Genomic DNA, 56,702 nt, shown 5'->3' with positions numbered 1-56,702 from the left:
GTGGGTTCCGTCGACCACATCCTCGGCCAATTCCGTTGCGGCTCCGCACTTCCGCTCCACCACGCGGGCGATGCGCAGGGCCCCGGTCAGCCGGTCGCCCGCCGCCCGCGCCTCGGGGCTACCGGCGACGAAACGCGCGAGCCGCGTCGACCGGCTCGGCGCCCGCCGCAGCAGCAGGGCGATGTCCTCGGTGTAGGAGCGCGGCAGCAGCGACAGCAGGCGGCTCGCCGCGCCCGCGTCGGCCAGGTCGGCCGCACCGGCCAGGGCCTCCAGCAGACGGGCCTGTGCGGCAACGGTTTCGGCGAGCCGCGCCTCCGGCAGGCCGGTGACGAAGGCCGCGAGGATCTCGAGCACCGCCACCAGCCGCAGGCGGTTCACGAGTTCGCCCGCGACCGATCCGGCGGCCATGCCGGGGAGCCCTTCCAGATGCCGCAGCCCGAGCAGGGCCGTGCGCCCGGCACTGCTCGCGGCCGACAGCAGCGCGTGCACCTGTGCCTGCGCTTCGGGGTCGGGGTCGATCGCAATGGGCGGCAGCCCGGGAATCGGCAGCGGCGCGACGCCGGTGGCGCGGGCCAGCAGCCGGTACAGATCCACGAGTTTCGTGACACCCGAACCGAGTTCGAAGGGCAGCAGCGGCAGGTCGCCCAGGCCGCTGACGGTGCCGCGCAGCCAGTCGTAGACGGTGCCGAGGAATTCCACGATATCCAGCGCCGCGAGCGGATGCTCCAGCTGATAGACCACCAGATCCAGCAGCTCGCGCGGAGTCGGCGGCGCCGGAGTCACCAGCGAGCCGACCGCGACGAGCAGGCGGAAGGTCGGCTTGTCGAATTGCGCGAACAGCCGGATCAGGGTGCCGTCGGCGGCCAGCGGCGCGAGCAGCGCGTCCAGCTCGGACGTGCCCGTGCACGACGCCACCAAGGCGACGATCGCGGAGTCGAGTTCGTCGCGGTCCACCCCGCCGAACGCGCGTTCGGCGACCCGCATCAGGGCGAGCAGATAGCGGCGGCGATCCGCCAGGCCGAAGGTGTGAAACAGCGAACGATCCAGGGCGAGAACGAGATGCGCGAGCTCGAGGTCGTCGGCCTGGCCCCCGGTGAGGCGTCCCACCGCCGCGCTCGCCCCTTCTTCGTCGAGCGCGACGGTGGAATCCGGTGCGGCGAGCCAGCGTTCGATATTCTCGCCCGCCCAGGCGGTCGGCGACGCCGCGGCGCCGACGCGATACAGGCGCAGCCCCTCGGCGGTGGAGACGAGCAGCGGCCGGGTCTCGGCATCGGTGACGAAGGTCGCGCCGCTCGCGGTTGTCGTGGCGGGGGTGCCGTAGCGGCCCGGCTCGTGGCTGATCGCCGGGACGAAGCCGCCGAAGTCGGTGGTATGCAAGGGGTTTGTGAGCGCGCGGACCACCAGCCGGTTCGGGTCGTCCGGCTTGCCGAGCACCGCGTAACCCCGTGCACCGAACAGGTACCGGCCCCACTGCACCGCGCGCACCGGGCTCGTGGTCTCGACCTCGAGGTATCCGCCCGCCTTGACCCACACCGGGAAGTCTCGGCTCAGGGAGAGCACGGGGACGACCGGGACCGGGCCGAAGCGCAGGATATCGCCCTGCTCCACGATCTCCCGCTGCCACAGCGTCTTTCGCGGCGCCGAGGGTACGGACCGCCGCTGCTCGCGCAGCGCGCGGTCGATTCCCGCGCGCACCGCCGCTTCGACGCCGCGCGGATTCTCCAGCGTCAGCGGGCCGGTGAAGGTCATCGAGATCGGCTGCGGCAGTGCGTCTTCGGCGTTCATCGGACCGCGCAGTTGCCGCCCCACCGCGCGGGCCGTCGAGTCGGTCAGCCGCGCCAGGTCCGCGGCGGAGGGCGTGCCGAGGATTCGCACCTTGATCGGGATCACGGCCGCCTGCCCGGAGGTCGGGAGGCGGTGGCGCGGGCGGATTTCCGGTGCCATGTCAGCCACGTCTGCGCAGCGCGGTGTGCAGCTGGTCGAAGACGTAGGCGGCGACCTGGCGCAGGTGGTCCTCCCCCAGCTCCCCGACCACCTCCACCTCGACCGGGAAGCGGTACAGCGGCTGCGGGGCGTCCGGCGTCTCGTTGTCGGGCTCGGTCATCGCTACTCGATCCCGGGTTGCAGGCACATGCAGGTGAAGGTTGCCTGCGGCACGCCGTCGATCACCACATTGCTCGGATTGGCGGAGGTGATGACGCACCGGCCGAACTTCAGGGCCTTGAACGACCAGTCGGTGCCGGTCCGCTCGGCCACCGCGATGTCGAATTCCCGACCGGCGACGGCGAGTTGGGTGAGTTCGGCGACCACGGTGGCGAACGCCTGCACGGTCATGGTGAAGGTGAACGTCTGCGGCTGGCGCACGTAGCCGAGGTTGTCGTCCTCGACGCTGTGCACCACCTGGTGCGGCACGGTGAAGGTGGGCGTGAATTGGGAGATCGGACTGATGACCGTGCGGCCCAGGCGAACTTCCAGGCGAGTATTCCAGCTTGGCATGATTTCGTCCTCGTCAGTTGAACTTCAGGTCGACGTTGATGCGGTGCATGGCACCGGCGTATTCGACGCTGACCAGGGCCTGCGCCCACCGGTTGGTGTGCGCGTCGTGCACGGCCTGGATCTGGGCGTCGGTGAGCGTCGACGGATCCGCGTCGAGCAGATTCAGGATCGGAATGGTGATGACGTAGCCGTCCAGCACGCCGTCTGCCACCAGCGGATTGAGCTCGGCCTCCATCGCCACCACCAGCGCCCGCAGCCCGGAGCGGCTGATGCGCAGATTGCCGATGGCGCCGATGAGGCGCGCCTTCAGTTTGAAGGTGACGTCGTCGATGGTGCGCTGCACGTCGATGTACTTGTACTTGCCCCGGTTCCCGGTGTAGCCCTCGCCGAGGTAGGTCCCGTTGCCGAGCAGTACCGGCGAGGTCAGCCAGATCACGCCGTTGCCCGCGGGCGGGCCGTCCTCGCCCTCGGCGCCGTTGATCGCATCGATCTGCGCATTGGTGAACGGCGCGCTGGCGATCGAAACCTGTTTGAGCACCATGGAAGTGCTCGGCGGATATCCGGCGATGGTGCCCGCGACCGCGCTGGCGGCGTCGGCGTCGCTCTGATGCGCCACGAACACCATGCGGTCGTCGGCCAGCGGTCCCGCCACCAGCGTCGGATCGGTGACGCCCTTGGCCAGCATGGCGACCCCCATGCGCTCCTTGCCGTCCCCGGCATTGGACACGGTATCGACATGGGTCTGTAGCGCGGCGATCGCGCCGCCCGCCTTCGCGGAGTCGGCGGTCAGCGGCGTATTGGCCAGGACCACGAACTGCACGTTCAGCGCCTCCGCGGCGGTCAGCGCATCGGCCAGTGCCGTACCGGTTTTGATGCCCCAGATCTGATTCGGGGCCGGATTCTGCTGCATGGCGAGGATCAGCGAATTCGACAGTGCCGAGAGCACCGGCGGCGGGGTGTTGTTCGGGCCGGGCGCGCTGAATTTCGCGGCCGCCTCGCCCGGCGTCGTGACTTCGACGGGCACATTGGGTGTGTTGGCGGTGGCGTCGCCGATGATCACGAGATTGCCGGTCGGTCGGACGGCGGGCGAGAAATTGTCCAGCGTGGTTTTCACCCGCACGTAATGGACAGGCATGCGGAACTCCTGAGGGAATCGATGGAATGGGACGTGGTGGTCACTGCTCGTGGTAGCGGGCCCGGAGTGTGGCGCGGAATGCCTCGATCTCCGTGCGCGACAGGGTGATTCGCGGCCTCGGCGCGGCCGGTTCCGGGGCGGGCTCGGCCGCCTCGGCGTCCGCCGGCGGCGTCGTCTCCTCTGCCATGGGGGTGCTCCTTACTCGGATGGGGCGGCCTCAGACGAAGACCGCGAGAACGTGCTGGCTCGCGAAGAACGCGGTGAGCTGGTCCTGGGTGAGGCCGCTGCCCGCGACCGCGGCGGCGGGGAAGACCACTGCGGGCGCGAGCGGCGCGACGACCTCGGCGAAGTCGGCGTCGGTGTGCTCGTCGACGACCGGGTCCAGCGCGGCCAGCGCCTGCCGCACGTCGCGCAGCGCGCCGGTCACGTCGATGGCGTCGCGGATCAGCACGGCGATGCGCACCGGCAGCCGCCGGGTGTTGGCGGGATCGGTGGGATCGAAGGCCGGGGCCGGTGTGAGCCGCACCTCCGCCAGCAGGTAGCGGAAGGCGCGCCGCAGGTCGTCCACGGTGGTGAGGTGACGGTCGCGCAGGAACGCGTCGAGGTCGAAATAGTGGAATTTCGCGCGGAATTCGTCCAGGGTGGCGAAGTCGCCGAGATCGCCGACTCGCAGCGACGCCAGCTCCCCCGGATCTATCTCGAGCACGACGGTGGCGGACAGGTCGGCGGTGATATCGATCCAGTGCGGCGCCGCGCCGTCGCTGCCGACCAGATCGACATCGGTCCGGATATGTCCCGGCATGGTCTGCGTCCAGTTCCCGGTGCGGCGCACGAGGGGAAACAGCGGACGAGCGCAGGCGGCGTCCAGCACGTCCACGGCCGTCACGTCGTGCACGGCCGCGTACGGCAGCTGGTACATCGCCGAGAGCAACGTCCGGATCCGGGTGCGCCCGGTATCGGACGCGGGGAAGACCAGATCGTGGATTCCCGCGGTCGTCGCCAGCCGCAGCAGCGTGGTGTCGACCAGTTGGCTCATGGGGTCGTGAGTCCCTCCTGTGTGGTGATGCCGCAGGCCGCGGCGAAGTCCTCGGGCGACAGGCCGTCGGCCGAATTCATGTCGCAATTCCCGAACGGCGGGCAGCCCTCCGGCAGGCCGCCGCCGTAGCCGTTTCCGTCGGTGTACTGGTGCGCGATCTGGCCGGGCAGCAGCGGATTCCGGCCGTAGCCCGCGCCGATCAGGCGCAGCCCGGCGGGCCGGTCGGGCCACATGCCGTACAGGTCACCGGAATTCGCGTAGCCGATGACCCGGCGCGCGTCGCCCAGCCAGCCGGCCAGGCTCCAGTAGGCGCGATTGATGCCGTCGGATTGATCGCCGCCCGGATTGCCCCCGGATTCCACGTCGATCATCGCGATCATGCGCGGGTGCGGGCCCCCGGCCGCGGTCACCATGTCGCGGTGGGTGTTCACGGTCTCGAGCCAGTTCGGCCGCCAGTAGAAATACACGATGAAACACGCCAGCCGTCCCGCGTCGGTCGCCTTGACGGCCCAGGCGTAATTGGCCGCGAAGTTCGAATCCTCGATGGTCCCGTCGTTGGACCGGAGGCTGAAGATCCGGTAGGGATACGAATCGTCCACCGCCGTCTGGTAGTACGAGACGTCGGCGAAGAGGCTGTCGACCATGCCAACTCCTTTCGCTCGGGCGCGATCGACATCAGTCTCGAGGCCGGGCATCTCACCGGCGTCTCACGGGGATTTCACGGTCGCCGGTTCCAGGAACCAGTCCCGGTGCCGCTGCCGGGCGGCGCCGGTCTCCCCGGCCGCCGCCAGCGCGGTCGCCGCGTACTCGCGGACCGTCTCCAGCAGGGCGAAGCGGCGGCCGTCGCCGTCGACGACCACGGTGACCATGCTGCGCCGCACGAGTTCGGCCAGCACCGGCGCGATATCGGCGGGGTGTAGCGGCTCGAACGCGGCCACCGCCTCGGCGGCCTCCAGCGCGAATCCGCCCGAGAACACCGAAATCCGGCGCAGCACGGCCCGTTCCGCGGCGTCGAGCAGGTCGTGACTCCAGTCCAGCGCCGCCCGCAGGCTGGCGTGCCGACCGCCGCGCGGGCCGACCAGCAGCCGCACCCGGGCGTCGATGCGCCGGGCGAGCTGGGCGACGGTGAGGATGCGGGTCAGGCCCGCGGCCAGTTCGATGCCCAGCGGCAGCCAGTCCACCGCCGCGCAGACGGTCACCATATCGGCGTGCTCGCTCGCGGTGAGCGGGCCCGCGGCGCGGGCCAGGAACAGGTCGATGCCCGCGGCGCGGTCCAGCGCGCCGATCTCGATCCGCTGTTCGCCGGGCGGGTCCAGGCCGCGCTGCGAGGTGACCAGGATGGCCGATTCCGTTGCCCACGAGAGTAATTCATCGACCTCGGCGCGGACCTCGGCGAGGATGTGCTCGGCGCCGTCGAGAATCAGCAGCGCGCCCCGCAGGGCGGTGGCCAGCGCCGCGATGTCGGAGGAGGCCGCCCCGGCGGCGACGGCGACGGCCGCCCGGACCGCGCCACCCGGCCGCAGCGAGCCCAGTTCCACCGGCACCACCCGCCGCCCCGCCGCGGCCACCCGCCATCCGACCTCCAGTGCCAGCCGCGACTTTCCGCTGCCCGTCGGCCCGACCAGGGTGACCAGGCCGGGCCCGGTCACCGCCGCGACCACCGCCGCCAGTTCCCGCTGCCTGCCGACGAAGAGGTCGGTCGGCCGCGGAAGCGTTGCGCGGCAATCGTTGTCGGGCCATTCGTCGCGCTCGTCGGCATCGGGTCGTGTCGGCGCGGTTACCGAAATACTCTGTGCCGCCTCGTGGTTCGGGGCGCGGAGCGAGGGATCGTGCTGGAGCATGCGGAGTTCGAGTGCGACCGTCTCGGGGGCGGGGTCGACGCCCAACTCGTCGGCCAGGGCGCGGCGGAGGCGGTGCAGGCGGGCCAGGGCGTCGGCCTGGCTGCCGGTGCGGTAGGCGGCCAGGGCGTGCAGCCGGGCCAGGGGCTCGTGCAGCGGATGCTCGCGGGCCAGCATCGAAAGATCGTTGGCCACTTCGCATTCCGCGCCCAGCCGCAGGGCGGCCTCGAATCCGGCGACGGCCAGGCCGAGCCGCCATTCCTCCAGTCGCACCGCCTCGGCGTGCGCGAACGGCACCGCGGCCAGATCTGCCAGGCCGGGACCGCGCCACAGCCGCAGCGCCTCGCCCGCCGCCGCCCGGACCTCGGCGTAGCGGTGCGCGCGCCGCGCCGCGTGCATGCGGTCGGCGGCGGCCTCGGCGGCGCGCAGATCGGCGACGACCACCTCGGTGTGGTAGCCCGCCGGGGAGCGCGAGACCATCGCGCCGTGCTCCCCCAGCGCCTGGCGCAGCCGCGAAATCAGCACGCGCAGACGGGGAATCGGCCGCAGCAGCTCCCCGTCGCCCCACAGCTCGACCGCCAGGCGGCCGTCCGGCACGGGCATGCCGCGGGCCAGTGCCAGCCGCACGAGCACCGCGCGCTCCAGCGTCCGCCCCACGCCGACATCCCACCGCCCGGCCCGGACCCGCACCGGTCCGAGCACATCCAGTTGCAGGGGACCGCCGTCGCTCCCGCCCCCACGCAGACCCGTTTCGCCCATCGCCCCCTCGCGATCTCTACGTCGATATCCACGACGATCTACGGATCCATCCCCGAGCGACTGCCGTACTCGCCGAGCCGAACTGCCGTCGACAGACACGAAGCGACCCGCCCCCCGGCGGATTCGCCCCCCGAGCATGCCCGCAGGACCGCCCGCGACGGAAGGCCCCGGTCCGCTGAGCAGACCGCAGCCTTGCGCGCGGCATTCTGGAGGACGGGGTGGAAGCACCGGCGCGAACGCTGTCCGCAGTGAGGGCTGCGGATCGCGCTCGTCGGCCGCGGATTCGCCCGGGGCGTCCTGGTTTTCGTGCGGGAACGGGGCCGGAGGTTGTTCTCGGCGCGAAAGCGCTACGCCCGCAACGGCTCTCGATACCGCTCGGGTTCCTGGTGCTGGACGCGGGCGATCACGTCACGATGACCGCCCCGGCGGCGCAGGCGTGGCTGGTCCATCTCACCCGCGCGAGCGCTGATCCGTCCGGTCAGAACCCGCGCCGCTCCCGGGGCACCAGCAGCGCCAGCAGGGCGACGACCAGTCCTCCGCCGAACAGGTACAGCCCCCAGGTGCCGGTGAGCAGGTGCTGGTAGTCGGTGCGTAGCTGCTGGTCGAAGCGCTCGTTCAGGCGCCAGGTGAGCACGCCGAGCCCGGCCAGCCCCGCCAGCACCCCCAGCCAGCCGAGGCCGCGGAAGCCGACCAGCCCGGCGAGTAATACCAGCGCGGCCGCGGCGAGCAGCACCACGGCCAGCGACGTCTGCAGCGTCACCGAGGAGGAGCCGACCTGATCCAGGGCGCGACCGGTGGGGAACCCGTCGCGCAGATCGGTCAGCGGGACATGCCGGGCCTGCAGCGAGCTGACCAGCGGCCCGAACGCGCCGACCCCCATCACGAGGGCGCAGACGAACAGCACCAGATGTACGAAAGTGCGCATGCTCCCACGGTATGTCATCGGGGGCGCAGACCGTCGAGCACGAATTTCTGCGCGCGCCGCCGGGCGGCGTCCTCGCCGAGCTGTGACAACATCCAGATCAGGTGCGCCACATCGGCGTCGGTGGCGTCGGCGCGCAGCGCCCCGGCGGCCCGGGCGCGGTCGAGGACGGCCGACAGGTGCATCATGCCGCGCTCGCAGGCGGCCGCGGCCTGCGCCGCCGCGGGATGGTCGCCGGTAAACGCCTCGCGCAGGCCGCGATCGGCGGTGAGCCGGGTCAGCAGGGCGTCGACGAATCCGGCGCAGGCGCGCCAGGCGTCCGGTTCGGCCGCGGCCCGCGCGGCGAGGTCGTCCAGTTCGGCCAGCCGCGCGGGCACCAGCTCGTCGATGAGCGCGTCGCGGGTCGGGAAATGGTTGTAGAGGGTGCCGATGCTCACCCCGGCCCGGCGCGCGATCTCCTCGAGCGATCCGGTGAGCCCCTGCTCGGTGAAGACACCGGCGGCCTCCCGCAGCAGCCGGTCCCGGTTGCGGGCGGCATCGCGGCGCATCGGTCTGGTCACGGCGACAGTCTATCGACTCGAGGGGTGCCTCATTTTCCGTGTACTCTGGCCTAAGTTGAGGCACCCCTCAGATTGGAGCGAATCATGAATCCCACAGCGGCCGTCATCGGAGTCGGGCCCGGCCTCGGCATGTCGATGGCCCATCGGCTCGGGCGGGAGGGCTTCCGCGTCGCGCTGATATCGCGCGGCGCCGCACGGCATTCCGGCTACCTCGCGGAGCTCGCGGCCGCGGGCATCGACGCCACCGCCCACGCCGCCGACGTGACCGATCCGGCCGCGCTCGGCGCCGCGCTGGCCGCGATCGGCGAGGTCGAATTCGCCTACTACGGCCCGGGTCCCACGACTCGGCACATCGTGCCGATCACCGAGGTCGACGTGGCCGTCGCGCAGTCGGCGTTCGATTGGGTGTGGCCCGCGGTGCGGGTGGTCCGGGCGGTGCTGCCGGGCATGCTGGCCCGCGGCAGCGGCGGATTGCTGTTCGCCGGTGGGCTGTCCGGCGTGCGGCCCATGCCGCAGCTGGGACAGCTGGCGCTGGCGACGGCGGCCCTGCGCAACTACGCCCGCACCCTGCATGCCGCCCTCGCCGACCGCGGCGTCTACGCGGGCACCCTCACCATCGGCGGTCTCGTCGAGCGCGGTGATATTCACGCCATGGTTGCCGCCGAACCGGAGCGGTATGGGATAACCGCAGGTCATACCCTGGATCCGGATCTGATTGCGGAGGCGGGCTGGGAGTTGTATCGGGAGCGGGAGCGGGACGAGGCGGTATTCGATGCGTTCGCCAAGTGATAGCTGGGCCACATTCGGGGGCTGATGGACTGCGTCCGTTGATGTTTCGGAGGAGGATAGGAGGACATCCTCGGTAGGACAGCTGCCGCCAGGAAGGAAGTGGCCGAATGCCCATTGCTCTGCTGGTCCGTGGATCGTTGGCGGTGGCCGCGTCGGTGACCTCGCTGGTGGGGCCGGTCGGCGTCGCGCAGGCCGAGGAGCCCGTCTCGCTGGGCGGGGGCGCGGGGATCGTTGTCGACTCGGCGTCCTGCACGCTCACCACCATCGGACACGATCGGGCCGGGCGGCTGGTCGGATTCACCGCGGGGCACTGCGGGCGACCCGGGGCGAGCGTCACGGCCGAGCGGGATCGCGGCGGCGGGCGGGTCGGGCGGATCGCCCTCGTCGACGATCGGCTCGATTACGCGGTCATCGCCTTCGATTCCGATCGGGTGGCGCCGAGCGCGCGGGTGGACAACTTCGTCATCACCGCGGTGGGCGCGCCCGCGCAATTCCCGGTGGCGGTGTGCAAGAAGGGCCGCACCACCGGCACCAGCTGCGGGCCGGTGTGGGGCGACGTCGCCATGACCGGCAGCGAGACCTGGACGCAGATGTGTGTGCTGCCGGGCGATTCCGGCGCACCCGTCACCGCGGGCACCGTGCTGGTCGGCATGGTCAACGCCTATGTCGGGGTGGGGTGCCTCGGGCCGGAGGTGGGCACCACCATGGCCGCCGTGCTGGCCGACGCCGATGCCCGCGGCGATCTCGGCGCGGGCTTCCGACCCGCCGCGGACGACGGCACCTAGCGGGCGCGCTCGGCCCGGGCGCGGTCGCGGGCCAGGGCGCGGTCGCGCTGCTCCTCGAAGCGCGGGATCTGTTCGCGCTCCAGGCGATCCAGGAAGGCCGCCAGGCGCTCGCGGGCCTGTTCGCCACGGGGGCCGAAGTCGGTGCGGCCGAACACATTCCACTGGCGCATGACCGGCGACAGCACCTCCTCGAGGTGCTGGCGCAGATCGTAGACGCCGTGCTTGGCCATCAGCACGCCGTTGCGGCGGAAATTCGGCATGCCCGCGCCCGGCATGCGGAAGTTCTCGACAATGGTCGCGATCGCCGCCATCGCCTGATCGGGCACCAGATCCAGCGCCGCGCCGCAGACCGTGCGATAGAAGAGCATGTGCAGGTTCTCGTCCAGGGCGATGCGCTGCAGCATGCGGTCGGCGACCGGATCGTCGCACACGACGGCGGTATTGCGGTGGCTGATACGGGTGGCGAGCTCCTGAAAGCTCACGTACGCCACCGAATACAGGAAGCCCACCTCCCCCGCGCTGTCGAGTTGCGCGAGCGGCGGGGCGAAACCGTCGGTCATGTGCACCATCCGCGCCCGCTCCAGCGCGACCGGGTCGACGCCGCGGGTGACCACCAGGTAGTCGCGAATGACGGTGCTGTGCCGCATCTCCTCGGCGGTCCAGCGGCCCACCCAGCTGCCCCACGCGCCGTCGCGGGAGAAGCTCTCGGCGATCTCGCGGTGGTAGGAGGGCAGGTTGTCCTCGGTGAGCAGGTTCGTGATCAGCGCCGCCTTGGCCACCTCGCTCAGCGTCGATTGGTGCGGCTCCCAGTCGGTTCCGCCGAGCATGGCGAAGTTGCGCCCGGCGTCCCACGGCACGTAGTCGTGCGGATGCCAGTCCCGCACGACCGTGAGGTGCCGGTTCAGCGCCGCCTCGGCCGTCGGTTCCAGCTCGGTCAGAATTTCGCGTTGCGTCAGTTCGCGTGCCAACGGTGCGGTCTCCCTTTCTGTTTCGGCCCCGGCGCTCCCATCCGACCAGCGGTGGGCGGGTGACCGGCAGGGCCGAAGGTCACGCCCGCGAGAGACCGACGGCCCGGTATCCATGGGCCGGGCGGGGCGCCGAATACGACTGCGGTAGCACCCGGCGGCGGCGAAAATCGTTCTCGCGGAGGTCGCCGACGCGACCTGCGAGGGATGCGGCACGGCGGGCCACGGCGCGAGGATGAACGGGAATCCGCGCGCAGCACCCGAATTCCGCCGAAAGGATCCGCCCGTGCCCGCCAAGTCCGGTGTCTATATCGGGGCCACCGCCACCGAGCTGCGCGGCAGCGATCCCCTCGACAAGGCGGCCGGGGTGATCAGCCAGAAGGCGCTGTTCCACCGCCGCGGCGACATCACCCTCACCGACTCGGTCCTGACGCTGTCGGCGTGGGCCGACGGCGGCGATCTCACGCTGCGGCCCAGCGACATCACCTCGCTGTCGCGCACCTACACCGAGCTCTACGGCCGCTTCATCGGCGGGCTGCTCAACTCGGGCAAGCCGCTGATCCTGCAGACCATCGCCGCGGGCACCCTGTATCTGCTCATCGACCGCAGCGAACTGCTGGAGACCACGAAGAACGGGGAGTGGGCGCGCGCCATCACCGCGTGGCTCGACGCGCACTGACGCTCACCGCGCGTAGGAGGTGACGCCGATCGGGCCCACCCCGAGGCAGAGGTTCAGATCCGGTGTGTGCGAACCGATGCGGAGGGCGGAGCCGCTGCCGATCAGGCGGACGTACACGGTGCCGAGGCCGGAGCGCACGGGGACCACCACGGCCGGGCCGTGTTCGAGGGCGACGGTGAGGCGGCCGTCGCGGTCGGCGAGATAGTTGAGCTGGGCGGTCCAGCCGCGGTCGAGCAGGGGGCCGTCGAGCGGCAGGTCGCGCGGGGTCTCGGCATCGATGCGGTAGCCGCAGCCGGGGTCCGGGCCGGGGCGCAGCGCGCGGTTCCACCAGACCTGGGCGTCGACGATCTCACCGGTGTCGGTGATCATGCGCAGGCGCGGGGTGGAGTCGGCGAAGGCGCCCGCGGGGGCGATCGGCGCGAGGGCTCGGCTGGCGAGGTTCTGCGGATAGGCCAAGGGGGTCAGCACATTCCAGGGCAGCTCCTGGTCGAGCAGCGGGGCGTCGGAGCGGGCCAGCGCCGCGCGGACCGTGGTCAGGTAGGTGCGGGTCGGGCTGGGCGACCAGGAGCGCACGAAGGTGGCGGTGGACCACAGCGAACTCGCGACGAACAGTGCCGTCAGCGCGATCGCCCTGCGACGGCCGGGCAGCGCGACGGGCGTGCGCCGCGGCCGGGAGCGCAGCAGCAGCGCGCCCGCGGCGGTCAGCACCACCGCCACATCCGCGAGATAGCGCAGCGACTGCATGAGTTCGGCGGCGGTATTGGGGCCGCCGCGGATCAGGGCGACGGGCACCTGCGCCGCGATCACGTACGCGCCGAGCGCGATCCACACCGCGCCGGTCCGGCGGCGGCCGCACACGGTCACCACCAGCATCGCGCCCAGCACGAGCCACGCCGCGACCACCGCCCATCCCGGCGGCACCGCCCACGGCGTCGCGGGCATCCACCGCGCCCACGACCACGGGCCGCCCAGCAGCGCCGGAACGATCCCCAGCGAGGTCGCGCTGTGCAGCAGCCGCCGCACCCCCTCCGGACTGCTGTGCACCGCACCGGTTTTCACGGTGGCCAGATACACCGCCGCCCAGCACGCCAGCACCAGCGCCGACCCGATCCACAGCGGCGCGGCGCGGCGCGCCACCGCCCGGATCGGCCGATCGCCGCCCTCGACGTGCCGCAGCAGCGCGGCGACGGCGAACGCGACCACCGGCACGACCACCGCCTTCTCGAAGAACAGCAGCCCCACCACCAGCGCGGCGATCCCCGAGACCGCGTAGCGCCGCCGCCCGGTCCGCACCAGCAGCACCGCAGCGCCGATTGCGCACGCGAGCGCGCACTGCAGCGGCAGCGCATTCGAGGCCGCCGCCCACCACGCGAACGCGGGCACCGTCAACGGGCAGAACAGGTAGAAGGCCAACGGCACCAAAACAATCCACCGCCGCCCGAGCAGCACGATCAGCATCCGCGCCACCGCCACCGACGCGGCGGCCTGCCACACCACCAGCGCGACCACCGGCCCCGCCCACGCCAGCGGCGCGATCCGGGTGAGCACCCACGCCAGCGCGAACGCCATCGGCATGAGGTGCCCATCGTGGTTGTACAGCAGCAGATCCGCCGACAGCAGCGGATACCGTGCCGCCCGACCGGCGAGAATCAGGTCGTCCCAGTAGAAGTAGCCCCGCCCGGCGACCCACCCCCGCACCGCCAGCTGCGCGACCACTAGCACCGCCGCGACGGCGACCGGCGACACCGGCCGTAGCCACCCTGGACGCCGAACACGCTCCACCCTGGACGCGGCGGTCTCGACGGCGGTGGTCACGCCCACCCACCGTAGTGCCGCCGTCCGGCGAGGGTGCGTCAGGGCAGTTTCTGCAACCCGGCACCGTTGAGAACGTAGGCGTTCGCCACGTCGGCGGGCTTGGTCTCCGCCAGGTCGACCAGGGCGGCGCCCGCGATCTGCGGGGTCAGCAGCGGGCCCGCCTGCCGCAGGAACTGATCCAGGGGCTGGCCCGCGCGGGCCGCGTAGGCGCGGACCGCGGAGTGGCCGACCCGGGTCTCCGGGGCGAAGCGCGGCAGGACCGCGGTGAAGGTGAGGTCCAGGTCGGCGCGCTGGGCCTCCCCGCGAGCGTAGTCGGTGATGAAGCGCTGGGTGGCCTTGGCACCGGCGTAGCCGCCGCTGAGCGGCGAACCGGCAAGGGCCGCACCGCTGCTCACCACGATCACCCGGCCACCGGGGCGCATGGGCTCGAGCAGAATCTCGCGCAGCCAGTGGAAGGCGATGCGGACGTCGGTCTCCCAGTTGACCGAGAAGGTCTCCCAGGTGTGCTCTTGCAGCGGGCGCATGTACGGGCTGGCGCCCGCCACCAGTACGACCACCGTCGGGTCGTACTGCTCGAAGAGCCTGGCCGCCACCGTGGCGTCACCGGCGTCGGCGACCTCGGACACGAGGGAGCCGGAGCCGGTGGCCGGTTCGGGAAACACTGCCGCGGTGCGGGATACGGCGACCACCGGGGCCCCCGCCTCCGCGAAGGCCGTGGCGATACCGTGGCCCAGGCCGCGACTGGCGCCGACGACGATCGTTGTCCGATCGGACAGATCGCTCATGATGTCCTCCAATGACGAGGGATCTCGGGGATGAAAGGCAGACGACGTCGGCGGGCGAAATTCATCGCCCGCCACGCCGAGGCGCGCTCGGTCACGCCTTGAATCGGGTGCCGTTCCACCAGTTGGCGCCCGGCACCGCCGCGTTCTCGGCGCCGTAGCGGTCCTTGTGCCGCCACCAGTCCCACGGGTGTTCGAGCTGGTCCTCCTGGCGGCCCAGGACGGTGATGTCCAGGTAGTTGTAGAAGTTCTTGAAGATGTCCCCGCCCCGATCGAAGATCGAATAGGTGTGGAAGACATCGCCGTCCACGCGCAGGAACGCGCTCACCCCGGGCGATTCGCCCCTGTCGGTGCTGACCTCGTAGTCGTAGTTGAACTCGCTGCCGTAGGAGGAGTACCACGGCATCTTCCAGCCCATCCGGGCCTTGAACGGTGTCAACTTGGCCAGCGGCGCCCGCGAGACCATGACGAAGGTGGTGTCGCGGGCCCACAGGTGGGCCAGTTCGCCGACGCTGTCGGCCTGCATCGAGCAGCCGATGCAGCCCTCCTCGTCGTCCGGGGCGAACATGAAGTGCCGGACCACGAGCTGGCGGCGGCCCTCGAACAGGTCGAGCAGCGTGCAGGCGCCGTTCGGGCCCTCGAAGCGGTAGTCCTTGTCCACCTTGACCATCGGCAGCTTGCGGCGCTCGGCCGCGATCATATCGCGCGCCCGGGTGACCTCCTTCTCCTTCTCCAACAGCACCCTCCGGGCCTGTAACCACTCCTGTTTCGACACGACGTGCGGAAGATTCATCGGACTTCCTCGGAATTCTCTGTGGACCGGCCCCATTCGAACCGGCGCTCCTTCAGGCTGCGGCGCTCCACCTTCCCCACCGGGGTGCGCGGGATCCGGTCGATGAACTCCAGCTGCCGGATCTTCTTGTACGGCGCAACGCGTTCGGCGACGAAGCCCATGATCTCCTCGGGCGTGACCGGCTCCTTCGCGACGACGAAGCCCTTGGGGACCTCGCTGGCCTCCTCGTCCGGCACCCCGACCACCGCCGCGTCGGCGATCTTGGGGTGCGCCAGCAGGATTGCCTCGAGCTCGACCGGAGATACCTGCTGCCCTTTGTATTTGATGAGTTCCTTGATGCGGTCGATGAGGAACAGTTCCCCGTTGTCGTCGACGTAGCCGAGGTCACCGGTGTGCAGGAAACCGTCCGGCTCGAGCACCGTCCTGGTGGCCTCCTCGGCGTCGAGGTAGCCCTTCATCACGTGCGGTCCCCGGACGAGGACCTCGCCGTTGCGGTTGCGCCCCAGTTCTTCCCCGGTGACCGGGTCGACGATCTTGCATTCGATATTGGTGGTCGTCGGCCCGACCGAGCCGGGCGCATCGTAGTTCTCCAGCTGCATGAACGACACCAGCGCCTCGGTGAGCCCGTAGCCCTGGGCCACCCGGCAGCCCAGGCGATCCCGGCACAGCCGGGCGATCTCCGGGTCGAGAGCCGCACCGCCGGAGACGATCTCGCGCAGCGACGACAGATCGTAGGAGTCCACCAGCGGGCTGCGGGCCAGCAGGACCGCGATGGTCGGCACCACGTACAGGCGCGTGATGCGGTGCCGCTGCACGGCTTTCAGATAGTCCTCGGGATCGAAGCGCGGCATGGTGACGATGGTCGCGCCGTGGCGCAGGCTGGCGTTGAGCACCATGATCAGGCCGAAGGCGTGGTGGAACGGCGGCACCGCGAGCACCTTCTCGTCGGCGCCGAGCGGCGCCCCCAGATTCGTCTGCAGCACATTGGCGATCATGTTGCGGTGGGTGAGCAGCACGCCCTTGGGATGGCCGGTGCTGCCGCTGGAGTGCAGGATCGTCACCACGTCCCGCGCCGGGCGCACCGGCGGATCGGCCGGTGCGGGATCGGCGGCCAGCAGCGCCGAGAACGGTGTCGCGCCCTCCGCCGCCCCGAACACCACGATCTGTTCCAGCTTCGTCCGGGCGGTGAGCTCGATCGCCGACGCCGCCCGGTCGGGCACCGTCACGAGGAAGCGCGCGCCCGCCCGATTCAGGTGTGCCGCAAGGTCTTCGGCCGTGTCGAGCGGGTTGAGCAGCATCGCCGCACCGCCCGCCAGCGCGGCGGCGTGGTAGGCGATCGGGTATTCCGGCACGTTCGGGGCGAGCATCGCCAGCACATCGCCGGTGCCGAATCCCAAGGAGCGCAACCCGCCCGACGCCCGGCGCACGGCGTCCGCCAGCTCCGCGTAGGTGTACGCGGTGTCCCCCGCGACGTCGACGGTCGCGACGGTCGCGGCGTGCCGCGCGGCGTCCTCGAGGACGAAGGCGGTGAACGACGTGTCGGGAACGGGGGCGGGCGGGCGCGGGCCGACGAAGATCATCAGGCCACGCCCCGCCGGTACGTGCCGAGGCCGGGCCGGTAGCTGCGCTTCTCGAACTGCTTGAGCGCCACGGTGATCCACTCGTTGTCGGTGAGCCGGGCCAGCTCCCACAGCTTGGCCTGGTCGTAGTCGATGGCGTCGGGCAGATCCAGCCGGGTCGTGCGCTCGTAGACCTCCTTGGCCAGCCGCAGCGTGACCGGGTTCTTGTTGACGATCCTGCCGACGACGCGGTCGGTCTCGGCGTCCAGGTCCGCCGCGGGCACCGCCTTGTTCACCAGCCCGTACTCCGCGGCCTGGGCGCCGGTGAGGGTGTCGCCGGTGAGAATGTAGTAGAGCGCCTGCTTGCGGGGCAGGTTGTGGGTCGCGGCCCAGCTGGCGCCGCCCGCCGGGAAGATGCCGAAGTTGATCTCCGACAGGCCGAACATCGCCGATTCGGACGCGATCGCGAGGTCGCACAGCCCGGTCACCTCGAACCCGCCGCCGAAGGCGAACCCGTTGACCTTGGCGACGGTCACCGCCGGGAACGCCTTCAGGCGCTGGAACCATTGCAGCGCAACCAGATTCGTCCGGTAGAACAGCTGCGGATCGTTATAGGGGGCGAGGAAGCACTCCTCCAGATCCATTCCGGCGCTGAAGCTGTCGCCGACGCCGGTCACCACGACCGCCTTCACCTCATCGGCCGACTCGATCGCGTCCAGCGCCGCGTTCATATCGCGATGCATCTGCGGATTCATCGCGTTCTTCTTGTCCGGCCGGTTCAGATGAATCGTTGCCCGCGGCCCGTCGATCTCCACTTTCACCGTGTCCAGCGCAATCATGTCCGACATATTCTTTCCTTTGGATTGTCCACGCTCACAATCGGCCGAAGAGTCCGGCTGCCGTCGACATATTCATCGGTGAGCGGCCCGATGATATGAGAATCACACGGCCACAGACCGCTCGACTTCTCCCAGCATGCCTTGCTCGAATATCGGAGAACGGCACGATCGAAGAGGCCGGGGCGGGACCTCTCCGGGATCATCGGAAGCCAGCGACAACGAGGGGATTCGCGATGATCGTGTGTGTCACCGGTGGCACGGGATTCGTCGGCGCGCATTCGGTCGCGGCCGTCGTGGCGGCCGGGCACCGGGTCCGATTACTCGCCCGCACCGAATCCGCGGTCCGGGCCGCGCTCGATCCGCTGGATATCGATCGGAATGCGGTCGACGTGGTCATCGGCGATATCACCGACGCCGCCGCCGTGGCGGCGGCGGTGCGCGGCGCGGAGGCCGTGCTGCACGCGGCCGGGGTCTATTCCTTCGACGCCCGGCGGCGCGCGGAGTTGCGCCGGGTCAATATCGGCGGGACGGAGGCGGTGCTCGCCGCCGCCCGCCGCGCCGGGGCGGGGCGCATCGTGCACGTGTCCACCTTCGGCGCGCTGCTCCCGGCGCCGGGCGCGACACTGCGGGCGGACGCGCCGGTGGGGCGGCCGCGGGAGGCGTATATGGCGAGTAAGGCTGCGGCCGAACGGATTGCGCGCGAGCACCGGGAGCAGGGCGCGCCCGTGCTGATCACCTATCCGCCGGGCCTGCTCGGCCCGCACGACCCGCACCTGGGCGACCAGAACCGGCGGCTGCGCGACCTGTTGCGCGGGCTGATGCCGGTGTGGCCGCGGGGCGGTTTCCCGATCGGGGACGTGCGCGATACCGCCGCCCTGCACGCCGCGCTGCTCACCGCGCCCGCGGGCGGCGCGGACCGGTATTTCGCCCCCGGGCGTTATCTCACCACCCGGGAGTATGTGCGCGCGGTGCGCGCGGCCACCGGTCGCGGCCTGCCCGCCGTCTTCGCGCCCGCGCGGCCGATGCTGCCGTTCGGGCGGTGCGTCGATCTCGTGCAGCGGATATGGCCGTGGCATATTCCGGCCGAGTACGGCGCGATCTACACCTGCGCGACCGCGAAACCGATCGGCGAGCCCGTCGACACGCACGGAATATCGGCCCGGCCGCTCGCCGAGACCGTCGCGGATTCGGTGCGCTGGCTGTACGACACCGGTGCGCTCTCCGCCCGCGCCGCCGGATTGTGGGCACAGCGGAAGTAGCCGCGGAATTCCGATCGGAGAAAAATCACCCTGGACGGCTGTGCGTCGCCGTCCGATAAAAGGGAGAGTTGAATGATCGGCAATCTGCGGGCGCTCCGACGCCGCATTCTGACACCGAGCATGTCCGAGGCGAAATTCTCCGTGCGGGGCTTCCCGGAGAAGACTCCGGCCTCGCGCGAACTGCTGGAAACGACCGCCGAAATGTTCCTGACCGGATACGCCCACGCGGCCGAATGCCGGACGGTGACCGAGGCGGAGGCCCGGCTCGAGCAGATCCCCTCGCGCTTCCGCGGTTTCGCCTACGAGGGTGCGGCCATGGCCTTCGCGGTGCGCGACGGCCTGCCGCTCGGGCACACCCATCACGTGACCGACTTGCTGGCCTCCCGCGGCGAGCGGCACATCTACATGGCCTACGTCGGCATCGGCTGGGCGTTCGCCCGGCTGCCGCGGATGCGGTGGGGCGCGGTCGCGACCGGTGCCTCCGATCCGCTGCTGCGCTGGCTGCTGCTCGACGGCTACGGCTTCCACCAGGCGTTCTTCCACACCGAAAAGTATGTGCGGCAACAGTTTCGGGAACCCGCGTTCCCCTGGCCCGCCCCCGGCCGCTCGGCCCAGGCCGACCGCGTGATCGATCAGGGCATCGGGCGGGCGATGTGGTTCGTCACCGGCGCCGATCCGGATCTGCTCGCGGCCACGATCGAGAAGTTCCCCGAATCCCGGCACTCGGACCTGTACGCCGGGGCCGCGCTGGCGGTCACCTACGCCGGTGGTCTCAATGACACCGAGCTGCAACTGTTCTACAAGCACGCGGGCCCGCATCGCGCGGTGGTGGCGCAGGGCAGCGCCTTCGCCGCCGAGGCCCGGCTGCACGCGGGACTGGTGACCCCGCACACCGAGCTCGCGACCCAGGTGCTGTGCGATATGACGGTCGAGGACGCCTCGGCGGTCACCTATCGCGCCCGGCCGAATCCGGTCGTGGACGGCGAGGTGCCCGCATTCCAGCTGTGGCGCGAGCGCATCGCCGCGGAATTCGCCGAGCACGGCAGGAATTGACCGTGACCGCCATCGAACTCAGGGACGCGCCCGGATCCGCACCCGGACTGCCGCGCCGCTCGATGCTGAGCCTGCTGCCGCGGATGGCCCGCGACCGGCTGTCGGTGATGACCTCGGTCGCCGCCCGCTACGGCGACGCGGTCACCCTCCCGCTCGGGCTCAGCACGCTGCACTTCTTCAACCATCCCGACTACGCCAAACACGTTCTCGCGGACAATAGTTCGAACTATCACAAGGGCATCGGGCTGATCCACGCCAAGCGCGCCCTCGGCGACGGGCTGCTGACCAGCGAGGGCGAGCTGTGGCGCAAGCAGCGCAAGACGATTCAGCCCGCGTTCGCGGTGAAGCGGCTGGCCGGTCAGGCCGGTGCGATCGCCGAGGAGGCGGACCGGCTGGTCGACCACCTGCTCGCCAGGCAGGGGCGCGGGCCGGTCGACATCCGGCACGAGATGACCGCGCTCACCCTCGGCGTGCTGGGCCGGACCCTGCTCGACGCCGACCTCGGCGCGTTCGGGTCGGTCGGGCACTGGTTCGAGGCCGTCCAGGACCAGGCCATGTTCGACATGATGTCGCTGGGCACGGTGCCGCTGTGGTCCCCGCTGCCCAAGCAGTTGCGGTTCCGCCGGGCCCGCCGGGAACTGGAATCCGTGGTGGACCGGCTGGTCGCCCAACGTGGCGACCGGCCGCGGGCGGACGGCGACGACGTGGTGTCCCGGCTGGTCGACTCGACCGGCCGGGAGCGCGATCCGGCGTTGCGCCGCAAGCGAATGCACGACGAACTGGTCACGCTGCTGCTGGCCGGGCACGAGACCACGGCGAGCACGCTGAGCTGGACCTTCCACCTCGCCGACGAGCATCCCGAGGTCTGGGAGCGGTTGCACGCGGAGGCGGTGGAGGTGCTCGGCGACCGGCGGCCGGTCTTCGAGGACCTGCACCGGCTCCGGTACACCAACCGGGTGCTCAACGAGGTCATGCGGCTGTATCCGCCGGTGTGGCTGCTGCCCCGGCGGGCGGTGGCCGACGACGTGGTCGGCGGCTACCGGGTGCCCGCCGGGAGCGACGTGCTCATCTGCCCCTACACGCTGCACCGGCATCCCGAATTCTGGGAGCTGCCTTCGCGATTCGACCCGGACCGGTTCGATCCGCAGCGTTCCGCGAATCGGCCGCGCTACGCCTACATCCCGTTCGGCGCGGGCCCGCGGTTCTGCGTCGGGAACAATCTCGGGCTGATGGAGGCGGCCTTCGTGATCGCCGCGATCGCGCGCCGGATGCGGCTGCGAAAGGTCGCAGGCAGCACCGTTGTTCCGGAGCCGATGCTGACGCTGCGGGTGCGCGGCGGGCTGCCGATGACGGTGCACGCGCTGGATCGATAGTCGAATATCCAACGGAGAGGGCCGGGTTCACCCGGCCCTCTCGTTGTGCGCGAATCGCGGTGGCGCTACGCGGGTTTGATCCGCTGGAAGACGCCGCCGTAGAACAGCAGGGCGTCCCCGTCGGGGTCGCGGCCGCTGTCGAGCACCTGCCCGAGGAAGATCGAATGGTCGCCGCCCGCGTACACCTCGGTGAGCCGACATTCGAGCCAGGCCAGGCTGCCGATCACCACCGGCACCCCGGTGTGCCTGCCGGGCACCCACTCGACGATATCGAATTCCCGCTCGCCCCTGGGCCTGCCGCGGTCGGCGAAGTGCCGGGCCACCTGCTCCTGCCCGGCGCCGAGCACGCACACCGCGAAGGCGCCGCAGTCCTGGATGACCCGATGCATGGTCGCCGATCGGCTCACGCAGATCAGGATCAGCGGCGGGTCGATCGAGACCGAGGTGAACGCGTTGGCGGTCATGCCGCGGGGGGTGTCGCCGGTGGCCGTCACCAGGGTGATGCCGGTGGCGAACATGCCGAACACGTCCCGCAGTTCGCGGCTCGAGGTGTGATCGACCGTCGTCATGGCTAGCCGACCTTGCCGTTGATGGGGACCGGCTGCCGCCCTCGGCCGGTGTCCGCCGGGGTCACCGCGTACCGCTCGAGGGCGGCCCGCAGCGACTCCGGCACCCGGGCCGGTTTGGTGTCGGTGTTCGGGCCGCGCATGCACGCCACCCGCTGCCGACCGCGCGCCACGAGTTCCTCGCCGCCGTCGCGCAGCCGCACGTAGTCGAAGGCGAAGCCGATCCGGGTCTGGGTCAGCTCCTCGAGCCGCATCCGGATCGACAGCTCGTCGAATGCGGTGATCTCGGCGAAGAATTCGCAGTCGACCGCGAGGGTGAACAGTTTCAGGTCGTCCTGGATCTCGGCGAGCACGTCGGGCGCCTTCTCCAGCAGGAACATCTCCCGGCACCGGCCCTGCCAGCGCAGGTAGTTGACATAGTAGACATTGCCGACGAGGTTGGTCTCCTCGAAGCCGACCCGGTGGCGGAGTTCGTAATACGGTTCCATGATTCAGTCGTCCGTCGGCCCCGGCACGCTGTCGGCCGGGGCGGTGAGCAGGGTGAACACCACGGGCTCGGCCAGGTCGTGCACCGTGGTGGGGAAGGTGGCGATGCGGGTCGCGCCCGAGCGCAGCAGCACCCACCGGCCGGGCGCGGGCCCGTCGGCGGTGACCGGCTCGATGCGCGCGCGCCCGTTCTTGCGCAGGCATTCGACGGCGCCCCACACCCGGGTCGCGGCGACCGTCAGCTCCTCGTCGTGCTCGCGCGCCAGCAGGCGGGCCAGCGCGAACTGGTCGGGGCCGAGCAGTTTTTCCCATTCGGCGGCCGAGCGCCGCGCCGCCACCTCGACATCGCAGCCGACCGCGCCGCCGCGCGCCGACACCACCAGGAAGGTCATGCCCGCCCCGTGCGATGCGGATATCGTTGCCGCACCGTCGATTTCGGGTTTCCCGTCGGGCCGGTAGCGCAGCCCGGACCGGCCGCCCAGCGCGAAGTCCGCGGCCAGCGCCGTCCGCTCGCGCCGGGCGCCCGCGCCGTTGCCGCGACCCGTGCGGTCCGGCCACACCACACACCGCAGCGCGGTGGGCAGCACGTCGCCGGTGCGGCGTTCCAGGTAGGGGCCGAGCAGCACCGGCAGCCAGGGGCCGCCGCCGTCGCGTTTGCGGACCGCCTGCAACCGCAGGCCCTGCCAGCGCTCCACCGTGCGCCCGGACGGATCGCGCACGTCCACGTCGTAGACGTAGGTGTCGCCGTCGCGGAAACGCTCGACCGCGTGCGTGGTCACCGACTCCCAGCCCTTGCTCGCGCCGGGATCGGCCGGGTACAGCCGTTCGACGGCGGTGGGCAGCAGCGTCGCGTCGGGGACGCAGCACTGGATGGAGTGCATGACGCAGTCCCGCGTGCCCGGGTCGCCGAGCACGAGATCGCCGGACAGGAAGGCGGCGAACCACGGTTCCACCGGCACATTGGCGATCTCGGCGACACAGCTGGTCGCGGCGAGCTGCCGGTAGCCGATCAGCCGCTGGAATCGCTTGCCCTGGAACAACACCGGGCCGTAGAGGTCGCGCCCCGGATCCACCGGGAGCAGACCGGACGTGCCGGAGCGGTCGCGCGACGCGGCCGGGATCTCCCCCGGGAAGCGGAGGGTGGCCCGGAAGTGGTCGGCCTGGAATCCGGTGTCGCTGCTGCGAATCACCGCCTCCACCGTGTCCGGGCCGGTGACCAGCGCGGCGACCCGGATCGTGGTCGCGGCGCCCACCGGCACCACGATCGGCCGCAGGAAACGCAGGTCCTCCAGGACCGGTGCGCCGCGGTCGCCGGTGAGCGCCACCGCCGCCTGAGCCATCGCCTCCATGCCGAACACCGCCGGGAACAGCAGGTCGCCGTCGAGCAGGTGATCGGTCAGATACAGGTCACCGCCCGCGGACAGCTCGGTGTCCACGACCAGTTCGACGCCCGGGTAGTGCACCTGCGGCCGGTCCAGGAAGCGCAGCAGGGGCAGGTCCGAGCGCTCGAACGCGACCGTCGGCAGTCCCTCCGCGCGACCCATGACCACCATCGATGCGGGCGCCTGCGGATCGGCGAGGACCCGCCGCACGATATCGATGCCGTCCTCCACCGGGATCGGCGAAATGCCTTCCCGGATCAGCGATTCCAGCACGCCGAGCCGCTCGCCCATCCCGGCCCCGGACCACACCGACCATTCCAGCGCCAGGCACCGGCAGTTCGGGTGGTCCGCGCCGACGCGGCGGGTCAGCTCGGTCAGCCAGTCGTTGGCCGTGGCGTAGTCGGCCTCGCCGCGCAGGCCCGCGCGGCCGATGATGCTGCCGAAGGTCACCAGCAGGCGCAGTGTGGCCGGATCGGTCGCGGCGAGCACCGTCTCCAATCCGGTGATCTTCGGCGCCAGGGTCCGCCGGAAGGAGTCCTCGTCGAGGTCGGCGAGCGCGCGCGGTTCGTTGCGGCCCGCGCCGTGCAGCACGGCGGTGACCGGGCCCAGCGTCCGGCGGATGTCGTCGACCGCGGCCTTCACCTGCTCCGGGGCCGTGACATCGGCACGGACGTAACGGTGTTCGACCCCGGCCGCCGCCATCCGTGCCAGGTTGGCGGCGAGTTCGCGATCGGTCGTCGGGTCCGAGCGGCCGAGCAGGCCGATCGAGGCGCCGGAGTCTTGGGCCAGCGCCAGCGCGCATTCCGCGGTGATGCCCTTGCCGCCGCCGGTCACCAGCAGCACGTCCTGCGCGGTGAGCGGGGAGCCCGCGGCGGCGGGCAGCGTGAGCGGGCGCAGGATCGGCACCCGCCGGTGTCCGGCCCGGTCGTAGTGCACCTCGCGAAAACCGTTGGTGGCGGCCACATCCGCGACCAGCGCGGCGACCAGATCCGGGGCGACGGGGCCCGCGGTCAGCGCCACGGTGAGCACCGTGGTGTCGATCCGCGGCGTCTCCAGGTGCAGGGTCTTGGCCAGGCCCGCGGCCCCGCGCCGGTCCCCCACCACCACGAACCGTGCGGCGCCGTCGATGTCGAGCGCGGCGCGCGCCGCGGCCAGCATCACGGGCACGTGCCGGTCGTCGGTGTCGTGCGGCAGGCACAGCAGCACACCGCTGCCCAGCCGCGCGGACCGCAACCCATCCAGCAGGGCGGCCGCGACGGGATGACCGTCGGTCGCGAACAGCCGCCACTCGCCGTCGGCGGGTGACGCTGTCGCCGTGGGTGTTTCGGCCGGGACCAGGTCGACCGCGAAGGCCCGCACCCACGGCGCGACGCCCTGCGCGGCGTCCGGTCGGTGCGCGTCCGCGCCGATCGCGGTGTCCCCCAACTGATTCAGCATGTCGGCCAGTTCGGTCAGGGTCGCGGTGGCGTAGGTCGACGTCGCCACCGGCGGCGCCAGCCCGAGTTCGGTGGAGGCCTGATTCACGATCTGGCCCACCGTGATCGAGCTCAGGTGCAGCTCGTCGAGCAGCTGACTGTCGGGACGCACCGCGTCCAGCGGCAGCTCGGCCCGCTCGGCGGCGAGCCGCCGGAGCACCTCGATACTGCTCGCCGCCGAACCCGAGCGGCCCTGCGGGGCACCGCTTTCGGCGTTCGGCGCCGCGTCCGGCACGGTCGCGTGTGCGCCGAGATCGTCGGTGGGCGCGGATTCGGCGGGGCTGGCGAAGAAGCGGAACTCCTTGTCCAGCGGCAGCGGCCGGGTGAACCGCTCGCGGTACAGCGCGCCGGTGCGCACCGGCGCGCCGAGCACATAGGCCGCGGCCACCGCGTGCAGCAGGCCGGACAGCGAAAGACCGTCCGTCTCCATCGAAATCACCGGCACGGCGGGCGCGATCTCACCGGCGAGCCGGCCGAGCACCCGGCCCGGCCCGACCTCCAGCAGCAGATCGGCCTGTTCCGCCATGGCGGCGACGGCCTCGGTGAAGCGGACCGGGTCCAGCACCTGCCGCGCCAGCAGGGCGGGCACGTCGACCTCCGGCGGCAGGGTGTCCGCGGTGACCGTGGACACCATGCGCCGGGCCAGCGGCCGAAACTCGTGCCGCCCCAGGTACTCCCGCAGCGCGGTCGCCGCAGGCGCCACCAGTTCGGAGTGGAACGCGTGCGAGACCGAGATCCGCATGGTCGCCAGGTTCAGCACCGCCGCGCGGGCGCACACCCGCTCGACCGCGTCGACCGGGCCGGACACCACCGTCTGCTGCGGGCTGTTGTATCCCGCGATCACCACGCGCTCGCCGTCCAGCAGCGGGCGCACCGCCTCGGGGGCCGCGGCGATCCCGGCCATGGTGCCGCCGCCCTCACTGGCCTCCGCCATGATCGCGCCCCGGGCCGCCGCGACGTCGAGCACCGCCTCCTCGTCCATGGCGCCCGCCCAGTGCAGGGCCGTCAGCTCGCCGAGGCTGTGCCCGACCGCCGCCGATGCCTCGATGCCGAGATCGGCCAGCACCCGCAGACCCGCGAGCGAGGAGGTGACGATGCGCGGCTGCGCGACCGCGGTCGCGACCAGATCGCCGTCGGTCGCCTGGCGATGCGTCCGATACAACTCGTCCACCCGCGGGAACCGATACCGCATCGCGCCGCCGTCGCCGCGCCGTCCCGCGCCCTGCCCGGGGAACAGGAAGCCGATCCTCGGATCGCCCGTCGCGTCCCCGAGGAACAGGCCGCTGTCGGCGTCGATCACCGACCGAATCCCGTTGTCCAGCAGGCTCAACAGCCTGGTGAACTTGCGCTCGGCGTCCTCCGGGGCACCGGTGACGACCGCCGCGCGGATCCGCCGCCCGGCGAGCTCGCCGTGCAGCGTCGCGGCGAGGTCGGCCAGTTCGGCGTAGGACAGCTTGGCGGACAGGCCGACCAGCCGCGTCACCTTGCCGCGCAACTCGGCCGTGTCGTCGGCGTCGAGCAGCAGCAACTCCCGGTCCTGCCGGGACCGCGCCAGCCGGGCGGTGGTCTCGTCCAGCTCGACCGGCCGCACCCCGTCCGCGTGCTCGACCACCACGTGGGCGTTGATGCCGCCGAAGCCCATCGACGAAACCCCCGCGCGCACCGGCAGATCCGCGGGCCACAGCTCCGCCGTGACGGGCGCCCGCAGCGCGGGATCCTCGCCGGTGAGCTCGGGATGCGGGTCGACGGTGCCGGTCGTGGGCGGGACGATCTGGTGGCGCACCGCCTGGATCGCCTTGATCAGGCCCGCCACCCCGGCCGCGGCCTTGGTGTGCCCGATATTGCCCTTGATGGTGCCGATCGGCGCGGCCCGGTCGCTGCCCGCGGCGCGGCGCGCCCCGCCGAACGCGCGCAGCTCGGTCGCGTCGCCGACCGCGGTGCCGGTGCCGTGGCCCTCCAGGTAGCCGACCGTGTCGATGCCGAATCCGGCTGCCGCATAGGCGCGTTGCAGGGCCAGCCGGTGACCGTCGGCCTCCGGCCGGGTGATTCCGCCCTTACCGTCGGAGGAGTAGCCCCACCCGGCGATGGTGGCGTACCGATGCAACCCGCGCCGCACCGCGTCCTCGTCGCGCATCAGGACCAGCACCCCGCAGCCCTCGCCCGGCCAGAAGCCGTTCGAATTGCGGTCGTACACCTTCATTTCCGAGGTGGCCAGCGCGCCGGTCTTGGCGAAACCGATGACCTCAAACGGGTCGATGCTCAGGTCGACGCCGCCGACGACCGCCACCTCCAGCTGGCCGCTGACCAGCGCGTTGCAGCCGGTGGCCGTGGACAGCAGCGACGAGGAGCAGGCGCCGTCCACCGTGTAGCCGCCGCCGTTGAAATCGAAGTAGTTGCAGATCCGGCCGGAGATGGTGTTGGCCAGGCCCCCGGCGAGGGTGTCCTCGTCGATCGGCGGGAACGGCTGCTTGTAGCGGGCCTCGAGGCTGTCCAGGAACGCGGTGAGTCGCGCGTCGTCCCAACCCTGTTCGCGCAGCGCCGCTCCGACGGTGCGGCGCACGTAGGGCCACCGCAGCCGCAGCACGTTCGCGCGGCTGAATTCGCCGGTGAGGGTGTTGCCGATGATCACCCCGGTGCTCTCCCGGGGCAGGCCCGCACCGCCGGGGAATCCGGCGTCCTCGAGGGCCCGGGCCGTGGTGTCCAGGGCCAGCCAGTGCACCAGATCCGTGGATCGGTAGGTGCTGCCCGCGATCCGGTACTGCACCCGGTCGAATTCCCAGCCGTCGATGACGGCGGCCTTCGACGAGTAGAACCGGTCCGGCGCGGACGGGTCCGGCGAGTAGTAGTCCTCGGCCCGCATCCGCTCGTCGGGCAGCCTCCGGAAGGCGCGCCGCCCGGCGAGGACGTTCTCCCACAGCTGGCCGGGCGATTCGGCGTCCGGATAGCGGCAGGCCATGCCGACGACCGCGATTCGCTGCACACTCATGCCGCGACCACCCCCATATCCTTGCGTTCGGTCACCAGGGTGGCCGACGCCGTCGACCGCGCCGCCCGGGACCGCTTCATCAAATGCACTGCCCACCAACCGAGTCCGCGGATCGCGCACAGGATCGCGGTGGCGAAGAACAGCGTGTAGACGACGTTGAACAGCATGAGCACCGCGTAGATGACGGCCAGCGACGCGCCGAAGACGAACTGCGGCCGCGCCTTGAACGGCGTGGTGCCGGGGTCGGTGATCATGTAGTTGGTGAACAGCACGAACGCCACGCCGGTCATCACGCCCAGCGCCGAGAACAGCGACACGTGCCAGATCCAGTGCCGCACGAACGCCTGAATGGCGAAACCGCCCATCCAGCCGACGATCAGCGGCACCTTCCGGGTCAGCATGGCGTTGATGACCGTGCCCGCGGTGGTGAGCACGATCGGGATCATCACCCGGAAGAAGGTGTTGGCGTTCTCGGTGAACTCGTACGGCGGGGCGATGCTGATCCACGACCCGAAGCACAGCAGCGTCACCGCGATACCGAGATTGGACGGGTTCATGTAGTGCCGCATCCGCCCGGCGACCGGCGCCTGCAGAATGTATTTGCCCGCGACACCGACGATGACGCCGAACATGACCGGCCAGATCTGGTTGTTCGCGTACAGCAGCATGTTCACCGCGAGGGCGGTGATGTGCGCGGGCAGCAGGAACTCGTACATGCCGCGCACACCGTTGCCCATGAACCGCGGCGCGCGCCGGTTCGCCCACCCGCTGATCACCTCGAACACGATCTCGGTGACGTACGCGGTGGCCATCGCGATCAGCGGCCACAGCCAGGGCTGCTCGAACCCCAGCAGGGTGTAGCCGAAGATGTTGAAGACGCTGAGCGAGAGCGCGAAGTTGCGCAGGGCCAGATACCGGACATCCTTCACGGGTTGCGGCTTCGCCGCCGCGGGGCTCGGCTGCGGGGCGGGCGCGCCCGGCGCCTGCTTTTCGACTGTCGCGGTCATCGGTTCGGAACCTCCTGGATACCGTCGGTCAGCACGAGGGAGTGCGTGCCGGCGGTCAGTTGTGTGGTCTGGTCGTGCAGCCGACCGTTGTTGTCGTGCCACTGCAGGTGCGCGGTGACCGGTCCCATGTCTCCCCCGAGTCCGAAATGGACGCCGAAGCTGCGGAACCCGCCGTGCCCGCCGCCGCCGTCGAGCTGAGAGATCTGATGGCGGCCGTCGGCGGTGGTGATGTCGACCGTGGTGCCGTAGGCCGGGCTGCCGATGCCCGTCAGGCCGGTGCCCGGGGTACCGCCGATGATCGGCCGGTACAGGTTCAGGTCGAGATAGTCACCGCGGCCGGGCGATTCGTTGGCGTAGAACGCGGGCGGTCCCCACTGGCGGGCGATCGCCAGGTCGAGGGCGCCGGTGCCGGTGGTGTCGCCGGTCGCGACGGCGCGGGTCGGCGTCGGCACGGCCATGCCGAGCTTGTCGCTGATATTGACGTACTTGCCGCTCGCGTTCTTGGCGTAGAACGCCATCGCCTGGTGGCCCGCGATGTCGTCACCGGGTTGCACGTTCGGCCACATGGCCGGGTTGGACAGCAGGTCGTCGTTGGTCATGGCCATCTCCTGCAGCCACGGCCACCGGTCGATGTCGCCCTTGACGAAGCCGTCGGTCTGCACCACGTCCTGGTTGCCGTTGTTGAGGAAGTCGCCCATCTTCACGTCCCAGCACCAGCCGGTCCACGCCAGCCCGTACTGCTGGGCCTGCTGCTCGAACGGGGCGAGGCCCTTGTCCAGGTCGCTCGCCATCTCGGCCTGGTTCGCGGCCTGGTTGACCCAGACGAAGTTGCTCTCCTCCAGGCCCCAGGCGGTGCTGATATTGCTGACCACCATGTCGAAGCGGCCCTTGTCGTTCAGGTCGGCGAAGTCGACGCCCATGCCCTTGAACGAGCCGTTGCCGAGCACGAACGACTTCGGCGTGTTCGGCTGGCGTTGCCCGCGCGCCTCGGTGAACCGGATGCGGTCGGGCGTGGAGACGTTGTGCATCAGGTGCCCGTGCCCGAAGTCGTTGGCCACGTACAGATCCGGGCGCCCGCTGCCGGTCAGGTCCGCCGACGAGAGCGCCAGCGTCCAGCCGGTGGAGGCGTCGAACGGGATGGCGTCGCGGTCCTCGACATAGGTCGCCGACGGCTGCGGGCCCGCGGTGGCGCCGATCCAGCGCAGCACGTGGTCGCCGCCGCCGTTCTTGGCGCTGGACAGCGAGTTGTTCATCTGCACGTTGTTCTCGCCGTGCGGGTCGAGCACGTCGGAGTCCGGGAAGTAGTTGCCGACGATGATGTCCGGATGCCCGGTGCCCGCGTAGTCGCCGACGGTGACGGCGTCGGTATTCCAGCGCGGCCCATGGTATTTGCCGTCCGCGGAGTTCGCGGGGATGAGTTCTCGCGGCTGGTAGGCGTCCGGCGACAGCGTCTGCGCGTCCGGCTTCGCCAGGAACAGCAGCGGGGTGCGTCCCCAGTAGGTGATCAGCAGGTCCATCCGGCCGTCACCGGTGAAGTCGCCCGGGGTGCAGCCGGTGGGGGCCATGGTGTCATCCATCGGCAGCGGCGCGGCGTTCAGCACGAACGGGGTGAACCGGTCCTGCGGCGGCGCGGTCGGCGCGTAGGTCACGATCACCTGATTGGTCCGGGTGTCGACGATGCACATGCCGTCGGCGCGCCCGTGCCCGGTCAGGTCGTTGATCGCCACCGACGCCCCCACCGAGGAAATCCACGACCGAATCTTCTGATAGGCGGGATTGACCTGCCGCACCGTATTCATGTGCTGGTCGTCGTAACCGGGTGGAAGGGGAATGGACAGTTCCTTGAATTTGTATCTGGCGGCGGTCCGGTCGACATCGCTCGCCCAGATCGGCGCGGCCGATACAAAGTACATCACCACCACGAGAACAATTGCCATGAAGCCCGGGACGAGCTTGCGTATGCGGTCTGCGCTCACTGCCGTCGTCTCCCCTCTCCCTAATGACGGGTCGGCTGGCGTATAAATCGCCACTATTTCGGAACAACAATATTCTGCGGGTCGACCGCGGGCTTCTCCGACATTGCCCACAGCGCCGACGCGATACTTCTCTTATTTTCGGATAATCTGCCGTACGCGCGCACGACGCACCGACCGATTCTCGTCCGGGCGGGGACGGCGGTAATCGGCCGGTGCGGTCGAATATTTTCCGGTATCAGGCCGCGAGCCAGGCGGCGATTCGCTCTCCGATCATGATGCTGGTCGGATTCGTATTGGCGCGGACGATATTCGGCATGATCGAGGCGTCGGCCACGTACAGCCCGCGCGTGCCGTACACGGCGCCGCGCTCGTCGACGACGGCCCCGGGATCGCCGCCGGGCCCCATCCGTGCCGTGCCCACCGGGTGGTAGGCGCTGTCCAGGCTGGTGATGACGTACTGGCGCAGCATCCGGTCGTTGCCGATCGCGCGCTGCCGCAGCACCACGATCTCCTCGCCGAAGCCGCGCACCGCCGGATGATTGGCGATCTCCCAGCAGGTCCGCACGCCCTCGGTGAGCAGGCGCACGTCGTGGTCGCTGGCCAGGAAATTCAGATCGATCACCGGCGGCGCCGCCGGATCGGCGGAGGACAGGGTGAGCCGCCCGCGCGAGTGCGGGCGCTGCACGACCAGCATGATCCCCACGATGACCGGGACCCCGGACAGCATGTACAGCTCGGGGAACAGGTTCAGGTCGAAGTGGTTGACCATGTAGTACTGCAGGTCGTTGACCTCGTCCGAGCCGGGGGCCGTGGTGCGCAGAATCGTCTGCAGGAACGCCTCGCTGGTGTCCACCGTGCCCTCGGCCGGGGCCATGAACACGCCGGTGCGCGGGTGATCGATCAGATTGCCGCCGACGCCGGGCGAGTCGACCCGGACCTCGATGTCGTGGCGGCGCAGCTCGCCCGCCGGGCCGATCCCCGACCGCATCAGGATCATCGGCGAGCCGACGGCCCCGGCGGCCAGCACGATCCGCTCGCCGCGCACGTCGGTGACCGGACCGCCCGCGCGCGAGAACCGCACCCCGCGGGCCCGGTCACCGTCGAACAGCACCCGGTCGACCAGGCAGTCCGCGGCGATGGTCAGGTTCGGGCGGGTGCGGGCGGGCCACAGGTAGGCCATCGCGGTGGAGACCCGCACGCTGGTGTCGCGGCGGTTGGACGGGATCGCGCCGACCCCGGTCGCCTCCGGATGGTTGTGGTCTTTCACCTCGGGGAATCCGGCCGACAGGCACGCCTCCTGGAACGCGTGCTGGCCCGCGGTCAGCTCGTCGGGCCGCCAGCGGCGAATCGGGATCGGCCCGCCCTGCCCGTGGAATTCGCCGCTGTAGTCGAGATCGTCCTCCAGGCGCCGGTAGTACGGCAGCACCTCGTCCCAGGCCCAGCCCGGATTGCCCAGGGCCGCCCATTCGTCGAAGTCGCCGGGCGCGCCGCGCAACGCGATGGTGGCGCCGACCGCGGACGAGCCGCCGAGCACCTTTCCCCGCGGAAATCGGGTGCGCCGCCCGTCGTGAATTTCGGCCCGATATTTCCAGTCGTGTGCGACGAGTGACATCGCATTACCGTTGCGAAGATCGCTCGGCAATTCATCGATGCCCGCGTAATCGGGGCCCGCCTCCACGAGCAGAACCCGGCGGGTGCCGTCCTCGCTCAATCTGGCGGCGAGTACCGCCCCCGCCGATCCGGATCCGACTACGATATCGTCGTATTGATCTGCCATTGAACATCCTCGACGTCTCTGCATCCCATTTATGGTCGATCGAGCGCCCGACGGTGCGGGATATCGGCGGCCGCATCGGAAACCAGCATCGCACCGCGACCACCAGCTCGCCTTCTCCGGGCTTGCCCACCGGCGGCGACGCGGATAAAACAGGCGGCAATATCCGAGTAGTCGTTCCCGCGTTCGCGGTGGAACCCTCGGATAAGGCGAATCCGCCACCCGACACGGTCCCGCTACCGCGGTGACCCCGCACAGGGAGTGAGGCAGACAGATGGCCGATCCGCACACGGCGCCCGGCGTCCGGGTTCCGCTGATCGAGGAGTCGGAGGCGAGCGGGCGGACCGCGGAGCTGTATGCCCTCGTCAAGCAGGCGACCGGGCTTCCGTTCGTGCCGGACATGTTCCGGCTCGCATCCACCCGGCCCGACCTGCTCGAGGTCGTCCTCACCGGCTTCACCGGCATGTTCGGCGGCGGGGTGCTCCCCCGCGAGACCAAGGAAATCATTTCCGCCTGGACGTCGCGGGTGAATTCCTGCCCCTACTGCGTCGGCACGCACAACTATTTCCTGCGTTTGTTCGGCGGCCCGGCGGAACTCACCGAGGCGATCGAGACCGCCGCGTCCCCGGACGAACTGCCCGTGGACGAGCGGACCAGGCAGCTGCTGCACCTGGTCACCAAGGTCAGCACCGCCGCCTACCGGATCACCGACGCGGACTGGGAGCGCACCGAGGCCGCGGGCTGGACCAACGAGGAGGTCCTCGAGGCGGTGTTCTGCGCCGCGCTGTTCAACTTCATCAACCGCCTCGTCGACGGACTCGGGCTCGGCACCTCGGTCACCGAGAGCCGCATCTCCCGCCAGACGATCGACTGACCCCGCGTCGACGAAGGAGACAACGATGACCGCGTCCCGAGCGGTGTTGCTGACCGGCTGCTCCTCCGGCACCGGCCAGTCATCGGGCACCGGCTACACCACGGCGCTGCGCCTGCATCGGGCCGGCTGGCCGGTCTATGCCACGGCACGGCACACCGATCGGCTCGCCGACCTTGCGGCCCAAGGGATTTCGGTCCTGCCGCTGGACGTGACCGACGAGAAGTCGATGATCGCGGCGGTGGAACGGATCACCGCCGATCACGGCGCGGTCGGCGTGCTGATCAACAATGCCGCCTACAGCCTCAACGGCACCTTCGACGAGACGCCGATCGAGGAGGTCCGAAAACAGTTCGAGACCAACGTCTTCGGCCTGGTCCGGCTGACCCAGCTGGTGCTGCCCGGCATGCGCGCGCAGCGCGGCGGCCGGATCGTGATCATGTCGTCGATGTTCGGCCACTTCGCGACCCCGGGCCGCGGCTTCTACCAGGCCACCAAGCACGCGCTCGAGGCGCTCGGCGATTCGCTGCGGCTCGAGGTGGACCGGTTCGGGATCAAGGTCTCGCTCATCGAGCCGTCCCCGATCCGGGGCGGTTTCGTCCCGACCACGGTCGGCGATCTGGGCGTGTCCGCCGAGCACGAATCCGGCCTGTACGACGACTTCTGGGAGTACTTCGTGCAGTGGCACGGCGCCTACCGGGAGACCGAGCACCCGCGCGGCCGGGGCCGGACCGCGGTCGACGCCGACCAGGTGGCCCGCGCCATCGAACACGCGGTGACCAGCCCGCGCCCGCGCATCCGCTACCGGATCGGCATCCCGGCCCGCCTGGTGGCGCGCATGCGCTGGACCATCGGCGACCGCGCCTTCGAGCAGTTCGTGCGGTCCTTCTTCCCGATCCCGAAATGAGTGCCGACATGACCCGCCTGGACATAGCGCTGTTGACCCCCGCGGTCATCCGGACGCGGCCACGCACCTTCCTGCGCGCACTGGTGGTGCTCGCGCTGGTGTCCGGCCACCTGCTGGTGACCGGCCCGGCGCTGCTGGTGGCCGCGTTCGGCGGCCGCGAACGGATGGCGGCCACCCTGCGCGGGCGCGCCCGGCGCCTGCTGGTCGGCCTCGGCGCCAGCTACATCAAGGGCGCGCAGCTGCTCAGCACCCGCCGCGACGTGCTGTCCGAAAACTGGTGCGACGCACTGGCGGAACTGCACGACCAGGTGCCGCCGATGCCGGCGCGGACGGCGCGGCGGATTCTGCGCGTCGCCTATCCCGCCGGCGAGATCAGCGCCGAGCGAGTCGACTGGGGTTCGGTGGCCAGCGGCAGCATCGCGTGCGTGTATCGCGCCGATCTGCCCGACGGCAGCTCCGTCGCGATCAAGATCCGCCGCCCCGGCGTGCAGGCCCGCATCCAGGACGACTTCGCGCTGATGCGCGCGGGCGCGCGGCTGATGCAACACCTGCCGCCACTGCGGCGGCTGCCCGCCGTCGCCATGGTCACCCAGATCGGCGAGGCGGTGGCGCGCCAGGCCGACTTCGAGCTGGAACGCGATGCGCTGCACGCATTGCGCAACAACCTCGCCGACGTCGACTACCTGCGCATCCCCGAACCCGTGGACGCGCTGTGCCGCCCGGGCGTGCTGGCCATGGAATTCATGTCCGGCCTGCACCGGCTCACCGCCGAGGAGGAGACCCCGGAGCTGGCCGAGCGGGTGCTGACCTGCGTGTACCGGATGCTGTTCCTGGACGGCCTGGTGCACTGCGATATGCATCCGGGCAATCTGTACCTGCTCCCGGACGGCCGGATCGTGCTGCTGGACGCGGGTTTCGTGGTCCGGCTGCGGCCGAACGTGCGGGGCCTGTTCGCGGAGTTCTTCCTGGCCATGACGCACGGCGACGGGGAACGCGCCGCCGCGGTGGTGTTCCGCAGCGCCGCCGAGGTCGCCGCGGACGCCGATCTCGACGCGTTCCGGGCCGAGATGGTGGAGCTGATCGCCGATTCCAGCCGCAAGCAGTCCGGGGAGTTCAGCCTCGTCGCCTTCGCCGCCCGGCTGTTCGATCTGCAACGCCGCCACGGCCTGTTCGTGACGCCGGAGTTCGTTTTCCCGCTGCTGGCGCTGCTGGTGCTGGAGGGCCGGATCAAGGAGCTCGACTCCGAGGCCGACTTCCAGTTCACCGCGATGCCGGTGCTCGCCAAGGCATTACAGGCGGGCTATCTCCAGATGTGACCGCCGGATCCGGCGACGATGTGAAGGACCATGCCGATGACCACGATTCGACCGCACGCCGAGGCGCCGATCGATCCGACCGCGTACCGCGCGGTGCGCCGCGGCCTCGCCGACCTGGCGGCGCGACTGCGCGACCGCGCGGAGGTGACCGTCCCGGCCACGCCCGGATGGACCGTCCGCGAGGTGATCGCCCACGTCGTCGAGATCTCCGCCAAGGTGGCGAGCCGATCGGGCGGCGAGCCGGGCGTGCGCGGCGCGGCACCGGCGCGGGCCTCCGCCGAGATCGCCGACCTGCTCACGACCTGGGACCGGGTCGGCGCGACGGTGGACCGGATGCTGCCCGAGCTGCCGCCGCTGCGGGCCCGGATCCTGATGATGGATTCGCTGACCCACGAGCTCGACGTCCGCCACGCCATCGGCGCCGACCTCGCTGCGCCACAGGAACATCCGGCGTTCACCAACGCCTTCGAGCTCCTGGTCCAGGGCTTCTCGCGCGGGCTGACCGAGCGCGCGCTGCCCGCCCTGCGCCTCGAGACCGAGGCCGAGTACTGGATCGCTGGCGAGGGCCGCCCCGCCGCCACGGTGCGCGGCGACCGCTTCGACCTCTACCGCTCCCTCGCGGGGCGGCGCACCCGGGAACAGATCGCGAGCCTGTCCTGGAGCGCCGAGCCGCGACGGTGGCTGCCCGCATTCGAGTGGGGGCCATTCCATTTGCCGCCCCACCCGACCGAGAGACCGACGGGGGGATTGTCGTAACCGCAGGTCCGGGGGCGGTGGGAGATCATTCCGTCTGATACCAGCGTTCCATTTTCACAACCAGGCGCGCATGATATACTAAGCGAGACGAAGGGGGATCAAAAGGGCGTTGTTTTCTATATTTATTCTGTTTTGCGCTGTGCTTTTTTCTTCAATCTTTACCCAGATTTTTTCTTTCCATTGCACACTGGGGTGGGACCATGCAAGAAGCCGTTGAACGGGCTATCGAGACAATATGGAACAGATACGACGAACCACTTACTCTGGCTGAGCTCGCCGACGAGGCGATTCTCAGCCGCTTCTACTTTTCCCGAGTTTTCCGAATGGTAACCGGGACCTCACCGGGACGGTTTCTCACCGCCGTCCGGCTGTTCAAGGCGAAAAACCTGCTGCTGGCCACTCCGATGACGGTCACCGAAATCTCCTACCGGGTCGGCTACAACAGCCTCGGCACTTTTACCAGCCGTTTCACCAGATGTGTCGGCATGTCGCCCACCCAGTACCGATATCTTTCCCGAAGTGGTTTGGCGCGGTTGGAGAGCCCGTTGCCGAGCAGTGCCGACGCGTGCGGTTCGATCGTCGGGAATCTGCGCCTGCCGGAAACCGATACGCCGTTGCGGATATATGTCGGCGCATTCGAGAGCGTCGTCGCCCAGGGGTCTCCGATCTCGTGCGACGTGGTGGATACCCGGCGGCCCTACCGGCTGACCGGGGTGCCGAAGGGCGACTGGTTCATCCGGGCGGTCGCGGTCAATACGCGAGATCTCGATCCCGAACCGTGGAACCGCCGGCCGCTGTTCGTCAGCGCGCAGCACTGGGCGCAGTCCTGCGGCGACGTGCAGCAGGTGGACATCGATATGCGGCCGATGCACCTCATCGACCTGCCGATTCTGCTGGCCCTGCCCGAACTGGACGGGCACGAGCGGCCCGAGCAGACCCCCGTTGCCGTCCTGGCCGGTCGATGAGGATCGGCTCCGCACCGGGAGACGCCCGATCGCCTCCCGGCCGACCCGCGACCCCTTTTCCGTCGGCACGGTGAGATCGATGCGGCCGGAACCGGTCCTGATCGTTCGTACGGGATCGAAGCAGTCACCGAACCCGGTCCGCATCGCCATTTGTGAGTCCCCCCGGAACACGGCGGAAATGCCGTAACGCCATTACATAACACTGTTTTCCTTCTCTATTTGTAGCGGTTTCGTGAGAGTATGTCAATCGTGAGTCCCCGCAGATCCGATCCACTGATGCGGGTCACTCTGCTCGAGGCCGGCGCCCGCCTGCTCGCCGAGGAAGGGCCCTGCGCGCTGTCCACCAGAAGATTGGCCGCCACCGTCGGCACCTCGACAACGGCGGTATACACCCATTTCGGCGGAATGGAAGATCTCATCCGCGCCATGGTGCGCGAGGGATTCGCTCGGCTGGATCGCGCGTTGGCGGCGGTGGCCACGACCGCGGATCCGGTGGCCGACGCCGTCGTGCTCGGTTACGCGTATCGGGAAAATGCGCGGGAAAACCCGCACCTGTATTCGGTCATGTTCGGCGGCTCCGCGCTCGGCGGTTTCGCGCTGACCGACGACGATCGCCAGCACGGCCGATATACGCTGGAATCGCTGGTCGATGCCGTGCGGCGGGCGATAGCGGCCGGGCGATTCCACGGCAGCGATCCATCGTTTATCGCGGAGCAGATGTGGATTGCCGTGCACGGGCTCGCGACGCTGGAATTGGGCGGCTATCTCGTCGCCCCCTACGATCCGGATACCTCCTACCGCGGCCAGCTCGAGACCCTGCTGATCGGGGCCGGGGACGCCCCCGCCGAGGCGGCGACGTCGATGAAGATCGGCACCCAGCGGTATCTGCTGGCGCGCGAATTCCTCATGTGACCACCGGGGCATCCTCGCCCGTCAGCTCCGCCCGGGTGATGTCCTCCAGCGTGCGCTGCCGGGTGTCGGGGGCGGTGACCGCGAAGACCGCGGTGGCCAGCAGCAGCGGGACGGCACCGACGAGCGCGGTGACCGCCAGCGACGGCGTGGGTGTCGCCGCGAGCACGATCGCGAGCACGAGCACGCCCCCGGCCTTGGTCATCCCGGCGATGAGGCCGGTGCCGGTCGTCCGGATCCGGGTCGGATAGATCTCCGGGCCGTACGCGGTCACCACCGCCGTCACCGAGCCGATCCCGGCCAGCGGGATCACCAGCAGCACCGACAGCAGAATCCTGTTGTGCGCCAACGAGTCTCCGGCCACCGCGAACACCAGCACGGCCAGCGCGGTGAGCACGGCCAGCACGATGACCGTCTTCTTGCTGCTCCAGAACCCGTACAGCAGCGCGACCAGCACGGTCAACGGCAGGCCGAGCAGCGCGGAGTTGCGCAGCACATAGTCCGACCCCAGTTCCGACAGCCCGATCCGCTGCAGGTTGGTCGGCACCCAGAACTGGAAACCGAAGGTGAGCAACCCGATCGAGATCGCCAGCCCGGCCACCGCCACCGTCGGCCCCAGCAGGGGCCCGCGCAGCAGCCGGGCGAAGCCGATCCGCACCGCGCCCTCCGGCCCGGCGGCGTCGCCGTCGACCACGGCGGCGCCGTAGCGGCGCATGATCGCCTCCGCGGCCTGCCGCCTGCCCGTCGCCAGCAGATAGCGCGGCGATTCGGGGATCCACCGGTTGAGCAGGATCAGCATCAGCCCGGTCGGCATGCCGAGCAGCCACATGATCCGCCAGCTGTAGGTGGGCGTGAGCGCCCCGGCCAGCCAGCTCGTCAAGGCGTACGCGGCCGCGATGTTCCCGCCGATCAGCACGATCACCCAGCCGCGGTGCCGGGCCGGAATGGTCTCCGCGATGAGCGCGAAGGCGATGGGCAGCATGCCGCCCGCCGCGACGCCCATCAGCAGGCACATCACCAGGTTCCAGGTGAAGCCGGGCATGGCGCCGCAGATCGAGGTGGACACGAACATGAGGCCCGCGAACAGGATCGACGAGCGGCGCCCGATCCGGTCGCCGACCCAGCCCCACAGCAGGGAGCCGATCACGGTGCCGACGATCCCGGCCAGCGGCAGCCACGTCACCGGGATCGAGCCGTGCGGGTTGACCGCGGTGCGCAGGCCGTACTCCTTCGCCACGCCGGGGGCGACGAACGACAGCGTGGTCGGCTTCATGACGTCGATGGTGACCGCGAGCGCCATCACCACCAGCAGCGCCACATGGGAGAACCGGATCGGCGCGTCGTCGAGCGCGCGCACCCGGATCGAGGCCGCCTTGCGCCGCACGCCGCCGGAACCCGGCGGCAGCAACCCGTACAGCGCGGCGGGCAACCCGGCCAGGATCAGGGCCATTCCGAGGATCATCGGCGGATCGGGCCGCATACCGGCGAGGTGGTAGCCCATATCGCGGGCGCCCAGATACATCGGCAGGTGCAGCGCCACGCCGACGACGCTGGCGAGCACGCCCGACCAGAACGCCACCGGGTGCGAAAACCGTTCTCCCCCTGGCTGATCGCGCAGATCTGTCGCCATGGCGGCCCCTTTCTCTCATGGTCCCGCAGAGATGGATGCCGCTGGATCGGCGCGCCGGAGACGGGCCTCAGTATGCGACGGCGGCAGCCGGACCCGCCCGGTGTTTCGTCCACAATGGCCGAATTCGGCCGGGTATTCGATCAGGATGGAAACCGAACGGTACGAAGGAAAGTCGGCAGCAACCAGGGCCGCGGACCCCCGATCCGTAGCTTGCCGGTGAGCGCCGCGCGCGGCTTGCCCATCCGGCCGAACATCATCAGATTGAAGGCGACCGGCTCGAATCCGATGCGGACGTCCACCGGGTCGCCCGGTCGGCCGACGGTCACCCGCTCGTGGTCGAGCACCAGCGTCGCGGGAGTCGTGTACCGGGAACGGAATTCGACCGCGACGCGCCGCTGGTTCGGCGGGCCGTCGTGGTGCAGCAGCCGCCCGATCCCGTGCCGGGTCATGCCGAGCACGAACAGCTCCATGAACTGGGCCGCGTACTCCTGCGACTGGTCCCATCGAGACCCGGTGGCGCGGGCGATGTCTCGGCCGTGGATCTGGAATTCGTTGGTCAGGTGCGCGAGCAGCCCGGCGACCGGGACCCGCGAACCGCCGAGCCACCCGACCGGCAGGTCGGGATCCAGATCGGCACTGGCGCGCAGCAATTCGTCGACGTGGGCGCGCACCTGCTCGGCGAGCACCCGGGTGTCGCGCTCCGCAAGCCCCGCCATGGTGTGGTCGTTCAGCCGGTGGACGGTGTCCACACCGGTCGCCTGGATCTCGTCCTGGAGCGTGTTCCACGGCGCGGGAATGTCGTCGGTGCGCCCGAGTGTGGTGTCCCACAACGCGATCGCGTCGACATGGGCGGCCGTATCGGCCACCGTCCAGTCCCGGGTGGCCATCGCGTCCGGCGCGACCGAGCGCACCAGTTCGGCGAACCGATCCCCGCTATCCGCGACCGCCGCGCGCGCCGCTCGCCACTGTTCGGCGGTAATGACCTCGACCATGGGTCGAAGGTAACGCCGGACCGGCGGTCCGCACTTCTCCCAGCGTGCGCGGTCGAATGTCGTTGATTCGCTACGCATTTCCCGCCCCTTGCCCGGCGGCGACCCGGCTGCGTAGACTGCTTTCATCACAAAAGCTCACCGCTCACCGACGCGAGATCGGCGAGGGGCATGCGGAGGGGTGCGGACATGAGCAATCACCGGATGCGGACGGTGCTCGGGCAATTGGGGCTGACCCAGATTCGGTACGTGTCGCCGGTGCGCGCCGCCGCGGCCGACGGCCTCACCGCGCAGGTCTACCGGCAGCTCGAGCGCGACTTCGGCCTGCTCGCACCGCCCGTCACGCTGCACTCCCCCGCGGCGGAGGTGCTGGCCGCCAGCTGGCTCATGCTGCGCGAGTCGCTGCTGGTCACCGGGGTCGTCGACCGGCCGGTCAAGGAGGCGGTGGCCACGGCCGTCTCGCTCGGCAACGAGTGCCCGTTCTGCGTCACCGTGCACAGCGGCACCCTGCACGGACTGGTCCGCGCCGCCGACGCCGCCACCCTCGCCGACGATCGGGTCGAATCCCTCGCCGACCCCACCCTGCGGGCGGTCGCGCGGTGGGCCCGGGCCAGCGCCTCGGCGGACACGGCCGCCCGGCAGCAACCGCCCTTCCCGGCCGAGCAGGCGCCGGAACTCGTCGGCACCGCCGTGCTGCTGCACTACCTCAACCGCATGGTCAATGTGTTCCTCGGCGAGGTCCCGCTGCCGCCCGGCGTGCCGCGCCTCGCGCTCGGCCCGGTCATGCGGGTGCTCGGCGGGATGATCCGCGCGGCCGCCGACACCACCCCCGAACCCGGCCGTTCGCTGCCGCTGCTGCCGCCCGCTCCGCATCCCGCCGACCTGGTTTGGGCGGCGCCCAGCCCGGCCGTGGCCGACGGGTTCGCCCGCGCCTACGCCGCCGTGGAGCGCGCCGGGGCCGAGTCGGTGCCCGCGCCGGTCCGCGAGCTGGTCGGCGCGCAGCTGGCCGACTGGCACGGCGAGCACCGCGGGCCGAGCCGGGCCTGGGCCGCCGACGCCGCGGCCGCCCTGCCGCAGGCGCAGCGGCCCGCGGCCCGCCTGGCCCTGCTCACCGCCATCGCCTCCTACCAGGTCGACCGATCCGTCGTGGAACAGTTCCGCCGCGACCACCCGGACGACCGCACGCTAATCGAATTGACCTCCTGGGCAAGCCTTTCCGCGGCCCGCCGGGTCAGCACCTGGATGACGGTCACCCCGACGGCGGCCGAGGGGACCGCGGTCGCCGAGGACGGCGCACAAATCCGCCCATCGCTCAGCTAGTGTCATGCAAGTATCGGGTAACCTGGGATTATGCTTGGCCGCACGTATGACGCACAGAACTGCTCCATCGCTCGCGCGCTGGAGGTGGTGGGGGAACGCTGGAGCCTGCTGATCATGCGCGACGCCATCTTCATGGGCGTCACGCGTTTCAGCGACTTCCAGCGCAGGCTCGGCCTGGCGGCGAACATTCTCGCGACCCGCCTGGACGGCTTCGTGGCCGCGGGCCTGATGGAGCGACGGAAGTATTCGGAGCATCCCGACCACTACGAGTACCTGCTCACCGAGAAGGGCCGGGCCATCCAGCCGGTCCTGGTCGCCCTCACCATGTGGGGCGACCGGTGGGCGGCGCCGGACGGGCCGCCGGTGGTGTACGAGCACGCCGGGTGCGGTGGCGAGATCGAACAGGCCATCACCTGCTCGGCCTGCGCGGAGTCGCTGCATCCCGATCACGTCGTGTCGCGGGGCGAGCCGCAGATCCTGCCCCGCCCCACCGCCTCCCGGCGCGAACGCCCGTCCGCCCGCCGCTGACCCTAGGGAGCCGACGCGCCGCTGGCGAGCAGCGCGCTCACCACCGCCTCCACCGTCGAGGCGGCGGCGGTGGTGTCGACGTGCCGGTGCACCAGCCACCAGCCGTCCTCCTCCCGACGAAAGACACTGGTGGCCCGCAGGTTCACCGGCGCGACCTCGGGGCGCCCGCCCACCCTCGATTCCAGTCGTTCCAATTCGACGATCGCGGCCAGGTCCGCGGCCACCCACTGCGAGATCCGGTCGAAACCCAGGGCGCGGCCGTCCCGGAACTGCGTCGCGGCGCGGCTCATCGCCGCGATCACCTCCGGGAGCCCGCGCACCCACGGGCCGAAGGGATTACCGAGGCTGACGTCGCCACGCCGGGACAGCACCCGCGAGGCGGGTTCGTGGTCCCCGGTCATGAATATGCCGATGCCGCGGTGATAGTGCTCGATCACCCGATCGAGCTCGACAGTGCTGGTGGAATCCATCCGTTCCCTCCTTCGTTCGCCTGCCGGTGACTACCACGGCAGGGATCCCTTGTCGTCGAAGAACCCGCCCGAGGGACCGTCCGCGGGCAGGGTGGCCAACCGGACGACGACCCCCGCGCCCTCGGCCACGGTGCGGGTACCGCGATGCCGGGTCAGATCGGTCGCGACATAACCCGGCGACACCGAATTGATCTTGATGTGCCGCAGCCCCGGTTCGCGGCGAAAAGCGTTGGCGTACTGCACCGTCAGCATGTTGAGCGCGGCCTTGGACGTCGTGTACGCCAGCCGGGTGTCCGGCTCCGGCCCGAAGTCCGGATGCTCGCGCGTCAGCGTCAGCGAGGCCGCGGTGCTGGACAGATTGACGATGCGCGGCGCGGCCGAGCGCCGCAGCAGCGGCAGGAACACGCAGATGACATCCGCCGCGCCCACCACATTGACGTCGACGACCCGGCGCAGCAGCGCGCCGTCGGTCTCGGTGGCGGGCGCGGCGATCGAGATCCCGGCGTTGTTCACGAGAATGTCGAGGCGGCCGTGGATTTCGTCGATCCGGTCCGCGGCCGCCCGCACGGTGGCCGGGTCGGTGACATCCAGTCGCACCGGCCGCACGCTCGCCCCGGCGGCGGCCAGCTCGGCCGCGACCTCCGCCCCGCGATCGGGGTCCCGGCTGCCCAGCATCACGCGCACACCCCGCTCGGCCAGCTGCCGCGCGGTCTCCTTGCCCAGCCCGCGGTTCGCGCCGGTCACCAGGGCGATCGGCGTCGCCGCATCATTGCGCCACACCGTCACAGGGTTCGTCTCGAACCCGCTCGGGTGCTACTTCGATCGTGCGCAATCCGCGCGCCGGATACTGGAGCGATCCGCGACACGCACGAGGAGGCCGTCGATGAGCGAGGACAACTGTGCACCGGTCCGGGTGTCGCGGCGGATCGCCGCGCCCGCGGCCGACATCTTCCGGGTGCTCGCCGACCCGCGCGCGCATCCGGAGATCGACGGCTCGGGCCTGCTGCGCGGCCTGGTGTCCGGCGCGGTGATCGCCGGCGTGGGGGATGTGTTCGTCATGGCAATGCACGCCGACCGCCTCGGCGACTACGAGATGAACAACCACGTCGTCGATTACGAGCCGGACCGGCGCATCGGCTGGGAACCGCAGGCGGGCCGCGGCCACCCGCGCGCGGGCCGGTTCTGGGGGCAGCGGTGGAGCTTCGAGCTCACGCCCGACGGCCCGGACGCCACCGTCGTGACGGAGAGCTACGACTGCTCGAAGGCGGCGGCCGACGAGCGGGCCGCCCTCGGCAACGGCGCCGTGTGGACCGCGGCCATGACCGCGACCCTCGAGCGACTCGGCCGGTTGTTCTCCGATTGAGCCGCAACACTTTTCCAGCGCTTGCATGATGCTATCTCCGTGAGTACCGTACTTCTATCATGAAAGTGCGGCGCTAGGTACGGGGGTGAACGAGGCATGGCAGCGCCATCGGCCATCGACAGGACATGGACGCCCGGCCGGGTCCTCGCCACCGCGGCGCTCGGGGTGGTCCTGCCCAATCTCGATCTGTTCATCGTCAATGTCGCCCTGCCGTCCATCGCCTCCGGCATGCACACCCCCGACGTCGGCGAGCTGAGCTGGATCCTGAACGCGTACACCATCGTCTTCGCGGCGCTGCTGGTGCCCGCCGGGCGGATGGCCGACCGCACCAGCCGCAGAACGGGATTCCTGCTCGGGGTCGCGGTATTCATCGCGGCCTCGGCCGCCTGCGCCCTGTCCGTCAGCGTCCCGATGCTGGTCGGCTTCCGGGCGCTACAGGCGGTCGGCGCGGCCATGCTGGTCCCCACCTCGCTGAGCCTGGTGCTCGCGGCCTACGAGCCGGAGCGGCGGGCGGGCGCGGTCCGCGTCTGGGCGTCCACGGCCAGCGCCGCGGCCGCGATCTCCCCCGTCATCGCCGGTCCCCTGGTGCTGCTGTCCTGGCGCTGGGTGTTCCTGATCAACCTGCCCATCGGGATCGTGGTGCTGCTCATGGGGTGGCGGCTGCTGCCCGATGTGGAGGGCAGGCGCGAGCCGCGGCCGGATGCGGCCGGGGCCGGGCTGCTCATCGTCGGCATCGCCGCGCTGACGCTCGCGCTGGTGCGCGGCGGGGACTGGGGCTGGTCGTCGGATCGCGTGCTCGGCCTGTTCGTCGCGACCGTGGCGGCGATGGCGGCCTTCGCCTGGCGCTCGGCCCGCCATCCCAGCCCGGTGCTGGAGATCGGCCTGCTGCGCAGCCGCAGCTTCGCCCTGGCCACGCTGTCGACGTTCCTGTTCGCCGCCGCGCTGGGCGCCTATCTGCTGTCCGGTGTGCTGTGGGTGCAGAACGTGTGGCACTGGTCCGCGCTGCGCTCGGGCCTGGCGATCGCGCCCGGCCCCGCCCTGGTGCCGCTGTGGTCGATCGTCGCCGGAAAACTCATGCCCCGCATCGGCGCCCGGCCCGTCGTGATGGCGGGCTGCCTCGCGTTCGCCGCCGCGCTGGGCTGGTGGGTGCTCGCCATGCGGGTGCACCCGAACTATCTCGCGGGCATGCTCGGTGGCGCGGCGCTCACCGGAGTCGGTGTGGGACTGACGGTTCCGACGCTGTTCGGCATGGCCACCGCCGCGCTGCCCCCGGACCGGTTCGCCACCGGCTCCGGCGCGGTCAATATGATCCGGCAGCTCGGCATCGCGGTCGGGGTCGCCGTGCTCGTCGCCGTCATCGGCAGGCCCGCCGCGAATGCCGGTGCCCTGCAGGCGTTCCGGCACGGCTGGCTGGTCGTGGTCGCGATCTCCGTGGCCTGCGCACTGACCGGCCTCCTGCTTCGTCGCCCCGGGCGGACGGCGGAGACGGACCCGGCCGCCGCTTCCCCTTCCGGCGGCCGGGCCCGTTGAACCACAACCGATTACAAGAAATCCGTGTTGGGCTCGAAGCCGAGCAGCACGCGCCCGAGGGTCTCCAGATTCGTGTTCGGATACATGATCGCGTGATGGTGCAGGGCCCCGATGTCGCGCTGGATCTGCTGCAGCGGCACATGGGAGTAGATGGACGAGGCGCCCGCGGCGTCGGCGAGGATGTCCACCGCCTGCCGGGCCCGCCCGACCGCCGCGCCCGCGTCCATGCGCGCGATGGCCTTCTCCTCGTTGGTCCACGGCTCACCGGAGGCGGCCTTGCTGTCGAGGCGATCGACCATGCGGTACACGTGGAACTCGGCCTCGCTGATCAGCTGCACGGCCTCACCCAGTTGCAGATGCGTGACCGGCGCCTCGCTCTGGCGCGCGTAGTGGGTGTAGGTGATGGCCCGCTTCGGCACCAGTTCCAGGTAGTTCTCCAGCGCCGCGTGCGCCATGCCGAGCGCGGGCGCGCTGGCCACGGCGATCGCCATCTGCATGAACGGCACGTGCCACGCCTCGTACTCGGCATTGAGCTTGGTCGCGAGCTTGCCCTCGACCGCCATCGGCAGCATCCGCACCAGCCAGCCCTCGGGCACGAACAGGTCCTTCGCGACCGAGGTCCGGCTGCCGGTGCCCCGCAGGCCCGAGGTGTGCCAGTCGTCGACGAGCGTCAGGCTCGACACCGGAACCACCGCGAGGGCCGGTTCGCCGGTGCCGTCCGGATGCTTCAGCACGGCGAAATGCGCGTCCCAGGTCGCGTGCGGCGACCCGGTATTGAAGTGCCACCTGCCGTTGAGAATGTATCCGCCGTCGGTCGGCTCGGCGACGCCGTTCAATTCCACCGACCCGCAGAACCGGACCTCCGGATCGTTCCAGATCACGTCCTGCGTTTCGTCCGGAACCAGCGACGAGAGCCAGGAGGCCATCGTGAACGACACGCAGGACCAGCCGACGGAACCGTCGGCGCGCGCCAATTCCGAGATCACATCGACGATGGTCCGCATATCCGCCACGCTGCCGCCGTACCGCGCCGGAACTCGCATTTTCAACAGCTCGCTGCGGCCCAGCATGTCCAATACCTCCGGGTGCAATTCCCGGTGTTCCTCGTGCCAGGAGACATACTTCCGGATCGGTTCCACCAGATCCCTGGCCCGATCGACGAGATCCGGCCTCGGCTGCGACTTGATCAACGACATTCTGCACTACTCCTCGGAAGAAGGCGGAATACTGGAAATAAACTGTCTCCGAAGACTCTGACACAGGAAATGGGCGTATACCGTCTCCTAAATTGCCCGGTCCACACCGAAGGCGGTGACATTGACCGCGACCGGCGGCGGGAAGCGGGTCACGAAGTCGATCACGACCAGGTGGGTGGGAACGATGCTGATCCGCGCCATGCCGCTGGTCTCCGCGCGCCGCACCCGCGCCCACTCCGCCCATTTGGCGTCGTCGCCGATCATGCGCCGCGAGGCGTCGATGTGCTCCTGCGGAACCCCGGGCGTCTTCTCGACCGTGGCCGTTCCCCGCCCGTGCACGGCTATCGGCGAGAAATCGTGGGCAGGCAGCGGATGGCCGATCGACGCCCAGACCTTCGCGCGCGTCTCGCGCCCCGGCGATCCGGCGCCGACATCGATGGTGAAGCCCACCCGAGGATTCGCCGCGATGGCCTCCACCTTGTACGCCAGATTCGGGGTGGCGAAAACGAATGCCTCGCCGTTCCAGACATGATTGACCGGCACCGAGCGCGGATGCCCGTCCAACCCCAGATACGCGATCCGCATCGGAATCGGCTCCGCCAGCAGGGTTTGTATCACCGGGTCGGTGTTCACCAGATGCACGATCTCCGCGTAGTTCATGGGTGCCTTTTCCTGTGCGATAGAAACACGGACACGACCAAGTATCGCAATATGCCCACCGGATTTCCTTCTCCGAACGTGCCGTCCGGCGGAAGGGGGCAATCCACGAGTAGCCACCCCGCGGCCACACCTTTATCATATTACCGACAAACTGCCACCCGGAAACGAGTCGTACTGCATACTGCGGTGAATTACCTATTGCGGTGTGAGGAGAAATCATGATCACCCTCGGCAAGGCAGTACTGGTCACCGGAGCCAATCGCGGTATCGGAAAGGAGCTGGTCGAAGAGGCGCTGGCCAGGGGCGCGGCACGGGTCTACGCGGGCACCCGTCGCCCGCTGGTCCACCCGGACGAGCGGGTCGTGCCGCTGCTGTTGGACGTCACCGACGCCGCGCACATCCGGGCGGCCGCCGAACGGGTGGAATCGCTGGACATCCTGATCAACAACGCCGGTGTCGTCGCCTACGACGACCTCACCGATCCGGCCGTGCTCGACCACATGCTCGCCGTCAACTTCTACGGCGTCCGCGACGTGACCCAGGCATTGCTCCCCAAGCTCATCGAGTCCGAGGGAGCCATCGCCACCAATGTCTCGCTCAACGCCATCGCCGCCTTCGCGCTCAATCCGTCGTACTCGGTCTCGAAGGCGGCCGCGTTCAACCTGATGCAGTCCCTGCGGGCGGTCCTGGCGCCCCGGGGCGTCACCGTCCACGCGATCGTCACCGGCCCCACCGACACCGATATGACCGCGGGCATCGATGTCGCGAAGGCGTCGCCGAAGCTGGTGGCGCACAGCATCTTCGACGGGATCGAAAAGGGCGACGAGGACATCTTCCCCGACCCGATGTCGCAGCCCCTGGCCGACGGCTGGCGCAACGGCTCGAGCAAGGAACTCGAGCGCCGACTCACGCAGATGTACGCCCATTTCACGCGGCAGGAATAGCCGAATACGAAGAAACGCGCTGGAGAAATTCTGCCACAGGAACGCCCGCGCACCGTCTTCCAAATTGCCCCGTTTCCGGAAGAGCACGCTGGAAGACGTGCGCGCGCGTTTCGGTCGCCGATCATGACAAGTACACCTCTCGACAGGTGGGGCCAGACGTCGGAAAGAGAGTGAACAATGACGATCGACACCGAACCCGACAGGACGGCCGTGACCGTCCCGAGCGATATCGAGCTCGCCCGATCATTGGACGGGGACTTCCGCAGCGACCATCTCCTCGCGGGGGACCTGCGCCTGCACTATGTCGCCGGTGGCGCCGGACGGCCGCTGATCCTGCTGCCCGGCTGGCCGGAGACCTGGTGGGAGTTCCGCAAGGTGATGCCCGCGCTCGCGGCGAGCGGGCGGCGGGTCATCGCCGTGGATCTGCCCGGCATGGGCGGTTCCGACAAACCCGCCACCGGCTACGACAAGAAGACGATGGCCGGGGTCATCCACGCCTTCGTCCGCGCGCTCGGCTACGAGCAGGTGGACATCGCCGGGCACGACGTGGGCTCGCAGGTCGCCTTCAGCTTCGCGGTCAACTACCCGGAGGCCACCCGCAAGGTCGCGATGCTGGACATCCTGCACCCGGACCCGGCGGTCTACGAGATCCGCATGCTGCCGGTCCCGGGGGTGCCGCTGCACCCGTGGTGGTTCGCGTTCAACCAGGTCACGGGCCTGCCCGAGCAGCTGCTGGCCGGACGCTTCCGCACCCTGATCGACTGGCTGTTCGACAATTTCCTCGACGACCGGAACTCCGTGACCCCCTTGGACCGGGCCGTCTACGCGCGCGCCTACGACAGCCCGGACGGGATCCGCAGCGGTAACGCCTGGTTCGCGACGTTCGGCCAGGACGTCGTCGACCTCGCCGCCTACGGCAAGGTCACCGCGCCGCTGCTGGGCATGGTCTCCAATCTCGGCGACGGCATGTTCGCCGAGGCGATGCAGGCGACCCTGCCCAACCAGGGGACCGATGTCGAGATCGCGGTCCTGCCGGACGCCGGCCATTATTTCGTCGACGAGCGGCCGCAGGCGGTAATCGACCGGTTCGACACGTTCTTCGTCTGAAATACAAAAGCACAATGGAAGAGGCGCCGAGGGTTCCCGCTCTGTGACTCTGGTCAGTGGATTTCGATTGATTCACACAAATCCCGAGTTAGGAGAGGACATGTCAACTGTCGCCGTTCCGTCCAGGGAAGAATTGGTGCAGCGAGTGTCCGATATTGCGCCCGTGCTGCGGGCCAACATCGAATGGTCGACCGAGCATCGCCGGTTGCACGAGGAGACGGTCAAGGCACTCACCGATGCGGGCATGTTCCGGATGCGTATCCCGCAGCGCTACGGCGGATACGAGAGCGACGCGCGGACCATGGTCGACGTGGCCGACGCCATCGCCCAGATCGACGGGTCCGCGGCCTGGGTCGTGGCCTGCCACTGGGTCGCCTCCTGGGGCGTGGGCCTGTTCCCGGACGAGGTGCAGGCCGAGGTGTTCGACGATCCCGACGCGCAGGTCTGCACCACCATCGGGCCCGGGACCGCGATCGCCGTCCCGGCCGACGGCGGCGTCGTGGTCAACGGCGAGTGGCCGTGCATCAGCGGCGCGCTGAGCAGCCGCTACCAGCAGGTCGCGGCCGTCGTCCTCGACCCGGCCGGGGAGCCGTACCCGGTGATGAGCCCGGTTCGGTTGTCGGAGTTGGAGATTCGCGACGACTGGCACACCACCGGCCTGCGCTCGTCGGGCAGCGTCGGCGTCATCGCGAAGGATCTGTTCATCCCGCAGGAGCGCCTGCTGCCGGCGCCCGCGGTGGTGGGCGCCCAGTCGGCCTCGAAACTCAACGCCGATGTCGCGATGTACCGGGCGCCGTTGATCTCGATGGGGTCGGCGGCCACGGTCGGCGTCGCCACCGGCATCGCCAAGGCGATCCGGGACGCGTTCCTCGAGCGCCTGCCCGGCCGCAAGGTCACCTACACGCTGTACCCGAGCATGGCCGAGGCGCCGGTGACCCACCTGCGGATCGCCGAGGCGGTCATGAAGGTCGACGAGGCGGAGTTCCACGCGCACCGGCTGGCCGACGTGGTCGACCGCAAGTGCGCCTCCGGCGACGCCTGGTCGATGCTCGAGCGCGGTCGGGTCCGCGGGGACGAGGGCGCGGCGGTGCGCCTGGCCAACGAGGCGGCCGACATCCTCGCCGCCAACAGCGGCGGCTCCTCGGCCTACCTGCGGGTGCCGATCCAGCGGTTCGTCAACGACCTGCGGACCTTCAGCCTGCACGCGATGTTGATCCCGGACGTCAACGCCGAGGTCTACGGCCGGGTGCTGTGCGGCCAGGAACCCAACACCTACTACATCTGAATCCCCGCGGCTCCGGCCGCCCGGCCCGCGCCGGGTGACCGGGGCCGCCCGTCTGCCACCAGATCATCAGGGGGCCAGCACATGTCATCCATCGCGACGCCGCCGGACCGCGGCAGCAGGTTGCCCTCGCTCACCGGCCTGCGCTTCCTGGCCGCACTGTCGGTCTTCCTGTTCCACTCCAGCCTGGCCAGCTCGCCGCTGCCGCCCTTCGGCCCGGTGACCCCGTTCGCCGACAAGCGGGTCGCGGCCGACTACGCGTTCGTCCTCGGGCACGGCGGCCCGATGGGCGTGTCGTTCTTCTTCGTGCTCAGCGGTTTCGTGCTCACCTGGTCCAGCCGTCCCGGTGAACCGGCACGCGCCTTCCTGCGGCGACGGATAGTCAAGATCTATCCCAATCACGTGGTCACGTGGGCGGTGTGCCTGCTGCTGTTCGCGTGGGCCAGCGGCGGGCCCCTCGCCTGGTTCACCAATCTGCTGCTGTTGCACGGCTATTTCCCCCAGCCCACCATCAGCCTCAGCGGCAACCCGCCGAGCTGGTCGCTGTGCAGCGAGATGCTGTTCTATCTGTGCTTCCCGCTGCTGATCGGGCCGCTGCGGCGAATCCCGGTGCGGCGGTTGTGGTTCTGGGCCACCGCGATGGTCGTCGGCACGGTCGTCGTGCAGCTGATCAACCAGTTCCTGATTCCCGGCACGGCCCGCGCCCCGGAGTACCCGATCCCGGACATGCAGATGTGGTTCGGCTACTCCTTCCCGGTCAACCGCCTGTTCGAGTTCGTGCTCGGGGCAGTGCTGGCGCTGCTGGTGCGGGCGGGCCGGTGGCCCCGGATCGGCCTCGTCCCGGCCGCGCTGCTGCTGCTGGCGGGCTACACGGCCGCGCTGTACATGCCGGTCTCCTACGGCTTCATCGTCTCCACGATCGTGCCGATCGGCGTGCTCATCGCCACCGTCGCCGACCGGGACGCCCGCGGTCGGCGCACCGTATTCGGCGGGCGGGTCATGGTCCGGCTCGGCGAGGTATCCTACGCCTTCTACCTCTGCCAGGGCGTGACCCTGTTCTATGTGCGCCGACTGTTCGGCGATTCGCTCTTCCCGACCGCGGTCGGGGTGCTGGTGCTCATCGGGCTGTGCGCGCTCACGCTACTGGCCGGATGGTTGCTGCACAGCCGCGTCGAGGAGCCGATGATGCGCCGGTGGAGCAGGCCGCGCCGACCCGCCCTGGTCGGCCCCGAGCCGGTCACCGTGGCGCTGGACGGTACCGCAAACGAGAAGCTTGCGTGATGCGAGTCACTGACCTATGGTACTTGCATCACGCAAGCCAGGAGGAATGGGGAGGCCGATGAACGGTCCACAGGTGGTGTCGCCCGCCGAGTGGCTGGCCGCACGAAAAGAATTGCTGCGCAAGGAGAAAGAGCTCACCAAGGCCATCGATGCGCTCAACGCCGACCGGCGGCGGCTGCCGATGGTGCGCATCGACAAGGACTACCGCTTCACCGGCCCGGACGGCGAGGTCGGCCTGCTCGATCTGTTCGACGGCAAACAGCAGCTCATCGTCCAGCACTTCATGCTCGACCCGGCGAAGGACCACGTCTGCGGCAGCTGCACCTATATGGCCGAGGCGGCCACCGACACCGTGCGCAACCATCTCGCCGAGCTGGACACCGCATTCGCCGCGGTGTCGCGCGCGCCGTACCCGAAGGTGCGGGCGCTGCGCGACGCCAAGGGCTGGCGGTTCCCCTGGTATTCCTCCTACGGCAGCGATTTCAACTACGACTTCCACGTCACCCTCGATCCGGCGGTGCAACCGGCCAACTACAACTTCCGCGACGCGGACGAGCTGGCCGCCACCGGTTTCGAGTGGATGCTCGACTTCTCCGGCGAACAGCCCGGCATCAGCTGTTTCCTGCGCGACGGCGAGCAAGCCTTCCACACCTACTCCACCTTCGGCCGCGGCGTCGAGGTCATGATGCCCGGCCTGCGCCTGCTGGATCTGACCGCGCTCGGCCGCCAGGAGGACTGGGAGGAACCCCGGGGCCGCGTGCCCGCCGCCCACCCCATCCGCGACCTCCCCACGAACTGACCTCGCCCCGGAAAGAGGGAATACAGCGTCATGGCGACGACGGCAAACGCGCCGACGACGATCACCGGCCGACAGCGGCTGATCGTCCTACTCCTGCTCGGTGCCCAGTTCATGCTCTCTGTCGACTATTCGATCCTCAATGTCGCGCTCCCCCGGGTGGGCGCGGGTGTCGGCCTCGGGTTGTCCGCCCTGCCGTGGATTCTCACGGCCTACGCGCTCCCGGCGGCCGGGTTCACCCTGCTGTTCGGCCGCATCGCCGACCTGTTCGGCCGCCGCCGGATGTTCCTGATCGGCATCACCCTGCTCGCCGCCGCCTCGCTGATCGGCGGGTTCGCCACCAACCCGGTCGAATTGCTCACCGCCCGAACGCTTCAGGGCTTCGCCACGGCGATCGCCACCCCCGCCGCACTGTCGCTGCTGGTGACCTCCTTCAGCGACGAGAGCCAGCGGGCGCGGGTGCTCGGCCTCAACGGCGCGCTGCTGTCCGGCGGGTTCACCGTGGGCGCGCTGGTCGGCGGCACCCTGGTGACCGGGTTGAGCTGGCGCTGGGCGCTGCTGATCAATGTGCCTGTCGCACTGATCATTCTGGCGGTCACGCCGTTCGTCGTGAGCCCGAGCCGGGCCTCGACCGGCGTCAAACTCGATGTGCCGGGCGCGATCACGGTCACCCTCGGCCTGCTGTCGTTCTCCTTCGGCGTGGTGAACCACAACGTGTACGCGCTCATCGCGGGCGTGCTGCTGCTCGTGGTGTTCTGGCTGATCGAGCGCAAGGCGCCCGCGCCGCTGGCCGCCGTGAGCATCCTGAACCGCCCCACCGTCAAGTGGGGCAATCTCGCGGGCCTGATCGTGTTCTCGATGGAGAGCGGCCTGATCTTCCTGATGACGCTGTATCTGCAAGACGTCCTGCACTTCTCGGCGCTGACCACCGGCCTGCTGTTCGGCGTGCCCGGCCTCGCCTCGGTGGTCGCCGGTATCATCGCGGGCCGCTTCATCGGCCGCTACGGCCCGGCGCGGGTGCTGACCGTGGGCCTGATCGTGCAGACCGGCTTCACCGCTCCGCTGATGGTGCTCGGCCCGAGCACGCTGTGGCTGTGGGTTCTCATGCCCGCGCTGTTCATCGGATTCTTCGGGCACGTCACCGCGATCGCGTCCTTCATGGTCACCGCGACCACCGGCCTGCCCGACTCCGAGCAGGGCCTGGCCACCGGCCTCGCCACGCTGACCCAGCAGATCGGCATCACCGTCGGCATCCCGGTGCTCAGCGCCATCGCCGCCGGACAGGCCGTGCTGCTCACCGGCATTCACCTCGCCGTCGCGGCCAATGTCGCGATCACCGTGACCGTCATCGTGCTGATCTCGCTCGGGCTGCTCCGCCGGGCCCCGGCCGTCGTCGGATCGATCGAATCGACCGAACTGGCCGGATAACCAGCGATAAGGTACTTGCATCACGAAATTTATCAGGCAAGTCGGAAAGGATGGGAAGATGAACGGTCCCCGTGTCGTGTCACCCGCCGAGTGGCTGGCCGCACGAAAAGAATTGCTGCGCAAGGAGAAAGAGCTCACCAAGACCATCGACGCGCTCAACGCCGACCGGCGGCGGCTGCCGATGGTGCGCATCGACAAGAACTATCGCTTCACCGGACCCGGCGGCGAGGTCGGCCTGGCCGAACTGTTCGAGGGCAGGGCGCAACTCATCGTCCAGCACCTCATGCTCGACCCGACGATGGAGCAGCCCTGCGGCAGCTGCTCCTACATGGCGGGCATGGTCACCGACACCATCCTGTCCCATCTGCACAAGCTGGACACGACATTCGCCGCGGTCTCGCGCGCGCCCTACCCGAAGGTGCGGGAGGTCCGCGCGGCCCGGGGCTGGCCGTTCCCCTGGTACTCCTCCGCCGACAGCGAATTCAACTACGACTTCCACGTCTCGTTCGACCCCGCGGTACCCCCCACCTACAACTACCGCCACGGCGAGGAACTGCGGGCCACGAAGGACGCCTGGCTGCTCGACGACTACTCCGGCGATCGCGAGGGCATCAGCTGCTTCCTGCGCGAGGGCGACGAGGTCTTCCACACCTACTCGACCTTCGGCCGCGGCGTCGAGGTGATGATGCCGGGCCTGCACCTGCTCGACCTCACCGCGCTCGGCCGTCAGGAAGAATGGGAGGAGCCCAAGGGACGGACGCTCGCCGCTAGGGGATGAGTGGCGGGCGCCTCGGCGCTCAGTTGTCATGACATTCAACGATTTCCGAGAAATTGCTCCGTTCCCGGAAAGCGCGAACCACGGAACCCGTTCCCTGCTACGATTATCGGGCGTCGCGACGTTCCGCAATCACCGGCAGGCCACTTCTTCGGTTCCTGCATTCTGTCATGTCTGTTTCGCGTCGAGGGGAGTACGCACATGTCATTACCGACCGAACCCATCGGGAGCATTCCGCGACCGACGCAGTTGCTCAACGGTATTCGGGACCACGCCGCCGGAAAGATCGACGACGACGCCCTCGCCGAACTCTACGACACGGCGGTGCGGGAAACCATCGCACAGCTGGAATCGCTCGGTTCGCCGGTCGTCACCGACGGTGAGCAGAGCAAACCCAGTTTCGCCACCTATCCCCTGGCGGGCCTGTCCAATCTGAGCCCCGACGGCGCGGTAATTCCCTTCGCGGACGGACACACTCGGCAATTGCCGCGGCTCACCGCAGGCCCGTTCCGCTACGGAACCGTCACCGCGCCCTACCTCCGCACCGCCCAGAAATACGCGACGGTACCCGTCAAACAACCGGTCATCGC

At 70.0% G+C, this 56,702-nt stretch carries 53 protein-coding genes (1 of these 53 running past the window's edge); 25 read left to right on the top strand and 28 right to left on the bottom strand.

Annotated features, from left to right (window positions below; translation table 11 throughout):
* The 10 genes from HPY32_RS33040 to HPY32_RS32995 form a co-directional block, all read right to left on the bottom strand.
* On the bottom strand, positions 1-1,944 hold the 5' portion of the coding sequence (locus HPY32_RS33040; RefSeq protein ID WP_156674540.1) for a polymorphic toxin type 5 domain-containing protein. 930 nt of this gene lie to the left of the window's left edge; the window shows 1,944 of its 2,874 coding nt (coding positions 1-1,944); the start codon lies at positions 1,942-1,944; its stop codon lies beyond the left edge, outside the window.
* A 1-nt stretch (position 1,945) separates the two neighbouring features.
* Positions 1,946-2,104, bottom strand: a complete 159-nt coding sequence (locus HPY32_RS33035) for a hypothetical protein (RefSeq protein WP_156674541.1) — start codon at positions 2,102-2,104, stop codon at positions 1,946-1,948.
* Positions 2,105-2,106: 2 nt separating this feature from the next.
* Complete coding sequence (locus HPY32_RS33030) at positions 2,107-2,496, bottom strand: hypothetical protein (RefSeq protein ID WP_067590190.1); 390 nt, start codon at positions 2,494-2,496, stop codon at positions 2,107-2,109.
* Between the two features lie 13 nt (positions 2,497-2,509).
* Complete coding sequence (locus tag HPY32_RS33025) at positions 2,510-3,631, bottom strand: hypothetical protein (protein WP_067590193.1); 1,122 nt, start codon at positions 3,629-3,631, stop codon at positions 2,510-2,512.
* Positions 3,632-3,671: 40 nt separating this feature from the next.
* Positions 3,672-3,818: a hypothetical protein gene (locus tag HPY32_RS33020; protein ID WP_156674542.1), complete on the bottom strand. Its 147-nt coding sequence runs from the start codon at positions 3,816-3,818 to the stop codon at positions 3,672-3,674.
* Between the two features lie 30 nt (positions 3,819-3,848).
* Positions 3,849-4,667: a hypothetical protein gene (locus HPY32_RS33015; RefSeq protein WP_067590196.1), complete on the bottom strand. Its 819-nt coding sequence runs from the start codon at positions 4,665-4,667 to the stop codon at positions 3,849-3,851.
* Positions 4,664-5,311 (bottom strand): hypothetical protein, encoded by a 648-nt coding sequence (locus HPY32_RS33010; RefSeq protein ID WP_067590200.1) that lies wholly within the window; start codon positions 5,309-5,311, stop codon positions 4,664-4,666. Before HPY32_RS33010 ends, HPY32_RS33015 begins: the two co-directional genes overlap by 4 nt.
* A gap of 63 nt (positions 5,312-5,374) precedes the next feature.
* Positions 5,375-7,264 (bottom strand): AfsR/SARP family transcriptional regulator, encoded by a 1,890-nt coding sequence (locus HPY32_RS33005; protein ID WP_067590203.1) that lies wholly within the window; start codon positions 7,262-7,264, stop codon positions 5,375-5,377.
* Positions 7,265-7,742: 478 nt separating this feature from the next.
* Entirely contained in the window at positions 7,743-8,189 is a 447-nt protein-coding gene (locus HPY32_RS33000; RefSeq protein WP_067590206.1) for a hypothetical protein, read from the bottom strand.
* A 14-nt stretch (positions 8,190-8,203) separates the two neighbouring features.
* The gene (locus HPY32_RS32995) at positions 8,204-8,746 is read right to left on the bottom strand and encodes a TetR/AcrR family transcriptional regulator (protein WP_067590210.1); all 543 of its coding nucleotides are present in this window, start codon (positions 8,744-8,746) and stop codon (positions 8,204-8,206) included.
* An 84-nt stretch (positions 8,747-8,830) separates the two neighbouring features.
* Here HPY32_RS32995 and HPY32_RS32990 point away from each other — a divergent pair, with 84 nt between their 5' ends.
* Positions 8,831-9,535 (top strand): SDR family NAD(P)-dependent oxidoreductase, encoded by a 705-nt coding sequence (locus tag HPY32_RS32990; RefSeq protein WP_067595990.1) that lies wholly within the window; start codon positions 8,831-8,833, stop codon positions 9,533-9,535.
* Between the two features lie 107 nt (positions 9,536-9,642).
* Positions 9,643-10,320, top strand: a complete 678-nt coding sequence (locus tag HPY32_RS32985) for a chymotrypsin family serine protease (protein ID WP_067590214.1) — start codon at positions 9,643-9,645, stop codon at positions 10,318-10,320.
* Here the strand turns inward: HPY32_RS32985 and HPY32_RS32980 are convergent.
* On the bottom strand, positions 10,317-11,288 hold the full coding sequence (locus HPY32_RS32980; RefSeq protein ID WP_067590217.1) for an acyl-ACP desaturase: 972 nt from the start codon (positions 11,286-11,288) through the stop codon (positions 10,317-10,319). The two genes, HPY32_RS32985 and HPY32_RS32980, sit on opposite strands and share 4 nt — an antisense overlap.
* Positions 11,289-11,571: 283 nt before the next feature.
* Between HPY32_RS32980 and HPY32_RS32975 the strand changes: the two genes are divergently transcribed.
* Positions 11,572-11,964, top strand: coding sequence for a hypothetical protein (locus HPY32_RS32975; RefSeq protein WP_067595991.1), 393 nt, complete (start codon positions 11,572-11,574; stop codon positions 11,962-11,964).
* A gap of 3 nt (positions 11,965-11,967) precedes the next feature.
* Here HPY32_RS32975 and HPY32_RS32970 read toward each other — a convergent pair whose 3' ends face one another.
* The 5 genes from HPY32_RS32970 to HPY32_RS32950 form a co-directional block, all read right to left on the bottom strand.
* Positions 11,968-13,746, bottom strand: a complete 1,779-nt coding sequence (locus tag HPY32_RS32970) for a hypothetical protein (protein ID WP_067595992.1) — start codon at positions 13,744-13,746, stop codon at positions 11,968-11,970.
* A gap of 71 nt (positions 13,747-13,817) precedes the next feature.
* Positions 13,818-14,564 (bottom strand): SDR family NAD(P)-dependent oxidoreductase, encoded by a 747-nt coding sequence (locus HPY32_RS32965; RefSeq protein ID WP_067595993.1) that lies wholly within the window; start codon positions 14,562-14,564, stop codon positions 13,818-13,820.
* 91 nt (positions 14,565-14,655) lie between these two features.
* On the bottom strand, positions 14,656-15,354 hold the full coding sequence (locus tag HPY32_RS32960) for a DUF899 domain-containing protein (RefSeq protein ID WP_067590219.1): 699 nt from the start codon (positions 15,352-15,354) through the stop codon (positions 14,656-14,658).
* Positions 15,351-16,934, bottom strand: a complete 1,584-nt coding sequence (locus HPY32_RS32955) for an AMP-binding protein (RefSeq protein ID WP_067590222.1) — start codon at positions 16,932-16,934, stop codon at positions 15,351-15,353. Before HPY32_RS32955 ends, HPY32_RS32960 begins: the two co-directional genes overlap by 4 nt.
* On the bottom strand, positions 16,934-17,761 hold the full coding sequence (locus HPY32_RS32950; RefSeq protein WP_067590225.1) for a p-hydroxycinnamoyl CoA hydratase/lyase: 828 nt from the start codon (positions 17,759-17,761) through the stop codon (positions 16,934-16,936). The genes HPY32_RS32955 and HPY32_RS32950 overlap by 1 nt, the downstream gene beginning before the upstream one ends.
* 224 nt (positions 17,762-17,985) lie before the next feature.
* On the opposite strand from HPY32_RS32950, the gene HPY32_RS32945 reads away from it, so the two are divergent.
* From HPY32_RS32945 to HPY32_RS32935, 3 genes are all read left to right on the top strand, one after another.
* Positions 17,986-19,011 carry an SDR family NAD(P)-dependent oxidoreductase gene (locus tag HPY32_RS32945; protein WP_171983190.1) on the top strand — a complete coding sequence of 342 codons (1,026 nt, stop codon included), beginning with the start codon at positions 17,986-17,988 and terminating at the stop codon, positions 19,009-19,011.
* 72 nt (positions 19,012-19,083) lie between these two features.
* Positions 19,084-20,064: a DUF1702 family protein gene (locus HPY32_RS32940; protein WP_197696542.1), complete on the top strand. Its 981-nt coding sequence runs from the start codon at positions 19,084-19,086 to the stop codon at positions 20,062-20,064.
* Positions 20,065-20,066: 2 nt separating this feature from the next.
* A complete protein-coding gene (locus tag HPY32_RS32935) occupies positions 20,067-21,437 on the top strand; it encodes a cytochrome P450 (RefSeq protein ID WP_197696543.1) in 1,371 nt (456 codons plus the stop codon).
* 65 nt (positions 21,438-21,502) lie between these two features.
* Here HPY32_RS32935 and HPY32_RS32930 read toward each other — a convergent pair whose 3' ends face one another.
* The 6 genes from HPY32_RS32930 to HPY32_RS32905 form a co-directional block, all read right to left on the bottom strand.
* Positions 21,503-22,006 (bottom strand): flavin reductase family protein, encoded by a 504-nt coding sequence (locus HPY32_RS32930; RefSeq protein WP_067590231.1) that lies wholly within the window; start codon positions 22,004-22,006, stop codon positions 21,503-21,505.
* Positions 22,007-22,008: 2 nt separating this feature from the next.
* Positions 22,009-22,491: an acyl-CoA thioesterase gene (locus HPY32_RS32925; protein ID WP_067590234.1), complete on the bottom strand. Its 483-nt coding sequence runs from the start codon at positions 22,489-22,491 to the stop codon at positions 22,009-22,011.
* A 3-nt stretch (positions 22,492-22,494) separates the two neighbouring features.
* Positions 22,495-28,332 (bottom strand): type I polyketide synthase, encoded by a 5,838-nt coding sequence (locus tag HPY32_RS32920; protein ID WP_082871536.1) that lies wholly within the window; start codon positions 28,330-28,332, stop codon positions 22,495-22,497.
* The gene (locus tag HPY32_RS32915; protein WP_067590237.1) at positions 28,329-29,339 is read right to left on the bottom strand and encodes an enediyne biosynthesis protein; all 1,011 of its coding nucleotides are present in this window, start codon (positions 29,337-29,339) and stop codon (positions 28,329-28,331) included. Before HPY32_RS32915 ends, HPY32_RS32920 begins: the two co-directional genes overlap by 4 nt.
* On the bottom strand, positions 29,336-31,252 hold the full coding sequence (locus tag HPY32_RS32910; protein WP_231951716.1) for an ASPIC/UnbV domain-containing protein: 1,917 nt from the start codon (positions 31,250-31,252) through the stop codon (positions 29,336-29,338). Before HPY32_RS32910 ends, HPY32_RS32915 begins: the two co-directional genes overlap by 4 nt.
* 298 nt (positions 31,253-31,550) lie before the next feature.
* Entirely contained in the window at positions 31,551-33,092 is a 1,542-nt protein-coding gene (locus HPY32_RS32905; protein WP_067590244.1) for a GMC family oxidoreductase, read from the bottom strand.
* Here HPY32_RS32905 and HPY32_RS32900 point away from each other — a divergent pair.
* The 7 genes from HPY32_RS32900 to HPY32_RS32870 all read left to right on the top strand — a co-directional run bounded on the left by HPY32_RS32900 (position 33,092) and on the right by HPY32_RS32870 (position 38,816).
* A complete protein-coding gene (locus tag HPY32_RS32900) occupies positions 33,092-33,337 on the top strand; it encodes a hypothetical protein (RefSeq protein WP_067590247.1) in 246 nt (81 codons plus the stop codon). The two genes, HPY32_RS32905 and HPY32_RS32900, sit on opposite strands and share 1 nt — an antisense overlap.
* A gap of 26 nt (positions 33,338-33,363) precedes the next feature.
* Positions 33,364-33,963 carry a carboxymuconolactone decarboxylase family protein gene (locus HPY32_RS32895; RefSeq protein ID WP_067590250.1) on the top strand — a complete coding sequence of 200 codons (600 nt, stop codon included), beginning with the start codon at positions 33,364-33,366 and terminating at the stop codon, positions 33,961-33,963.
* A gap of 25 nt (positions 33,964-33,988) precedes the next feature.
* On the top strand, positions 33,989-34,867 hold the full coding sequence (locus HPY32_RS32890; protein WP_067590252.1) for an SDR family NAD(P)-dependent oxidoreductase: 879 nt from the start codon (positions 33,989-33,991) through the stop codon (positions 34,865-34,867).
* 8 nt (positions 34,868-34,875) lie between these two features.
* A complete protein-coding gene (locus tag HPY32_RS32885; protein WP_171983189.1) occupies positions 34,876-36,183 on the top strand; it encodes an ABC1 kinase family protein in 1,308 nt (435 codons plus the stop codon).
* Between the two features lie 36 nt (positions 36,184-36,219).
* Positions 36,220-36,939, top strand: coding sequence for a maleylpyruvate isomerase family mycothiol-dependent enzyme (locus HPY32_RS32880; RefSeq protein WP_067590255.1), 720 nt, complete (start codon positions 36,220-36,222; stop codon positions 36,937-36,939).
* 200 nt (positions 36,940-37,139) lie between these two features.
* Positions 37,140-37,904, top strand: coding sequence for a helix-turn-helix transcriptional regulator (locus HPY32_RS32875; protein WP_067590259.1), 765 nt, complete (start codon positions 37,140-37,142; stop codon positions 37,902-37,904).
* Positions 37,905-38,180: 276 nt separating this feature from the next.
* Positions 38,181-38,816, top strand: a complete 636-nt coding sequence (locus HPY32_RS32870; protein WP_197696544.1) for a TetR/AcrR family transcriptional regulator — start codon at positions 38,181-38,183, stop codon at positions 38,814-38,816.
* Here the strand turns inward: HPY32_RS32870 and HPY32_RS32865 are convergent.
* A complete protein-coding gene (locus HPY32_RS32865; RefSeq protein WP_067590262.1) occupies positions 38,809-40,443 on the bottom strand; it encodes an MFS transporter in 1,635 nt (544 codons plus the stop codon). The genes HPY32_RS32870 and HPY32_RS32865 overlap by 8 nt on opposite strands.
* A 140-nt stretch (positions 40,444-40,583) precedes the next feature.
* Positions 40,584-41,435, bottom strand: coding sequence for a maleylpyruvate isomerase N-terminal domain-containing protein (locus tag HPY32_RS32860; protein WP_156674543.1), 852 nt, complete (start codon positions 41,433-41,435; stop codon positions 40,584-40,586).
* A 186-nt stretch (positions 41,436-41,621) separates the two neighbouring features.
* Between HPY32_RS32860 and HPY32_RS32855 the strand changes: the two genes are divergently transcribed.
* On the top strand, positions 41,622-42,752 hold the full coding sequence (locus HPY32_RS32855) for a carboxymuconolactone decarboxylase family protein (RefSeq protein WP_082871539.1): 1,131 nt from the start codon (positions 41,622-41,624) through the stop codon (positions 42,750-42,752).
* Between the two features lie 30 nt (positions 42,753-42,782).
* Positions 42,783-43,280, top strand: a complete 498-nt coding sequence (locus tag HPY32_RS32850) for a winged helix-turn-helix transcriptional regulator (RefSeq protein ID WP_067590265.1) — start codon at positions 42,783-42,785, stop codon at positions 43,278-43,280.
* 2 nt (positions 43,281-43,282) lie between these two features.
* Here HPY32_RS32850 and HPY32_RS32845 read toward each other — a convergent pair whose 3' ends face one another.
* Both HPY32_RS32845 and HPY32_RS32840 read right to left on the bottom strand, forming a co-directional pair.
* On the bottom strand, positions 43,283-43,750 hold the full coding sequence (locus HPY32_RS32845) for a YybH family protein (RefSeq protein WP_067590268.1): 468 nt from the start codon (positions 43,748-43,750) through the stop codon (positions 43,283-43,285).
* Positions 43,751-43,780: 30 nt separating this feature from the next.
* Positions 43,781-44,530, bottom strand: a complete 750-nt coding sequence (locus HPY32_RS32840; RefSeq protein WP_067596001.1) for an SDR family oxidoreductase — start codon at positions 44,528-44,530, stop codon at positions 43,781-43,783.
* A 103-nt stretch (positions 44,531-44,633) separates the two neighbouring features.
* Between HPY32_RS32840 and HPY32_RS32835 the strand changes: the two genes are divergently transcribed.
* Both HPY32_RS32835 and HPY32_RS32830 read left to right on the top strand, forming a co-directional pair.
* Positions 44,634-45,113 carry an SRPBCC family protein gene (locus HPY32_RS32835; protein WP_067590270.1) on the top strand — a complete coding sequence of 160 codons (480 nt, stop codon included), beginning with the start codon at positions 44,634-44,636 and terminating at the stop codon, positions 45,111-45,113.
* A 96-nt stretch (positions 45,114-45,209) separates the two neighbouring features.
* A complete protein-coding gene (locus HPY32_RS32830; RefSeq protein ID WP_067590273.1) occupies positions 45,210-46,643 on the top strand; it encodes an MFS transporter in 1,434 nt (477 codons plus the stop codon).
* 11 nt (positions 46,644-46,654) lie between these two features.
* Here the strand turns inward: HPY32_RS32830 and HPY32_RS32825 are convergent, their stop codons facing one another.
* Positions 46,655-47,839, bottom strand: coding sequence for an acyl-CoA dehydrogenase family protein (locus tag HPY32_RS32825; protein WP_067590276.1), 1,185 nt, complete (start codon positions 47,837-47,839; stop codon positions 46,655-46,657).
* A gap of 87 nt (positions 47,840-47,926) precedes the next feature.
* Positions 47,927-48,499 carry a pyridoxamine 5'-phosphate oxidase family protein gene (locus HPY32_RS32820; RefSeq protein WP_067590279.1) on the bottom strand — a complete coding sequence of 191 codons (573 nt, stop codon included), beginning with the start codon at positions 48,497-48,499 and terminating at the stop codon, positions 47,927-47,929.
* 218 nt (positions 48,500-48,717) lie between these two features.
* Here HPY32_RS32820 and HPY32_RS32815 point away from each other — a divergent pair, with 218 nt between their 5' ends.
* The 8 genes from HPY32_RS32815 to HPY32_RS32780 all read left to right on the top strand — a co-directional run.
* Positions 48,718-49,443, top strand: coding sequence for an SDR family NAD(P)-dependent oxidoreductase (locus HPY32_RS32815; protein ID WP_067590282.1), 726 nt, complete (start codon positions 48,718-48,720; stop codon positions 49,441-49,443).
* 177 nt (positions 49,444-49,620) lie between these two features.
* Positions 49,621-50,550: an alpha/beta fold hydrolase gene (locus tag HPY32_RS32810; protein WP_082871540.1), complete on the top strand. Its 930-nt coding sequence runs from the start codon at positions 49,621-49,623 to the stop codon at positions 50,548-50,550.
* Between the two features lie 100 nt (positions 50,551-50,650).
* On the top strand, positions 50,651-51,835 hold the full coding sequence (locus HPY32_RS32805) for an acyl-CoA dehydrogenase family protein (protein ID WP_067590285.1): 1,185 nt from the start codon (positions 50,651-50,653) through the stop codon (positions 51,833-51,835).
* 81 nt (positions 51,836-51,916) lie between these two features.
* Positions 51,917-53,113, top strand: coding sequence for an acyltransferase family protein (locus HPY32_RS32800; protein WP_067590288.1), 1,197 nt, complete (start codon positions 51,917-51,919; stop codon positions 53,111-53,113).
* A gap of 58 nt (positions 53,114-53,171) precedes the next feature.
* Positions 53,172-53,912 (top strand): DUF899 domain-containing protein, encoded by a 741-nt coding sequence (locus HPY32_RS32795; RefSeq protein WP_067590291.1) that lies wholly within the window; start codon positions 53,172-53,174, stop codon positions 53,910-53,912.
* Between the two features lie 30 nt (positions 53,913-53,942).
* Positions 53,943-55,337: an MFS transporter gene (locus HPY32_RS32790; protein ID WP_067590294.1), complete on the top strand. Its 1,395-nt coding sequence runs from the start codon at positions 53,943-53,945 to the stop codon at positions 55,335-55,337.
* A gap of 58 nt (positions 55,338-55,395) precedes the next feature.
* Positions 55,396-56,115: a DUF899 domain-containing protein gene (locus HPY32_RS32785; protein WP_067590296.1), complete on the top strand. Its 720-nt coding sequence runs from the start codon at positions 55,396-55,398 to the stop codon at positions 56,113-56,115.
* A gap of 198 nt (positions 56,116-56,313) precedes the next feature.
* Positions 56,314-56,702 (top strand): uroporphyrinogen decarboxylase/cobalamine-independent methonine synthase family protein (locus HPY32_RS32780; protein WP_507236519.1); only part of this gene is annotated, 389 nt, incomplete at its 3' end.

Origin of the sequence: Nocardia terpenica (assembly GCF_013186535.1) — a bacterium.
GTDB lineage: Bacteria > Actinomycetota > Actinomycetes > Mycobacteriales > Mycobacteriaceae > Nocardia > Nocardia terpenica.
Note: the sequence above shows the minus strand (reverse complement) of the source record. Positions and strands in the feature narration are given on the sequence as shown.

Coding starts and splice junctions, on each gene's coding strand:
- HPY32_RS33035 (WP_156674541.1), bottom strand. CDS start 2,104: ATGACCGAGCCCGACAACGAGACGCCGGACGCCCCGCAGCCGCTGTAC.
- HPY32_RS33030 (WP_067590190.1), bottom strand. CDS start 2,496: ATGCCAAGCTGGAATACTCGCCTGGAAGTTCGCCTGGGCCGCACGGTC.
- HPY32_RS33025 (WP_067590193.1), bottom strand. CDS start 3,631: ATGCCTGTCCATTACGTGCGGGTGAAAACCACGCTGGACAATTTCTCG.
- HPY32_RS33020 (WP_156674542.1), bottom strand. CDS start 3,818: ATGGCAGAGGAGACGACGCCGCCGGCGGACGCCGAGGCGGCCGAGCCC.
- HPY32_RS33015 (WP_067590196.1), bottom strand. CDS start 4,667: ATGAGCCAACTGGTCGACACCACGCTGCTGCGGCTGGCGACGACCGCG.
- HPY32_RS33010 (WP_067590200.1), bottom strand. CDS start 5,311: ATGGTCGACAGCCTCTTCGCCGACGTCTCGTACTACCAGACGGCGGTG.
- HPY32_RS33005 (WP_067590203.1), bottom strand. CDS start 7,264: ATGGGCGAAACGGGTCTGCGTGGGGGCGGGAGCGACGGCGGTCCCCTG.
- HPY32_RS33000 (WP_067590206.1), bottom strand. CDS start 8,189: ATGCGCACTTTCGTACATCTGGTGCTGTTCGTCTGCGCCCTCGTGATG.
- HPY32_RS32990 (WP_067595990.1), top strand. CDS start 8,831: ATGAATCCCACAGCGGCCGTCATCGGAGTCGGGCCCGGCCTCGGCATG.
- HPY32_RS32985 (WP_067590214.1), top strand. CDS start 9,643: ATGCCCATTGCTCTGCTGGTCCGTGGATCGTTGGCGGTGGCCGCGTCG.
- HPY32_RS32965 (WP_067595993.1), bottom strand. CDS start 14,564: ATGAGCGATCTGTCCGATCGGACAACGATCGTCGTCGGCGCCAGTCGC.
- HPY32_RS32960 (WP_067590219.1), bottom strand. CDS start 15,354: ATGAATCTTCCGCACGTCGTGTCGAAACAGGAGTGGTTACAGGCCCGG.
- HPY32_RS32955 (WP_067590222.1), bottom strand. CDS start 16,934: ATGATCTTCGTCGGCCCGCGCCCGCCCGCCCCCGTTCCCGACACGTCG.
- HPY32_RS32950 (WP_067590225.1), bottom strand. CDS start 17,761: ATGTCGGACATGATTGCGCTGGACACGGTGAAAGTGGAGATCGACGGG.
- HPY32_RS32945 (WP_171983190.1), top strand. CDS start 17,986: ATGATCGTGTGTGTCACCGGTGGCACGGGATTCGTCGGCGCGCATTCG.
- HPY32_RS32940 (WP_197696542.1), top strand. CDS start 19,084: ATGATCGGCAATCTGCGGGCGCTCCGACGCCGCATTCTGACACCGAGC.
- HPY32_RS32930 (WP_067590231.1), bottom strand. CDS start 22,006: ATGACGACGGTCGATCACACCTCGAGCCGCGAACTGCGGGACGTGTTC.
- HPY32_RS32925 (WP_067590234.1), bottom strand. CDS start 22,491: ATGGAACCGTATTACGAACTCCGCCACCGGGTCGGCTTCGAGGAGACC.
- HPY32_RS32920 (WP_082871536.1), bottom strand. CDS start 28,332: ATGAGTGTGCAGCGAATCGCGGTCGTCGGCATGGCCTGCCGCTATCCG.
- HPY32_RS32915 (WP_067590237.1), bottom strand. CDS start 29,339: ATGACCGCGACAGTCGAAAAGCAGGCGCCGGGCGCGCCCGCCCCGCAG.
- HPY32_RS32910 (WP_231951716.1), bottom strand. CDS start 31,252: ATGTACTTTGTATCGGCCGCGCCGATCTGGGCGAGCGATGTCGACCGG.
- HPY32_RS32905 (WP_067590244.1), bottom strand. CDS start 33,092: ATGGCAGATCAATACGACGATATCGTAGTCGGATCCGGATCGGCGGGG.
- HPY32_RS32895 (WP_067590250.1), top strand. CDS start 33,364: ATGGCCGATCCGCACACGGCGCCCGGCGTCCGGGTTCCGCTGATCGAG.
- HPY32_RS32890 (WP_067590252.1), top strand. CDS start 33,989: ATGACCGCGTCCCGAGCGGTGTTGCTGACCGGCTGCTCCTCCGGCACC.
- HPY32_RS32885 (WP_171983189.1), top strand. CDS start 34,876: ATGACCCGCCTGGACATAGCGCTGTTGACCCCCGCGGTCATCCGGACG.
- HPY32_RS32880 (WP_067590255.1), top strand. CDS start 36,220: ATGACCACGATTCGACCGCACGCCGAGGCGCCGATCGATCCGACCGCG.
- HPY32_RS32875 (WP_067590259.1), top strand. CDS start 37,140: ATGCAAGAAGCCGTTGAACGGGCTATCGAGACAATATGGAACAGATAC.
- HPY32_RS32870 (WP_197696544.1), top strand. CDS start 38,181: ATGCGGGTCACTCTGCTCGAGGCCGGCGCCCGCCTGCTCGCCGAGGAA.
- HPY32_RS32865 (WP_067590262.1), bottom strand. CDS start 40,443: ATGGCGACAGATCTGCGCGATCAGCCAGGGGGAGAACGGTTTTCGCAC.
- HPY32_RS32860 (WP_156674543.1), bottom strand. CDS start 41,435: ATGGTCGAGGTCATTACCGCCGAACAGTGGCGAGCGGCGCGCGCGGCG.
- HPY32_RS32855 (WP_082871539.1), top strand. CDS start 41,622: ATGAGCAATCACCGGATGCGGACGGTGCTCGGGCAATTGGGGCTGACC.
- HPY32_RS32850 (WP_067590265.1), top strand. CDS start 42,783: ATGCTTGGCCGCACGTATGACGCACAGAACTGCTCCATCGCTCGCGCG.
- HPY32_RS32845 (WP_067590268.1), bottom strand. CDS start 43,750: ATGGATTCCACCAGCACTGTCGAGCTCGATCGGGTGATCGAGCACTAT.
- HPY32_RS32835 (WP_067590270.1), top strand. CDS start 44,634: ATGAGCGAGGACAACTGTGCACCGGTCCGGGTGTCGCGGCGGATCGCC.
- HPY32_RS32830 (WP_067590273.1), top strand. CDS start 45,210: ATGGCAGCGCCATCGGCCATCGACAGGACATGGACGCCCGGCCGGGTC.
- HPY32_RS32825 (WP_067590276.1), bottom strand. CDS start 47,839: ATGTCGTTGATCAAGTCGCAGCCGAGGCCGGATCTCGTCGATCGGGCC.
- HPY32_RS32820 (WP_067590279.1), bottom strand. CDS start 48,499: ATGAACTACGCGGAGATCGTGCATCTGGTGAACACCGACCCGGTGATA.
- HPY32_RS32815 (WP_067590282.1), top strand. CDS start 48,718: ATGATCACCCTCGGCAAGGCAGTACTGGTCACCGGAGCCAATCGCGGT.
- HPY32_RS32810 (WP_082871540.1), top strand. CDS start 49,621: ATGACGATCGACACCGAACCCGACAGGACGGCCGTGACCGTCCCGAGC.
- HPY32_RS32805 (WP_067590285.1), top strand. CDS start 50,651: ATGTCAACTGTCGCCGTTCCGTCCAGGGAAGAATTGGTGCAGCGAGTG.
- HPY32_RS32800 (WP_067590288.1), top strand. CDS start 51,917: ATGTCATCCATCGCGACGCCGCCGGACCGCGGCAGCAGGTTGCCCTCG.
- HPY32_RS32795 (WP_067590291.1), top strand. CDS start 53,172: ATGAACGGTCCACAGGTGGTGTCGCCCGCCGAGTGGCTGGCCGCACGA.
- HPY32_RS32790 (WP_067590294.1), top strand. CDS start 53,943: ATGGCGACGACGGCAAACGCGCCGACGACGATCACCGGCCGACAGCGG.
- HPY32_RS32785 (WP_067590296.1), top strand. CDS start 55,396: ATGAACGGTCCCCGTGTCGTGTCACCCGCCGAGTGGCTGGCCGCACGA.